Here is a 57,671-nt window from a genome sequence, read left to right as displayed (position 1 = left end):
ATATTGATCGTCTGAGCCGTAAAGTCCCCAATTTAAGTAAAGTAGCCCCTTCCACTCAGCTCTATCATATGGAAGACGTACACCGTGCCGGTGGGGTAATGGGCTTATTAGGTGAGCTAGATCGCGCTGGATTGATTCATCGGGAGTGTAAAACGGTACATAGTCCTACTATGGGCGATGCCTTAGATCAATGGGATATTATGCGTAACCCCTCTGAGGCTGTGACGACATTTTATAAAGCAGCGCCCGGCAATGTACCAACTCAAGTAGCGTTCTCCCAAAATAAGCGTTGGGATAGTTTAGATAATGATCGGGCTAAGGGCTGTATTCGTAGCAAAGAGCATGCTTACTCCCAAGATGGTGGTTTAGCGGTGTTATTTGGCAATATTGCTGAAGAAGGTTGTGTGGTTAAAACCGCCGGTGTCGATGCTAGTATTTTAAAATTTTCAGGCCCCGCGCGGATTTTTGAATCCCAAGATGACGCGGTCGAGGCGATTTTGGGGGATAAAATTAAAGCCGGTGATGTGGTATTGATTCGCTATGAAGGGCCACGCGGTGGGCCGGGTATGCAAGAGATGCTATATCCGACTTCTTATTTAAAATCCAAAGGTCTAGGTAAGGCTTGCGCCTTGATTACCGATGGACGCTTTTCGGGGGGGACATCGGGGCTATCGATTGGTCACGTTTCGCCAGAAGCTGCAGAGGGTGGTGCCATTGGATTGGTACGAGAAGGGGATATGATTGATATTGATATCCCTAATCGTAAGATTGAATTGCGCGTTAGTTTTGCTGAATTAGCGGCTCGCCGTGATGAGATGGACTCATTAGGAGCCAAAGCGTGGAAGCCTGTTAATCGTGAGCGTTATGTGAGTGCCGCTTTAAAAGCGTATGCCGCAATGACAACCTCAGCCTCTCACGGTGCAGTACGGGATGTCACCCAATTGGAGCGTAAAGCGTGAATGAAATAGATGAAGCCCCCGATGAGTTTAGCCGTCAAAAGCGTAAAAACGAGGTCGAGGCTTGGCAGCACGCAGGTGAACGCTTAATCAAATTAAGCGAGGCTCAGCTCAAGCAATTGGAGCTACCCGAAGAGATTTATGATGCCGTGATTGAGGCTAAGCGTCTGACTAGTAATGGTGCTATTCGGCGGCAGCGGCAATATATCGGGCGTTTAATGCGCGAGGATGAAGATCCTGATGGGATTGTGGCACGTCTACAAGCCCTAGAGGGTAGTGCGCGTAATCAAGTGGCTAAGCTACATATGATTGAGCGTTGGCGTGATCGCCTGCTAGCCGATGAGGAAGTGTTAGGCGAGTTGATTGATGCCTATCCAGAGGTGGATACGCAACGTGTCCGCACACTCATTCGTAATGCCCAAAAAGAATTAGCCCAAGCTAAACCCCCCAAAAGTAGTCGAGAGTTATTTGCCCTATTACGGGAATTAATGCTCTAAATCTATTCATCTCATCCGCTCCCCTTTTTTCACACGAATAAAAGGGGAGTACTTATGACCGTCTGACAAATTATTCCGTTTATCCTAATGAATGCTGGGTTCGTCATCTCGTACCTCGTGTTAGGCATTTTATCTGCCTAGTATATCCATTGATCCAATTAATACATTCGTAACTACAAACAAACGTAGGGCTTGGAGTGATTTGGAGTAATCACTTGTTAATGCCGATAAATAAGAATAGGGCAATACACAAGGATTGGTGAGAATACACACAATGTCATCAGGAGTATGATATGACTTTTAGTTTAATAAACAGTCTGGCAGGCAAGGGTAATACATCAGGTACTAGTTTTTTAAATAGTGCAGACTATTTACCTACCGTTGCTTATAGCGGGACAAACAGTCCTTTTTCAAGTGGTATGAGTCATCTAGGTACTTTAAGCTCTCCTGTGGGCAATATTGCTACGGGCTTATTAAATAGCATTGGTCTAGGTTCATCTGTGGCTTATCCTGTGATGACTGGGGGTGAGTATTATACCACTGAACCAGCAATAGCTTATGAGGTGAGTGCCGAGGATAGTCCACTTTATTATGTTGCTGATGAGAGTTATGAGGTGGTAGACGACCATAATGATGATTCAGAATCTGATTCAATATTCGATTCTATAGTCGATGGCGTAGTACAAGGTGGCTTACAGAGTCTTGCAGGATCGTTGCTTGATAAAGTCGGTTTGGACTTACTATTTAGCGATGAGGATGGGGTTTACTCGGATGGCATAGATGGTGTCTATGTGGAAGAAGATGACGGCCTTTCAGGGTTATTCGGTGGTATTCTAGGTAGTTTCTTAAACAAAATTTAAACCATAATGGGCTAAATTTTATTATTTTTTCTCTAAGGGGTTTAGTATTACTAAACCCCTTTTTTCTTTGTGAGTCGCTGGGGATCTTAATTGTGACTGTCCGGAGGGTTACTCCGTTTATCCTAATAAATATAGGGTTTTATCAGCTATAACCTCGTGTTTATCCTTTTATCTACCTAGTATCTATCTATCCAGTTAATATATTTGTAACCAAGGTATTAATTGGATTAATAACCTGTTAGTGCTTAAACACTTGATAACTAAATAATCAACTAAAAATGCGAGAGCATATAGGGAGTAGTAAGGATATAACATCATCAGGAGTATGATATGACTTTTAATTTAATGAATAATCTAATCGGTAGTGGTAGTACATTAGGTACTGGTTTTTTTAATGGTTTAGACTGTTTACCTACAGGGTCTTATAGTTCTTATAGTGGGTATAGCCCTTTTTCAGGTGGTATGAGCGGTCTAGGCTCTTTAGGCTTTTCTATAGGCAATATTGCTTCGGGCTTATTAGGTAATATTGGTTCTACCCTGTCTTATCCCATGACAAGTAATAGTAACTATTATTATACGGCTCAACCTGCCGGTTATGAGGTTAGCTATCAGCCTAACACTTACGAGGTTAGTTATCAGCCAACCGCTTATGAAGCTAGTTATCCCACGATGAGTGCTAGTGACTATTATACAGCTCAACCTGCCGGTTATGAGGTTAGCTATCAGCCGACTACTTACGAAATTAGCTATCAGCCTGCCACTTACGAGCTTAGCTATCAGCCTACCGCTTATGAAGCTAGCTATCCTGTGATGAGTGCTAGTGATAATTATACCGCTCAACCTACCACTTATGAGGTTAGCTATCAGCCTACCACTTACGAGCTTAGCTATCAGCCGACCGCTTATGAAGCTAGTGAAGCTGGCTATCCTGTGATGAGTGCTAGTGATAATTATACCGCTCAACCTAGCACTTATGAGGTTAGCTATCAGCCTGCCACTTACGAGCTTAGCTATCAGCCTACCGCTTATGAAGCTAGTTATCCCGCGATGAGTGGTAGTAATTATTATTATATGGCTAATGATAGCGTGAGTTATTCTTGAACACACTTTAGTGAATAATGATTCTCTGCAAGTGACAGTGAACTTTCTTTTAGCCACCGAAGAGAACCCACTCTATTTATGACGAAGGTATAGGGTCTGACTGACTCATTAGAGATTTATGATGATGATGGCAGTTTCGATATCTCGAATAGGATTAGGTGGTATCTTAGGTAGTTTCATAAATATTATTTAATCTATAAGTAGATTGAGTATCATATAATATGTTTTTTTAAGGGATTTATAAAATACTTTAAATCCCTTAATCCTTCTTTTTTATTCCTCACTTTATCATTCTTATTTTTACTAAAATTTCAAGGCATTTGGATATTTAAATTACCCCTTAGTGCACTAGCGAGTGAGGCATTGCTGAGATTCTCGATGGAATGGGTGTGTGTTTGCAAATTAATGTTAGAGAGTAATCCTAGTGGCCTTATTTTGCCTCCTTTTTTCATTATAAGTTGTAGGGGATCTTAATTGTGACCATCCGAAAGATTATTCCGTTTATCCTAATGACTGTTAGGTTCGTCGGCTAATGCCTCGTATCTTGCATTTTATCTAACTAGTATATCTATCTATCTAGTTAATATATTTTTAATTATATGGGTATTAATTGGATCAATTACCCGTTAGTGCTTAAACACTCCATAACTAAAAAATGTGAGCGCACATAGGGAATAGTAAGGATAACCATAACATCATCAGGAGTATGATATGACTTTTAATTTAATGAGTGGTATAGGCGGTAGCGGTAGTACATTCGGTACTGGTTTCTTTAATGGTTTAGACTGTTTACCTACAGGGTCTTATAGTTCTTATAGTGGGTATAGCCCCTTTTCAGGTGGTATGAGCGGTCTAGGTTCTTTAGGCTCTTCTATCAGCAATATTGCTTCAGGTTTATTAGGTAGCATTGGTTCTTCCGCGTCTTATCCTGGGATGAGTGGTGGTAGCTATTATACTACTCAACCTGCCAGTTATCAGGTTAGCTATCCTGCGATGAGTGGTGGTGGCTATTATTATACAGCCCAACCTGCCAATTATGGGATTAGCTATCCTATGATGGGTGGTTACTCTAGCTCTTCAGGTCTGGGGGGATGGGGATCATTAATAGGTGGGATAGGCTCACTAATAGGCGGGATAGGCTCACTGTTTGCACCTATTGGTGGAGGTAGTTCTCATTCTTTCGGTCGACAAAGCAATGGCAATATTTCTGGTAACTTACCCAATATTAATCCCAACGTAGGTGTTAATCCTAATGTGGGCGCTAATGCCAACATAGGTTAAATAGCATAGTATTCCTGAGGGGTTTAAATAATACCTTAAATCCCTTAGCTTTTCCCCTCATTCATTCCTCGCATTACACCCCCGATTCTTGCTAAAATTTCAAGGCGATTGTGACTTGGACAGCGACTTCGTATGTTCTAGAAGAGGTGATGAGTGTGAAGCGTAAAAAATTCTGGTGGGTGTTGCTATGGGTATTGCTATTACCCCTTAATGCGCTAGCGGGTGAGCGCATCGCTTTAGTGATAGGGAATCAAAGCTATCAATTCCATACTGTCTTACCAGAGGCAGCTAAAGATATGAAGTTAATGTTCGATACCTTGACGTCTAATGGTGTTGATGTAATTAATAGCGGACATTTACTTGATCTTGATATTAACTATCTTAATCAGTGGTTTGACGAGTTAGAGCGGCGAGCTAAAACAGCTACAGAAATTTATATTTATTATGCTGGACATGCATTACAGCATAATAATGCTGCCTATTTACTAGCGACTGATAGTCCACAGTATGATGGAAGTACTCCGACTAGTAGCTTATTAATCAATACTCGATTAGAAAAAATAGCTGAAGCTAATCCAACAGCAAAAATAATTGTGTGGCTAGATGCTTGTAGAGATAACCCGCTTAATTATTATAACTATGTTTCACCGTCTTATTTTGGAATTAACTTAAAAAGTAGAAAAGGGTTGTTTATTTATTCTGCTGCCAAAGGCAGTAAAGTAAGTGATAACAACCCGTTTACTGAAAAAATGACGCAATTGCTAAAAGAGTTTCCTCATGAAAATATTGCAACTTTAGCCAGTGAAGCCGCTACACTCACAGAGTTAAAAACAAAGGGCAAACAAATACCTGAGGTAGATAACTCATTAGGTCGTGCGGTGTGTTTGGCAGGATGTAAAACTATTGCCGCTAAAGAGTTTATGGTTTTACCTACTGGATGTATTAAAGATAATATATGTATTAGCACACCATTGATTTTAAGCAGTACGGCTATTAATCAAGCTGATATTAGAGAGATGCTAATGAGCAAACCACGCACGATGGACTCAGACAAACATGGAGGGTGTTGGGTGTATCAAGATAAGCAATTTATGCTTAATGCGACATTGCGTTGGAATTTATCAGATAATTATATGGCATCCTGTTTAAGTAAAAATGATAGTGAGGCTTATGCTAATTGGTATACCCTAATGCAAGCCGATCATTCTTATGAATTACCAACCCCGGAAGAATTTGCCTATATTGCGGCTTTTTATCGGCAAGAAGAAGAGAAAGAACGTTTGCAGCAGTGTAGTAAACTAGGCGATGATATTCCCTGTTATAGTCATCCACAATTAGGGGTTCATTTAGTCCGCAGAAATTACAGTCGCTAGCATTTGTTTTTGGGAGTGTCCGTTATGATTAAGCCGTCCAATGCGGACTGCCGTGCTTTGTTACAGGGGTTTTTAGCTCGCGATCATTACAGTGCGGTACAAATAGCCAAACTGGTCAAAACCCTTGTTAAACAGTTTCATTATGACAGTGTACGGCTTACTGATTCCGAGGTTGAGGATGTCAGCCAAGAGGTGCTGATTAAGCTTTATCAGGCAGGCCATACCCAGCACGGTCATTGCCCCGCATGGATACGGACTATTGTCTATAACGCCAGTATTGATTGCCTGCGCCAACGCAAAAAAAAGGGTGTTGAGCCTTATAAAGCTACTACTCCATCCGTCGAAACAGGTAATGAGGATGCAGTGGCAGAGCTAAGCGATGAAGAGGCATTAAGCCCCGAAATCTTGCTGAGTATTGAGCATTGTTTAGAAGTGGTATTTGAGCACATTCGGCGCGGTAAGGCAGGTGAGAGCGATATGCGTTTATTACAAGGGGTAGCCCAAGAATTGGATTATGCAGAATTAGCCGCACAGGTAGGGCGTACTAAGGCTGCTGTTACCAATCGGTTGTCTGAGTTGCGTAAATTGATGCAGCAATTGCGGGAGGAATTATGTTAGAACCTCAACCTGCCGCTAGTGAGCGTTTATCCTTTCAAGCATGGTTACAAGCTGAGGGGGGTGAGCCAAAACTCTCTCAGGATGAGCAAACCGCCTTACAACAGTATTTATTATGGCAAGCGGCTTGTGAGGAGGCGAATACCCTAACCGATCAGGCTGTTGAGCCTATACTAGAGCAATTTTATCAACGCTTAGCGATTACCCCGCCAGAGCAAACTACTACAGTACCCGTCACGCAAGCACCTAAGCCTACTTGGTGGGAGCGTTTTGGCTTTTCGGGTTCGGTGCTGCAACCCATGTGGTTAGCCAGTGCAGCTATGCTACTGATAGCGGTATTAGGAGCGCGTTTACTGTGGCAGCATCAGCCCCTGTCAACAGAGCCAGTAACGATAGAAGTCACCCGTGATGCTAGTGTTGGTTTACCTAATCCTAAACCCATTAATGATAAGAATAATGATCAGATTCCGCTCAAAACACTATTAGTGGAGGATATAAAAACAACAAAGGTAGGGCTAATACGTGATTTGAGGGCGGTTCATTTTACTGTTACGGAGGTTTCAGATTTAGATAAGCAAGGCACTATACTAATAATACATACACCAGATGCGCCTTTAACCCAGAGTACCCGCCAAATTCTACAGCATTATCAAGTGACTGAGAAATTGAGTACCCCTAATACCACAATTCGATTGTATCTTAAGCCCGCAACCCCCTAAACTCTAATTTTGTACTAGGCGGCGTAAATGATGAGCGAGTTCACTTCTCTACCACCTAATGAATCCTTACTACTTCGTACTGTTGCGATGCCTGCCGATACCAATCCTAATGGGGATATTTTTGGCGGCTGGATTTTATCGCAAATGGATTTAGCTGGTGGCATTCTAGCAAAAGATATTTCTCAGGGACGGGTAGCCACCATTGCAGTCGATGCAATGAAGTTTATTAAACCAGTTAAAGTTGGCGATGTGGTGTGCTGTTATGGTGAGATTAAACGTATTGGCACCACCTCCATCACTCTACATGTAGAAACGTGGGTGATTCCCATTTGGCGCTCGCCGGAATCACGACAGCCCTTTAAAGTGACTGAGGCCGATTTTACTTATGTAGCAATTGATTTAGCCGGTAACAAGCGTCCGCTCGGTCATTTGTAGCCGTTCTTATAATGGTGCTTGAAGTTGGTGGGTAGGCCAGCTAAATTAAATTTTTTTGCTACAAAGGTCGTTCAAAGTGAATAGTCCGCTCACCTTCTCCTCGCTAAAGTACGTTGGCATATTAAATCTAGCCGCGTTCTATTTGGTAGCTTGCGGCTCTGTCTCTAGTACCCCCACCTCCACCACTTTGCCGAGCCTAGCCGGTGAGACAGCCTTACTGACTTTAACGAAAGCCCCTTGGAAGCTGGTGACAATACAAGAGGGCAGTGCGCTCCCCTCCGCCCGTCTTAAAGCAGGTATTCCGGCTAATCATATTCGCCTCATGTTGGGTAAAAATCAGCTAGCTTTAACAGGTGGTTGTAATCGTTTAGGGGGTGAAGTGTTACTAGGGACGGATGGTAGCTTTAAAGTGCCGGATTTAAGTACTAGTACGGAAATGGCCTGTGAAGCTGAACGTATGCAAGCGGATATGGAAATGTCGCAATACCTCACTAAGATGGCTTTTTATGAGGTAACGCAAAAGCGCCTCAAGCTTCAAGGCGATAATAAAACCCTATCCTTTGTCACCGCTAGTTTAAGCAAATAAGCAATACTTGGATTTAAGGTCAGATCGTGCTTACAATCTTGCCTTTTAGTTGGCAAGACTCCTCCTATTATGAATATCCGTCAGTTACTGGATGAAAAACTTACTCAAGGTCTACACCAATTAGGTGTACCCGCTACCATTAGCGCCTTAGTTAAACCCTCTACACGCGTGGAGTTTGGCGACTTTCAAGCCAATGGGGTCATGGCCGCCGCAAAACAATTAAAAACCAATCCGCGCGAGCTAGCCAGCCGCTTGCTAGAGGCCGTCGATTTAAGCCCCTATGCCGATAAAGTAGAGGTAGCAGGCCCTGGTTTTATTAATATTCATCTTAAAGATGATTACTTAGTGAGCCAAGCGCAGACGCTATTAACTAATACAGTGCCTAGCACGACTGTAGCTAAGCAAAAAATTGTTATTGATTACTCTAGTCCTAATCTAGCCAAAGAAATGCATGTGGGGCATTTGCGCTCCACGATTATTGGCGATGCGATTGCGCGTGTTTTAGAGTACTTAGGGCATGAGGTCATCCGCCAAAACCATGTGGGGGATTGGGGTACGCAATTCGGTATGCTGATCGCGCATATGAAGGAGTTGCAAAGCTCTGGTGCCGAGTTATCGATGGAGCTGGCAGATTTAGAGAACTTCTATCGTGCCGCTAAAGTACGTTTTGATAGCGAACCGGCATTTAATGAGCTAGCGCGTAATTATGTAGTCCGTCTGCAATCGGGCGATGCGGAATGTTTGGCTCTATGGCAGCAATTTATCGAGATTTCGTTGAGTCATAGTGAGGAGTTGTATGAGCGCCTAGGGGTAGGGTTAAAGCGTGAGCATGTCATGGCGGAGAGTGCTTATAATCCCCAATTGCCGAAAGTGGTGGAGTATTTAACAGAGCGGGGTTTATTAGGTGAGAGCGATGGAGCGAAAACGGTATTTTTAGAAGGCTTTAAAAATAAAGAAGGCGAACCATTGCCGATTATTGTGCAAAAGGCGGATGGTGGGTATTTATATGCTACGACGGATCTAGCCTCCATTTGGTATCGCTCAGAGGTCTTACATGCTGATCGGGTGTTATATTTAGTCGATGCGCGTCAATCGCTGCATTTCCAACAGATGTTTGCTTTAGCGCGGCAAGCAGGCTTTGCTCGCCCTGAGATGTCATTGGAGCATATGCCGTTTGGAACGATGTTAGGAAGTGATGGTAAGCCGTTTAAAACCCGCTCTGGTGATACGATTAAATTAGCGGATCTACTGGATGAAGCCGAAGAACGTGCTTTGGTGATCGTAAAAGAAAAAAGCATGGATTTAAGTGCTGAGGAGCAGCAACAAGTCGCTAAAACGGTGGGAATCGGTGCGGTAAAATACTCCGATTTAGCCAAGAATCGTCTCTCTGATTATGTATTTGATTGGGATACTATGCTGAGTCTGCAGGGGAATACCGCCCCCTATTTGCAGTATTCCTATGCCCGCAGTCGCAGTATTTTGCGTAAGGCGGATCATATTGATGCAAATGCTACTTTACTCATTACCGAACCCGCTGAGCGTGCCTTAGCGGTGCGGATTTTGCAGTTTAATGATGTATTAGAAAATGTCGGACGCGAAGGTTTACCCAATTATTTATGCCAATATTTATATGAATTGGCGGGTAATATTATGAGTTTTTATGAAGCTTGCCCGATTTTAAAAGAAGGGGTAAACCCCGCTGTGCGCCAAAGCCGTTTACTTTGGGCGCAATTGGGGTCGGATACCATCCGTACTGGGCTGAGCCTACTAGGTATTCAAGTCTTAGAGCGGATGTAGCTCTAGGGCTGTTTCGGTTTGGTGAGGGCGAGTATTTCTAGTTCGTCCTCATCATCATCCATCGGCTCTAAGGTAATATTTTCAAAGAGCGGATGGTTGAGCGGATTCAGTATGCCATTTTCAATCATGGGCTTATGCTTTTTCGCTTCGGGTTCGGCGGCGGGTTCTACTACCTCAGGGATAATGGTTTCTTGTTTAGCATTGGTACCACTATTAGCAAGATTGATTTTAACTTTTAAGTTATTAGGTGAGTCCGCATTACGAATCGCTTCTTCGAGTGAAATAGTGCCCGCGCTATATAGTTTAAATAAGTGCGAGTCAAAGGTTTGCATGCCTAACTCTTCGGATTTTTCCATTTGCTCTTTGATCGAGTGAATATCACCTTTGAGAATTAGGTCTTTCACAATAGGGGTGCCTAATAAAATTTCTACCGCAGCGACCCGTTTACCATTCGCTGAGGGCACTAAGCGCTGTGAAACAAAGGCTTTAATATTCAGTGATAAATCCATCAAAAGCTGCTGACGGCGCTCTTCAGGGAAAAAGTTAATAATACGATCAAGTGCTTGGTTGGAGTTATTAGCATGTAGTGTGGAGACACATAGATGTCCAGTCTCAGCAAAAGCCAAGGCATGTTCCATAGTTTCTCGACTTCGGATCTCGCCAATGAGAATCACATCCGGCGCTTGGCGGAGGGTATTTTTCAGAGCATCTTCATAACTATCCGTATCGACCCCCACTTCGCGCTGATTAACGATGCAGCGCTTATGGCTATGCACAAACTCAATCGGATCTTCAATAGTAATAATATGCCCACTAGTCGTTTGATTACGATGGTCGATCAGTGCTGCAAGTGAGGTGGATTTACCGGAGCCTGTACCCCCGACAAATAAGATTAAGCCGCGTTTGTCGCAAATAATATCTTTTAAAATCGGGGGCAGCCCCAAGGTGGCTATAGAGGGAATGTCGGTGCGAATATAACGAATCACCATGGCAATATGGTGGCGTTGCTTAAAAATATTAACCCGAAAGCGCCCTATGCCTTCCTCATGCAAGGCTAGATTCATCTCAGGTTTGTGCTCAAATTGACTACGTTGCTCTTCATTCATAACCTCATAGGCAATATTTTTGAGATCCTCAGGAGTCAGCGTGTTTTTAGCAATAAGTTTTAAGGCACCTTGGAATTTAGCAGCCGGAGGCGCACCTACCGTTAGATATAAATCTGAACCATCATGAGTCGCTAAAATACGGAGATAGTCTGAAATGAGCATTGTTCTAGTCCTAACTTTTTATTATGGTGGTGCATTCTATTTAGGTTGAGGTGGCTATGCGTTTGGATCAATTTGTCAGTCAGGCTATGGGGATATCACGCTCACACGCTCAAAGTCTGATTCGACAAGGTGCTTTGACCTTACATGAGCAGCTATTGAAAAATCCCAGCCAACATATTAAACCGCATGATCCAATTAAATTAGAGCAAACTCTGCTTACTTTACCGCAACCACTTTATTTAATGCTGAACAAACCTGCGGGGGTAGTGAGTGCAACTACCGATCCCCATCAGCGGACTGTATTGGATTTAATTCAACATCCGCATAAACATACCTTGCATGTCGTGGGGCGTTTGGATAAAGACACCACAGGCTTATTGCTGTTGAGCAGTGATGGGGATTGGTCACATCGTATTGCCTCACCTCGTAAACAGATTGGTAAAACTTATTTAGTTACCCTAGCAGCGGCCTGTAATGATGAGGCGCTTGAACAATTAAGGCAGGGCATTCAATTACACGGTGAAAAACATCCTACTAGTCCTGCACAGGTGATTTTAGTATCTGAGCAGCAGCTACGTTTGACGATTTATGAGGGGATGTATCATCAGGTGAAACGTATGCTTGCAGCGGTGGGTAATCAAGTGATTACTTTGCATCGTGAGCAGATAGGGGGGCTAGGCTTAGATAATGAATTAGCAGTGGGAGAGTGGCGAGTATTGAGCGATGAGGAGCGTGACGAATTTTAGACACGCCCCTATAGGGAAAGCCCTTAGGCTTAATCGGCTCTAGCTACTAAAGTTTCGAGTGGGTTAGCGGTGTTTTGTGCAATAGCCGCTTCAGTTTCTGCTGTAGTGTTTTGCTGTACGATAGTTGGATTAACGAGGTTAGTGGTTGCAGCAGTACTGGCTTCCGCTTCACCATCAACAAGCGGTGCATCCGCATCGGCAACTGGACGAGCTGCTGCAACACGAGGTGCAGTCACTTCATTAGCATCAGCTAATAATGCAACAGGCGTAGGCAGCGCAGCATCTGTTGTATTACTAGGGGTTGCTGAAGCGGTAGACACGGGTAACGCTTCTGACGGGGTATTAGAAGCAGACATGCTTCTTAGTGGTGCTGTAGGTGTTGCGATAGTCGCAGTAGTACCTGCTTGAGTATCGTTACCAATTTGGCTTACTTGATCACGGGCTACATTAGCTTGTACTTGAGGCATGAGTTGTAATAACAAATTAGCCAGTTGTTGAATAAATTCACTCGATACGGGAGCAGAGCGAGTGGTATCGGTAGTGGCCGTAGTGACTGGGGTGACTACACTGGTCGTTGAAGCAATTTGAGACATAAGGTTACTCCTTAGTTTTACTGAGTAAAGGATTGATTAGATTGCAGCTAGAAACGCTAGATAAGTAGGCTACCGGCTCATGATGTTGTAAGTAGTACTGTATTAGATTAGTAGTCGGGTACTCTGACGTTAACAACAAGCTATTCAATCTAAGTGTGCCTAGTAGACTAAACTAGTTGGAGACAATATGTAGGGGGGGAAAGGACAGACGCTCTAAACAGTCGATAATTGGTAGGCTCTCGACACATGATACAAGCTCATGTGCCAAGGCTTTTAGTTCAGAATGATATTAGCTTAAAAAAGCATGATAGGCGGGATTGTTGGTTTCATCCCAATAGTCATAGCCTAAATTAGCTAAAAAGGCTTGAAACTCCACTTGATCTTGTTTAGGCACCTGAATCCCTACTAAGACGCGCCCAAAATCAGAGCCATGATTGCGATAATGAAATAGGCTAATATTCCAACCCGCACTCATACTCGTCAGAAAATGCAGTAAAGCCCCCGGACGTTCTGGAAACATAAAGCGATATAAATGTTCGTCTGCTAGGCCTTGAGCATGTCCCCCGACCATGTAGCGTAAATGAACTTTGGCCACTTCATTGTCGGTGAGGTCAATCACTTGACCAAATTGATCCTGTAGCTTAGTGATGAGTTCTTGGCGCTCCGTTTTACCACCAGAAATCTTAATACCGGCAAAGACTTGAGCCTGACGTGCATCGGCATAACGGTAGTTAAACTCAGTCACCGCGCGATTAGCAATCGCCTCGCAAAATTGCCTAAAACTCCCCGGACGCTCTGGAATCGTGACAGCTAGAAGTATTTCTCGTCCTTCACCCAGCTCGGCACGTTCGGCAACATGGCGCAAACGATCAAAGCTAATATTGGCACCACTACAGATAGCGATTAACTGCTGATCTTTACAGTGATGAGTGGCAACATATTTTTTGAGTCCCGCCACTCCTAAAGCCCCCGCAGGCTCTAACACAGCACGTGTAGCTTCAAAGATATCTTTAATCGCCGCACAGGTTTCGTCCGTGTTGACCAATATGACCTCATCAACCACATCACGGGCGAGTTCAAAGGTTTGTTCCCCAATTAACTTAACTGCAGCGCCATCTGCAAAGGTGCCTACTTGATCGAGTTGAGTACGTTGACCGGCTTGGAGTGAAGTATATAAGGTAGGAGCTTCTTCATGTTCTACCGCGATAATCTTAGTGTTAGGGTAGAGGTATTTAATATAATTGCCCACACCCGCCACTAATCCCCCTCCGCCTACTGCCATGAATACGGCATCGATGGGTTCAGGATGCTGATGGAGGATTTCTATAGCCACCGTGCCTTGCCCAGCAATCACATCTAAGTCATCAAAAGGATGAACAAAGGTCATACCTTCAGAGCGCTCTAGTTCACGCGCATATGCATAGGCTTCATCAAAATTATTACCATGTAAAATAGCATGTCCGCCTAAGGCTTTCACATTATTGACCTTAATATCAGGCGTAATTTTAGGCATAACAATCGTGGTTTTAATGCCTAGTTTGTTTCCTGAGAACGCCACACCCTGAGCGTGATTACCCGCCGAGGCAGTTACCACCCCGCGTGCGCGTTCTTCGGGAGTGAGTTGGTGAATTTTGTTAAATGCACCGCGTAATTTAAAGGAAAACACCGGCTGCTTATCTTCACGTTTGAGATAGACCTGATTATTTAAGCGTTGGCTTAGATTAGGGGCATAATCTAGCGAGGTTTTTTTGGCGACATCATAGACACGTGCTTTTAGGATGCGCTCTAACAGTGATTTATTCATGGCACAAATAGCTAATTTATAGTAGCCCGGTAGTATAGGGCAAACTAGGTCGAACTGATATGATCGTGAGCTTTGTTTACTGTAGCGAGATGACGGAGGATAGGATGACTCAAGACGACATGAAAAAAGCAGCGGCGGAGGCAGCGCTAGATTATATTGATTTTGAAATGATTGTGGGCGTGGGCACTGGATCGACTGCGAATCATTTTATTGATGCTTTGGCGCGGGTAAAGGGCAAAATTGATGGAGCAGTGGCGAGTTCTGTAGCAACAGCCGAACGCTTGAAAAAGCATAATATCCCGGTATTAGATTTAAACGATGTAGGGCAGTTGGCTATTTATGTCGATGGAGCGGATGAGGCGACTAAGCACCTGCATTTAATCAAAGGCGGCGGTGGGGCTTTAACCCGCGAAAAGATCGTGGTGGGGGCGAGTGAGAAGTTTATTTGTATTGCCGATTACACTAAATTAGTTCCAGTGTTAGGTAAATTTCCGCTCCCTGTCGAAGTGATACCGATGGCACGTTCTTTTGTCGGGCGGCAGCTAGTTAAGTTGGGTGGGCAACCCGCATTACGTACAGGCTTTACGACTGATAATGGTAATCTGATTCTGGATGTCAGTGGCTTAGAGATTTTGAATCCGCTTGAGCTAGAAACCTTAATTAATCAAATCCCCGGTGTAGTCACAGTGGGGCTGTTTGCTCATCGTCCTGCGGATGTATTGATTTTAGGGAGTGAGACGGGTACACAGGTTTATACTGCTTAAGCGAATAGGGTTGATTAGATACAAAAAGTATCTAGTCACCTTTTGGGCTTATGAAAAGTGAGGTTAATACCTTAACTTTTTCGCAAAGCAATTAACACCGCTAGGGGATTTTACGCCGTCCAAGCTAGTCTCATAGCGCTTGTAATTATGAGTCAATACCGATGATAGAGGCTAGTAATTAATCACCTTGTGATCAATTAAACTAATAGCTATAATAGAAAAATCGTCTAAAGCCTAGATTAATAACAAAATTATAAGAGTAGGGCTGCTTATGCTGTGTGTGTTGCGTTGCGGTTTAGGGTATTGCGTCTTTATTATTTTTTTCATCATGGGATATGCCCCATTAGCGCTGGCTAATTCAGATGTACTGATCAAACAAGGTCAGCTTATCTCGGTGAATAGTTCAACTTCTGATATGCAGTGGATTATAAATTACCAAAATCAATCAACACAAATCCTTAGCAATGTTGTGTTGATTGATAGTATGGAGGGCGGGCATACCTTAGTTCCCAATAGTTTAAAGATTCCTGCTGAATGGTCTATTGCCTATTCCACGGATAAAGGGCAAAGCTATGGTTATGATGGCTCTATTGCAGGCATTAATACCATTAAGTTAACTAATCCCTATGTATTACCCAATGGTGAGGGTGAGGCGCGTCTGTTGTCTTTGCCCTTAGTGGGTGGTGTCAAAATGGATGGCGGTGGGGATGGTTTTGCGCCGGTATTAATGCCAAATGGCAAGATTATGGGGGTTCATCATCATTTGGCGAATGCTGTTTTATGGTGTTATGACCTCAATACTCGTGCCGCTTGCCCTAGCTATCCGAGAAACTTAGGGGCGGCTAATGGTATCTCTCCTATGATAGTGCGTAAGGGCTTACGGCTATATATTGGTGATGATTCCGGGGGAAGCTCTTATGGACAGGTGGGAAAGATCTATTGCTGGGATACTGAAACCAATAATAATTGTGGTAACAGCCCTGTAGTCGAAGGTGGGGGCTATGTAGGGCCGGTTGAGGTAAATAATAAGCTCTATGTCTGGACTCGTAATGGTATGATGGATTGCTATGATCCACAGCTAGGTTTAAAACGTTGTGCAGGTTTTAATCCGGTCGTTATGGGTATGAATGCCCTCGACTCTAAGACCTGGTGGGAATTCGGTAATGATTTATTAGTAATTAACTCACGTATCTATGCCGCTAATACCGAGGGAAAGCTAGCCTGTTTTGACGCGGATACAGCTAGTAAATGCTCCGATTGGGTACAAAACCCGCTCAATACCACCGCCAGCTATACCAGTATTTTTAAACGTTTAAATGCTAGTGGACAGATAACAGGGGTGTGTGCCGCAGGCTATAAGCAAAATGCACTTTGTTATAATCTCAATGGTAGTCAGCCAACCACTGTTCCAGTCGCGGCGGTGCATGCTGTGCAGGCAGGGGTTAATGCCCAAAATGAGGTTTACTACGGTTCGCGCGTGCTCTTTCCGCAAATGTATCCTGAAAACAGTCTGGGTTGTTGGGATTGGGCAACGTCTGCACCTTGTACCGGGGCCGCTTTTAGTAATGGAGTTATCGGACAAGGGGTGTCAGGTTTGCCCTATGGTTTAGCGGCTGAGGGTAGTTGCGCGTATTCCTTTGGGGATGAGGGCACTTTATTGTCTTGGGATATCGAAACCGGCGTTAGTCCTTGTAGACGGATATCGGGCGTTATGCAGGTTAGTCTCAGTCCCGCTAGTTGTGCAGACACAGGCTCTGCGGCACGTTGGGATAAAATTAAAATCTTAGATGCTAATCTAGCCGCTGGTGCGGAGTTTAATTCCTTAAAAATCAAAGTACTCAATGCCAGAACAGGCGCTGTATTGATTGGGGATACGGAAGCCGTCAATACTAGTGGTGAAATGGATATTTCATTTATTTCCGCCGCGATTGATCGTCTGGAGTTAGTGACTCAAGGAGAGGCGGTTGATACTGTTCCTTGGCGTGATGGGGTGCCGCCTAAAATTGCCTTATTGTATACCAGTGATCAAAAGCCACAGTTTTGCTATCACAGCACCTTAACCTGTCAGACTAGTTCAAAGATGGTGACGAATCAGCTTGTCTCTAATTACGGAGCGAGTGTGAGCACGCAACTTGATGCCTGCAATCGTGCTCCAGTTATGAATGCTGTCCCAGATCTGGAATTTATGTCGGGTTATAAGGGTGTTCTGACGGACTTATATGCGAGCGATGATCGGGATGCTGAGAATAATGGTTTGACCTATACCTTAACGGGTGCGGATGCAGCCCTTTTTACGGTTGATGCGAATGGGGTTATTACCTTTAAATCCGCCCCTGATTATTATCAGCCTTTAGATGCGGATAAGAATAATCTGTATCAAATGACCGCCGTAGTAACCGACCGTCAGGGCGCTACCGCGACACAACCCGTCAGTATTCGCGTGAATATTCCCACTGCTACCATGCAGATTAGAGTACTGCTGCAAGGGGCTTATGATGCAAATACTAATTTGATGCGTGATGATTTACGGCGCTTAGGCTTAATACCACTTAAGCAACCCTATGGTTCGATTCTCAATAGTATGTATGAAGGGACAGAAGCCCTAGACCCTAGTTTATTACAACGTACTGATGCGAGTGCGCCAGTTGACTGGGTATTATTAGAGTTTAGAAAAGCTGATGAGCAAGCAACGTTAGTCTCGCATCGTGCGGCTTTAGTATTACGTAATGGAGATGTGATTGATCCTATCACCGCGAGCACGACCTTAAGAATCGCGCCACTGCCAGAGGGGTATTACTATGTGGTGGTACGGCATCGTAATCATGCTGCGATTGTGACCAAACCAGCGGTATGGTTATCTGGCACGGTCAGCTCTTTAGACTTCACCGACACGGCATTGAATCTGAGTGGAGAGGCGCATACACAGATTATTCAAAATAATCGCAGTATGTTGTCCGCTGGTGATGGTAATCAAGATGGTCGTATTATTGTCAGTGGGCCGGGTAATGATATGAATACTATTCTAGAGCAAGTGCTACGGATGGGGGAGAATAAGACGTCTAGCCTGAATTATAAAATCTCGCAGTATAATATTGCCGATTATGATATGAATGGTATTACCTTATTCTCTGGGCCCGATAATGACACCAATACCCTCATGAGTGCGATTGTGACGCATCAGAATAATCCCGGTAAGAATATGAATTATATCATTACATCGGGATTACGGATGTTATTAGATCAGCGTCCTTTATCACCTTACCCGACGCAAAAGCAATAAGCCTAGGAGTAAAAATGCCAATAAAGGGGCTACCGCTGCAAAGAGGGGAGGTAGCCCATAGACTAAGCTACTATTCCCCGCAATACGATTGAGTAGGTAAAAACCCAGTCCCATTAAAATGCCGATAAATACTCGCTGTCCGGTACCAGCGCTACGTTGCGAGCCAAAGACTAAAGGGGCAGCGAGTAAGATCATGACTAAAGTGGCAAAGGGATTGGTGAAATGAGTCCAGTACGCTAGCTCATAAGGCGCACTATTAAGATCATTCGCTTGTTGATGGGCAATGAAGTCAGCTAACTCGGTGGCAGCTAATTGTTGGGGGCGTAGGGTAGCAATGGTGAGGGTATCGGGGCTAATAAAATTACTAACTTGACGCTCAGGCGTTTGGCTATATTCCACTGCATCGGTTTTAAACAGTTGGGTATGAATGTCCTGAAATTGCCAGACACCTTGTTGGTAACTGGCTTTGGCAATAGTTTCAATTTGGCTGAGTTGCCCTTTGGCTAAATCAATAGAGTAGATGGTGACACCTTCTAATAAGTCTGTTGACCACACTTGTTGAATTCTCACCATCTGTGCGCCTTGTTTAACCCAAATACCTTTGGCATTCACCGCGACTTTTTGTTGTAACTGCTCGGATTTAAAAGTTTGAGCGGCGATATTGGCTTTAGGGGTAATCCACTCGCCTAAAATAATAGTAATCACCACCAGCACTAAACCAAGGCGCAATGTAATACCCACTATTTGCCCAATGGATAAACCCGCCGCTCGCATTGCGGTGAGTTCATGAGTGGTACTGAGGCTACCTAGCCCTAATAACGTACCAATTAAAGTGGCGGTAGGGAAAAATTCGTATAAGGTTTTAGGGATACCATAGGCAATATAAATGAGTGCCTGTATCGTGCCATAGTTGGTATTCGGATCGATATCGCCTAGTTCGCCTAGGAAGGCAAAAAATGCGACTAATAAGGTTAATAAAAACCACGTTCCAACAATACTGAGGGCAACGCTCTTCCAAATATAACGCTCTAAGAGATTCATTAGCGCGGACTCCCATAAAAGCGTTTCAGGAGCCAGAAGCCTAAAATCAGGATTAGGCCATGAACCCACCACATCCCTATAGCAGCTGGAATAGCCTCACGCTCTAATAATCCGCGAATGGTAACCAATACATTGGCATACACCAGATAAATTAAAATCATCCATACTACCTTGCCATAGCGCCCTTGCCGGGGGCGGGTATAGCTCATGGGAAAGGCTAAAAAAGCCATCAGGGGGGCGGATAAGATAATGGAAATACGCCATTGTATTTCAGCCTGAGCCGCAGGCCCTCCAATGGCGAGTAGTTCCAGTGTCGGGGTCGCCTGAATGCTGCTACTAGAGGCAAAACTGCGTAGGGGAATACGAATGCCATGTTCGCTAAAATGGATGACCGATGAGCCTTTATTAGGATCATTTTCATAACGATAACCATCGCGGATTTCTAAAAAGCGCTCTTTATTAATGGTATCGACAAATAGAATGGCAGAGCGTGCCCAGATAATCGTTTCGGTATCCCGATCTTGTAGGCGCACAAAAAAGCGTTCCATTACGGTATTATCTTGGGTTAGGGATTCCGCCAGAATGGTGTAATTGCGTTCACTGCTGCCAGAGGTGACAAACTCACCGGCTGGAATGCCCGCAGCTTCAGGGCGCTGTTGGATTTCACGGCGCAATTCTTCATTTTGGCTTTCAATCAGCGGTGAGGCGATTAATACTAAAACGGCTAATACTAAGGTAAGCGGTAACACTAGGCCGTAAATAGCCTTATAGAAATGACGCGGAGCCATGCCCGCTGCCCGTAACGCCATTAGCTCTGAGTCACCCGTCAAACGTCCAAACGCTAGCATCATGCCAATAATAAGTGCCACTGGCATGAGACGAATCACATTTTTTAGCGACCCATACCATAATAAGCCACTGAGTAAATCCAGCGGTAACTCGCCTGCGGTTGCAGCAGAGAGTAGCTGCACAAAGGTATTGCCCACAATAATTAAAGTAAGAATCAGGAGTGTGGCGGCAAAGTTTTGCGCGACTTCTTGGATAAGGTAGCGATTAATAATCATATCAAGCGTAATGGTAATAATTGTAGCTGATTGTAGCAGGTGTTACGAAATGAAGTCTTGTCACCGCAATGGCTAAAAATAGTCATTTATCGAGAGGATTTGTATTTGTAGATATAGCTAATTTATAGTCAAAGCTTAGCTTGGGTATACCTTAGGACGAACCCTCTGAAAAACTGATGCGTAATACAGCTCTAGGATGATGTTTGTATTATTAGGTATAACACTCATGAACTCACCAATTTTGAAGTTTTCACCCTTTAAACAGCTTAAACAGCGCTCGTTGGCTTATTTAGTTTTATCGGCGAGTGCCTTTTTTGCCACCACCACCCATGCCGCTAATACGGATTATGACTATGCTGTACAGGCAAATAGCGAGCCTGCTGCTTGGGATATACCTGCTGAAGCAGTGACTAGCGAGGCTAGTGCCGGCTATGCGAGTGAGGGGTATGCTAATGAGGGCTATAGCAATGTCGCCTATACGAGCGGGAGCTATGCCGATGAGGGCTATGCGAATGCCGGGTATAGCAGCGATGGTTATGCCGATGGCGGCTATGCGAATGAGGGGTATATAGATAATAGTAATGCTGGAGCCACTAAAGCCACTGCTACGACTAAAAGTAAAAAAACTAAAGCTATTGCCTCTACTACGACGGCTCAAGAGCCAGATACTTATACTGAGAAAGAGGACAGCGTAGCCCCAGAAGCAGCCCCTGCGGCTAAGCGTGTGAATCCCGTTTACAGTGCTCGCTTAATGGAAACCATTCGTAAGGGCGATCTAGCGCAGGTGAAATGGCTATTGAGTAATGGGGCAGATCCTGAATACCGTGATGACCCTTCTGGTATGACCCCGATGCATTTAGCGGTGAAATCGGGCTGGGTAGAATTGGCACAATTATTAAGCGATATGGGCGGGGATTTTAAGCAAACCAATGCTTCCGGCGCGACCTATTTACATATTGCGGCGGCTGCAGATCGCTTACCAATGACTAAGTATCTGCTGGGGCTTGGTTTAGATATTAATACAAGTACTAGTAAAGGGTGGACACCTTTACACCATGCAGCACGTTTTGGCAGTAGCAATGTAATAGACTATCTATTGAGTGTCGGGGCTAATCCTAATACCTATAATTCAGATGGTTTTACGGCATTAGGACTGGCTAAAAATTTAAGACATCGTGATGCGGTTAATCTCTTACAAGGTGTAACACAGGTCGCTGCACGCGCACTACCAGAGACACCCAAGATAGAGGTGGCTTCTGCAGAACCTACTAAAACTAAAGCCAAGTCCACTAAGAGTAAGAGTAAGAAAAAATCAAAAAGTCGCTCTACTCTATTAGGTCGCTTAGGTTTTTAGTCATTAATAGGCAGGAATAGCTCCATGGCGTTATTTAAAAAATGCCAACCGAGTTCGGTGGGTTTAATCCAGTCAGTCGTTGATTGGATCAAACCCTGTTCTGCTGCTTGCGCCAATGGGGGCTGAATGAGTGCATCGCTCACGCCAGTACGCTCCTCCCATAGACTGCGCCGAAATCCTTGTTTCAAGCGTAAGGTATTTAGCATAAACTCAAAGCCTAAGTGTTCCTGCGCTAAAATACTCACTTGAGTACGGGCGGAGGCTGTTTGGGTGCTTTGCATATAAAGGTCAGGCTGCCGCGCTTTTTGATAACGGGTAATGGTTAGTTGTCCGTCGGTCTCATAGTGCGAAATCTTGCCATGTGCGCCGGCTCCAATGCCAATATAGTCACCAAATTCCCAATAATTACGATTATGGCGGCACTCCCTGCCAGTTTGAGCATAGGCAGATACCTCATATTGATTAAACCCCGCAGAGGCGAGTAAGGCTTGTCCCGCTTGTTGTATATCGGCACTCAAATCCTCATCGGGTAGATGTGGCGGATATTTAGCAAATAAGGTATTAGGCTCCAGTGTTAATTGATACCAAGATAGATGAGTGGGTTGTAAATCAATGGCTTGATTCAAATCAGCCAGTGCTTGCTCCAGCGTTTGCTCTGGGAGGGCAAACATGAGGTCTAAGTTAAAATTATCAAAGCCTGCAATCCGAGCAATCTCCGCAGCACGGAGGGCTTCATTACGATTATGAATCCGACCTAGTACTTGTAAGTGTTCGGGGTGAAAGCTTTGAATCCCGATAGATAGGCGATTGATACCTAGCTCCCGGTAAGCTTTAAATTTATCCTGCTCAAAAGTCCCCGGATTAGCTTCTAAGGTAATTTCTAATGAGGGGCGCAGAGGTAGTAAGGCTCGAATACCTGAGAGGAGTCTGTCTAGTGCTTCGGGAGAAAATAAACTAGGTGTACCGCCGCCAATAAAAACACTCTCTAAACGTCGCCCCCAGATAGTAGGGAGTTCTTGGGCTAAATCGGCTAATAGGGCATCAATATATAAGGATTCGGGGAGGGATTGCGGGGCTGCATGGGAGTTAAAGTCACAATAAGGACATTTACGCACACACCAAGGGATATGAATATAAAGGGCTAAGGGAATCGCTTGCATCATGTACGAATGTTCTATATCTCGTGAAACGGTGCAGGCTAGCATGCAGGAGTAAAGAATGAAAATAAAACCCCACTAAGCTTACACTTAGTGGGGTTCGCTGCATCAGTTTTTGATAAAGCTGGCTAGCTCATGAGTTACATCATAGCAGTTAAGCTATCGATCAGCCCAGGATTGCTGGTTCTTAGCTCACCTAATAGGCTTTGTGCTTCAGTTTCACTCACGCTCATCATTTGAGCGATAGTTTTCACTAATTGTGCATCAGTACCACCTGCTGTTGTAGTAGCTGTGGCAGTCGTATCAGTCGCTGTATTATCAGTAGTTGTGGTTACTGGTACTGGGTCTGTAGTAACGCCTGTTGCAATGTCTGTAGTTGTTACAGTGGTAGTAGGTGCTACTACTGACATTGTATCTGTAGAAGGTGTAGCAGCAGTGGTGTTACCCCCTACAGCAGCAAGGACAGCATCCACATCAGCGGCACTTAAACCACCATTGATCAGGGTAGTGCGGATATCAGAGGCACTCATGCCCATGCCGATTAAGCTCTTAATCATATTAGTAACTTCGGCAGGGATAGCGGTAGCAGCAGTTGTTGTACTAGTGCCGGCAGCAGTAGCATTACCTGTAGCACTAACTGTGTTACCCCCTACAGCAGCAAGAACTGCATCCACATCAGCAGCACTTAAACCACCATTGATCAGGGTAGTGCGGATATCAGAGGCACTCATACCCATACCAATTAAGCTATTGAGCATATTGGTAACTTCGGCAGGAATAGCGGTAGTAGTGCCGGCAGCCGTAGCATTACCAGTTGCAGAGACCGTGCCGCCGCCTACAGCAGCAAGGACAGCGTCCACATCAGCAGCACTTAAACCACCATTGATCAAGGTGTTGCGAATATCAGTAGTGCTCATGCCCATACCGATTAAGCTATTGATCATATTAGTAACTTCAGCAGGAATAGCGGTAGCAGTAGCATTACCTGTAGCACTAACCGTGTTGCCGCCTACAGCAGCAAGGACAGCATCGACATCAGCCGCACTTAAACCACCATTGATCAAGGTGTTACGAATATCCGTAGTGCTCATGCCCATACCGATTAGGCTATTGATCATATTGGTAACTTCGGCAGGAATAGCCGTTGTAGAGCCTGTTGTCGTTGTGTTTGTACCACCTACTGTAGCAAGCACTGCATCGACATCAGCAGCACTTAAACCACCATTGATTAGGGTGTTACGAATATCAGTAGTGCTCATGCCCATACCGATGAGGCTATTAATCATGCCAGTGATTTCGGCAGGGATAGTAGCTGGAGCTGGAACTGGTGCTGGTGTAGGAGCAGGAGTGGGTGCTGGTCTAGGCGCTTGAATATTAGCATTTGCGCCTGTTCCTACTTGTGTAGCTGATTTAGGAGGATTCCAGCCTTGAATAGATACTACATTGTTAGAATGAAAGTCAGTGTGACCATCAGTGCGACCACCGCCGCCGCCACCATGACCACCAATACTAATGTTTCCAACTAACCCAGACGCCAAAGAGGACAATGGCTGGGCTAAACCTTGAAACATAGAAGTTAGAAAGTTACCTTTTTTCTGGAAAATAGTATTCAAACCACCAGATAGGTCAGCAGATCCTTTGCCACCGATAGAGATATTTTTAGATCCGAATAATCCAGATAAGAGTCCAAAAGTCATAGCAATCACCTTATATTTTAAACTAAGTTTTTCTATGGCAATACTAGGTGGGTATTAGAGCAACAAGGGGGTTGACATTGAGCGGATTTTTGTTAAGTGAGTCGTGCTCGTTAATGATACTTGCCTATCCTTGCCAGGTATTCCATGGATTCGAGTATGGGCATGAGGACGGTTAGCTACAATCAAGCTAGAGATAACCTAGTTTAGATTACCGATGAAGTGCTGCATGTACTAAAAATGGAGAATAAAGTAGGTGAGTAGCGCAGTATGTTATTTGTAAGCTTAAAAGACAGCATAAAGATAAATAAGGTAGGGCTAGTTTTCATTTATAAGTTAATAGTCTATGAGGCAGGAGTGTCAGTAATTGTTGCTAGGGGAGTGTGAGCTATCATCTATTTGATAGATCGTTTTGATTCAGACATTCTGTTTTTATTTAAAAGCTGCTTGTTTTATAGTTAGCTCAGTCAAGGGTTAGCAGTGTCCAACAATGCAGCCCTTCATTAGTAAAATTAAGTTTTTTGTTCATTTCATAAAGGATCTATAGTCATGTTTCCTAATAAAGAAGGTCAACGTGTTCCCAATGTTACATTCCATACTCGCAAGGACTCACAATGGGTGGATGTAACCACAGATGAATTATTCAAAGGTAAAACCGTTGTAGTCTTCTCCTTACCAGGGGCTTTTACCCCCACCTGTTCTTCTACGCATGTGCCACGCTATAACCAATTAGCTGATGCTCTGAAAGCCAATGGTGTCGATGACATTATCTGTATGTCTGTGAATGACACCTTCGTGATGAATGAGTGGAAAGACGCCCAAGAGGCCGACAAAATTACCTTCATTCCAGACGGTAATGGTGATTTCACTGCAGGCATGGGCTTATTGGTAGATAAAGATAACCTTGGTTTTGGTAAACGCTCATGGCGTTATTCTATGCTGGTGAAAGATGGTGTAGTCGCCAAAATGTTCATCGAGCCAGAAAAAGACGGTGATCCGTTTGAAGTGTCTGATGCAGATACTATGCTGAACTACATTGCACCTAATGCGAAAAAACCATTGGATGTCACTGTATTCACCCGTCCGGGCTGCCCATTCTGTGCGAAAGCGAAAAGTATGCTGAAAGAAAAAGGCATTGCGTTTGATGAGTTAGTGTTAAATCGTGATTACCGCAATGTGACTTTACGTGCTGTCGCTGGTGCGGATGCGGTGCCACAAGTATTTGTTAATGGAAAATTGATTGGTGGATCTGATAAGTTAGAAGCTTGGTTAGCCACTAACGCTTAAGCATCAGCATAAAAAAGTACTCATCATTGTGATGGGTACTTTTAATAAGAATTTAGGAGTAAGGCATGAGTAAGCATTTCGATTTAATCGCGATGGGTGCAGGTAGTGGTGGCTTATCGGTCGTAGAAAAAGCAGCATTATATGGTGCTAAATGTGCAGTCATCGAATCCGGTGATGTCGGTGGCACTTGCGTAAATCGTGGCTGTGTACCGAAAAAAGTCATGTGGTTTGGAGCGAGCCTCGCTCATGCTTTGCACCATGCTAAAGATTATGGTTTTGATGTGAAAACCGAGGGCTTTAATTGGACTAAGCTGGTGATGAAGCGTGAAAATCTGATTGGTGGTATTACTGATTGGTATGAAAATAGTTTTCTAGCTGAAAATAATATTGAAATGATTGTGGGGGCGGCAAAATTTGTCGATGCTCATACATTAGATGTGAATGGCGAAATCTATACGGCTGACCATATTGTTATTGCTACGGGTAGCCGTCCGATTTTCCCCAACGATATTCCGGGGGCTGAACTAGGTATTACCTCCGATGGCTTTTTTGCATTAGAAGAACAACCTAAAAGGGTCGCAGTAGTAGGGGGCGGCTATATTGCACTAGAGCTAGCCGGTGTATTAAATGCGCTTGGCTCAGAAACCCATATGCTGCATCAGGGCTTTCCGGTATTAATTGGCTTTGATAGCCTCATGCAAACCACTTTACGCAAGCAAATGGAGTCCGATGGCATTATCTTTAATGATAATGGCAAAATTGCTAGCCTTGAAAAAGTAGGTGCTACCATTACGATTCATTATCAAGATGGCTCTAAACTTGAAGGCTTAGATCAAGTCGTATGGGCAATTGGACGAGTACCCAATACAGACACGCTAGCTTTAGATAAAGTAGGCGTGAAAACCGCAGCGAATGGTTTAATAGATGTTACTGAATACCAAGAAACTAATGTCAAAGGTATTTATGCCATCGGTGATATTATCAATATGCGCGGCGTACAATTAACGCCAGTGGCTATTGCTGCCGGGCGGCGTTTAGGTGAGCGTTTATTTGGTGGGATGAAAGATCGTAAGGTCGATTATAGTTTAATTCCAACCGTGATGTTTACCCATCCACCTATTGGCACGATTGGTTTATCTGAAGCAGCGGCACGGGAAAAGTATGGTGATGCAGTAAAGGTTTATAGCACTGAGTTTACACCGATGTATTATGCTTTCACCACGCAAAAAGTTAAAACTGCGATGAAGTTAGTCGTGGTCGGTGAAGATGAAAAAATCGTAGGCTGTCATGCTATTGGTTTAGGTGTGGATGAAATGATGCAAGGTTTTGCCGTAGCGATTAGAATGGGCGCTACGAAGAAAGACTTTGATGATACGATTGCGATTCATCCTGTGAGTGCCGAAGAGCTTGTGACAATGAAGTAATGTTGTCGCACTGAAAATAAAAAGCCCCATATCGGGGCTTTTTATTGTGTGAGTAGAGTAAGATTTTAATCTTTAAAATATAATTATTAAGCTCTTCTTATGTATTGAATGATATATCCTGATAAATCTCTTGTAAGCTTAAATGACTAATGGGACAAGGTAATTCAATGCTTTGCTCTAACCCTGTCATTTGGCTTAAATCCCAATACCCCTTAGCATTGCGCCTTAAAATATCGACTTGATATTTATCTTGCGCCACGATGATATAGGTTTGTAGCGAACTAATACTTTGATAGGCTAAGGACTTTTCTAAGTAGTCTTTGCGTAGAGTCGAGTCCGAAGTTACTTCTATGATTAAGCACGGATAATCTAAAAAGTAGTCGTTATTGTCATTATTATCACAACTCACGACTACATCAGGATAGTAATAGCTATTACGCTCTTTAATCCTTACTTTCATATCAGAGGCATAAACTTGGCAACTAGAGCCACGCGTAAGCTGATTAAAATAGCTAGCGATATTTAATGCAATACGATTATGATTTTTACTAGAGCCTGCCATTAAATAGACTTGCCCAGCCACATACTCATGACGCTCATTAGCACCTAACTCACGCGCTAAATAGTCATCCTCTGATATAGGGGGCAAATCATAGGCAAGTGGCATAATAGCATCCTTTAGCTGCTAGCATTCAGAATTAATCATACTCAGTATCTTTCCAAATTCGTAAGGTGGCAAATACCTCTTCGGGGGTTTTTAATTCACGCCCGGCTACCGATTCGGCTTTTTTAATGACCTCTGGAATATGAGTGCGTAAAAAGGGATTAGTATTAAATTCATAGCCTAAAATAAAGGGCACTGTACCCTTGCCATTATCAATTAAATCCCAACAGGCTTCTAAACGCGCATCAATAGCCTCATTATCCGGCTCTACCCATTTCGCAAAACCTAAATTGTCCACAGTATATTCATGCGCACAATACACGAGTGTTTCAGAGGGTAGGTGAGCGATTTTTTGTAGAGAGTGGTATAACTCTTCTAAGGTACTATCGAATACCCGCCCGCAGCCATTGGCAAAAATGGTATCCCCACAAAACAAACGATTAGCCCCATAATAGGCAATATGTCCCGCCGTATGCCCACGCACATCTAAGACTTTAAGCTCTAAATGCAATGGAGCTAGCGATATCATATCCCTCTCATTTAAGGCATGGGTGCGGTGTGGAATTTCTTCCGTTTCGGGGCCATAGACAGGAATATGTGGATAGCGTTGTAAAATTTCCTCAATCCCCCCCACATGGTCACGATGTCTATGGGTGATTAAGATAGCAATAGGCTCTAATTGATGCTCCTCTAAGGCCGCGAATACCACTGCAGCATCCCCCGGATCAACAATCGCTACTGGGCGGCGGGTATGGGAAATAGAGACCATTGCTTGCTCAGAATTGCCTTCTTTTTCAGTCGATTGTTGAATAATGGTCAATGCAGTGATAGCGGAGAGGGTATTGCTAGACTCATCTTTATCCGTGATAAACCAAATATAATTATCAGTAAAAGCTGGAACTGGTATCACTTCGATCATGGTATCTCTGCTCCTATTGCTTCTTGAGATTTTAACTATTGCGCCTTAGCCGTATAATCGCATATTTATTTAATAGACCCCAGTTTTTCGATCAGTATTGGGTAGTTATCTTAGGAGTATAGCGTGAAGACCGGACAACTTTATATTGTTTCAGCACCATCAGGTGGGGGTAAAACCAGCCTACTCAATGCCTTACGACTCGAATTACCTCAGGCAGTCGTCTCCGTTTCGCTCACCACCCGCCAACCCCGTCCGGGCGAGGAGCAGGGTAAGCATTATCATTTTGTGTCTATGGGCGAGTTTCAACGTCAAATTGAGGAGGATAATTTCCTCGAATATGCTCAGGTATTTGATAACTATTATGGCACTTCGCGTCAAACCGTAGACGAGCAATTAAAATCTGGCTTCGATGTGATTTTAGAAATTGATTGGCAAGGGGCGCAGCAGGTCAGACAACGCACTAATGATGTGATTAGTGTTTTTATTTTGCCGCCGAGTCAACGGGCATTAGAGGAGCGTTTACGCAATCGCCGCCAAGATAGTGATGAAATCATTGCACGCCGCATGCGCGATGCTCAACGCGAGTTATCTCATTATAATGAATATGATTATTTGGTAATCAATGATGATTTTGATGAGGCACTGCAAGATTTAATGAGTATTTTCCGCTGCCAGCGCTTAAGAATGAAATTACAACAACAAAATAAAGCCTCTTTACTATCTCAATTAATTAGCGAGTAGCCCGTTTTGAATATTGCTCAGTTTATCCAAAAAAGTTTTAGTTTCTTGTCCGATTCCAAATTATTGGAATGGTATCCCGCTTGGTGGATGATGCGTATTAAAGTGGTTGCTATGGAAAATGAGTGGCGACATATTCGTATTAAACTCCCCCTCACAGCGATTTCAAAAAACATGGGAGGCGGTATGTTTGGTGGTTTTCAAGCTTCTCTCGTTGATCCTATTGCGCCACTGGCTTGTGCTAAAGTATTTAAGAACTATGATGTATGGACGCGTAAATTAGAAATTGATTTTCGCCGTGCTGGGCTAACGGATTTAGAGTTGCGTTTTGATTTTCCTCCCGAATTAGAACGCAAAATTCGGGATGAGTTATTAGAGCATAAACGTAGTACTCCAACCTTTGAATATGGCTTATATGATGCACATGATCGCTTATGTACGGTAGTTTTTTGTACCGTAGCGATTCGACCTAAGGGGTATTTGAAAGATCATAAACCGCTGGCGATTGGGTAGTGTCATTGATTTTATATTTTTTGCTAAATTATGTTAACATCTAGTTTATATCAAAATAAACTAGATGTTAATTTGAAATCTATGATAATGTTATTATGGATTTTATTAGTAGAATATCTTTAAAGTCCTTTGGGTTGGTCAATATTTATTTGCCATCATCCCAGGCATTTAAGAAGTCTGCCAAAATATCACCATGACAGGTTTGTGGTTTGCAAAAACACCCCAGTTGCTTACCTGCAAGTTTATAAACTTCCGATTTCTTCTTATTTGGAAATTTATCAAAGTCAAAGTCATATTTATATTTTCGTATAACTTCATCTCGCTCATCACCTTTCTCGTACATAGAATGAGGGTTACCCCAATATGAACCCCTTCCTATATACTCGTAATTTAGAGAATTTTTTATTGAGTTCTTAGTCTTAATATTTATTACTCTAGTTATAGCAATTTTAATAACCCTCACTGGTTTGCCGCTAGATTGTAATAGAGCAGTCTCTTTTGGAAACTCTTTACCATCATCAAAAACGATTGCATGAGTTAAATCATCAATCGTCCAATTAACTAAGTTTTCGCATGATGTAATATGTGAGTTGTTATCACAAATTTTTTTAATAAATTCATTTGGATCAGATGGATATATCAAAGTAACGTTATCTAATCCAGAGGTTATCTTTTCTATTTTCCTTGAGAATTTTGAATAGCAATTAAAAAGATTTGGATATAGAATCAATAGCTTAATCATTAATATAGATGCTTTACTTCAAGGTTAAAATCAGAGTGTTTATTTAGATATTCGACAATAAGCCTCCTGTGGCAAAAATGAGGCTCGTGTTCACTACATAATAAGCAGCTGTGATTCAATAAGCTTGATTTTATTGATTTCTCTATATTTCTTTGAGCCATAATATTTAAAAATTTATCTTCGTAAGCTTCCCATGATATATCTCCATTTTTATAAGCATCTAAAATATTTTTGGTTGGTGTTAATTCTGGAATATGAATATAGTCTGTTTTGCAAATTTCTTTTAAAAAAAATTTTAAATCATCTTTTTTAGCAAAGCCTGCTAATTGAGATACATTATTCAGACGAACATCAATAAGTGTTTTGACTTCTGATTTTTTTAGAAAACCAAAAAATGTTTCTGCATTTTTTTTGGTAAATCCTATAGTATAAATTTTCATAATAAACCTCAAAAAATTGTAGCTACAAGCTTGTAACAATATTCTTTATACTCTCCTCCAAGACTTATACAAAGAATATTTTTAAGTTTTTGATCATTTGAGTATAGTTCATCAAACTTAGGGTCAGTGACAGCAAAGTCATAGCTAATATTATTATAAGAAAAGCTTGCCCTTCTTCTATTATTGTTATAATAGAGCATTATATTTTCTACTTGTACAAGGTAAAGTGACTGCTTAATATTGTAAAGCCCTAAGAAAATTTTTTCATACTGTACTCTATTATCAGTTCCCCATAAGTCAATAGGTGTATCTAGATAGTTTTTAATTTCTGCTGCTTCAATAGAGTAATTTTGCTGCCATAATTTACCATCAATTAAGAAATTTTCAGGTTGATGAGATAGTGGAACATGTCGAGAAAACCCCATACGGATTCTTTGAAGTGGTTTTACCGTATATATGCCATGAATATTTTTATATTTGACTTGATTATCACTTAGCTCAGCTCCCTGTTCATTAGAAACAGGTCGAATCCAGCTTTTTGTACCGAAGCACTTACCAGCAACACAGTGCTGCCCATTTTTAATTGAGTTTGCCAGTATAACAATTTCCGATTGATTCATTTGCTATCTTTACCATATTAATTTTAATATTTATCATTAGTTAGATGCGAACTATCCCTAGAGTATAGGAGAAGACCAATCCCAGTAAAATTGAAGTGATATTTGGTGATTTTGCCAAATATATCAATATCAATGGTTCTACTTGATGCTCAAAAGAAAGGTGGTATTACACAAAGTCAAATTGTTCAATAGGTAGATATACAGTCAACTAGTGTTGGGGCTTAATATTTAGGTTTCTAAGGCTGGTTACAAAAGCCAGCCTTTTGGGGGATTACCGATGCCGTCCTGTCGGTCTAGGTGCTGAAGTGCGTGATGTGGGCGCATTCGCACTAGGGCGTCTAGAAGAGCGTCGGCCTTCTGTATCGCGGACAGACTCGCGTTCAAAACGTTTTGGTGCCGCAGAACCGCGCTCTGGGCTAGTACGACGCACGGGTTTATGTGCATCTAAGGTGCCGTCTTCAAATTTTAAACCCACAGACTCATACAATTTACGCAAAGCTTTAACATCCAACTCCTCAGCATGACCTTGGCGTAAATAACGCGGCAAACTAATCACCCCATAACGCACCCGAATTAAACGGCTTACCGTTACGTCTATCGCCTCCCACAGGCGACGCACTTCACGGTTACGTCCTTCACGCAAAATCACATGATACCAATGATTAGCCCCTTCGCCGCCCGCCTCTTTCACCGAGTCAAATTTGGCTTGACCATCTTCTAATTCAACCCCAGTTTCGAGCTGTTGAATCATCTCAGGAGTGACTTCACCTAATACACGCACGGCATATTCACGCTCTACCTCAGAGGAGGGGTGCATTAGGCGATTAGCCAGCTCGCCATCGGTGGTAAAGAGTAGCAATCCATCGGTATTCACATCTAGACGCCCCACCATCACCCAGCGCCCTTGTTGTAGGCGGGGCAGGCTTTGAAACACAGTAGGGCGACCTTCGGGGTCGGAGCGGGTACACATCTCCCCCGCTTTTTTGTGATACATAATCACTTTTGGCGTGGCTGCAAGACGTGTTTCTAAACGAATACGCTGCCCCCTCAGACTAATCTGTTCGGTAGCGTCGATGAGTTGTCCTAACGTCGCGGGTTTACCATTAATCATCACCTCGCCCGCTTCAATCCAGCGTTCAATTTCACGGCGTGAACCATAGCCTGCATGGGCTAGTAATTTTTGAATACGTTCTTTCATCAGGGCAAGGTCTGGAAAATAAAAGTAGTATTATGCCATTGTCTATTAGGATTTTCATAAATGATTGGTATGGGTTCATCACGTACACAACGCCCCCACACGGATCGACGTGATTGGGATAATTTAAAATCAGTCCTACCGTTTTTACTCGATTTTCGTAGTCGCGCGATTTTTGCCTTAAGTTGCCTAGTATTGTCGAAAGTGGCAACCGTAGGGGTTCCGGTCATGCTCAAGGGTATTGTAGATGCTTTAGAGCATAAGCCAGAGCAGGTGGTGGTATTACCCATCGCTTTATTATTAGGCTATGGCTTATTACGTTTATTAAGTGCCGCCTTTAATGAGCTGCGCGATGTGGTGTTTGCGCGGGTGCGTTATCGGGCGATGCGGCGCTTATCATTACGGGTATTAGAGCATTTACATACACAATCCCTACGTTTTCACTTAGAGCGTAAAATCGGTGCGATTAGTCGCGATTTAGAGCGGGGCACGCGCTCGGTTAGCTCGCTCATGAATTTTATGACCTTTAGCATTATCCCGATCATGGTCGAGTTTTTGTTAGTCGGGATTATCTTACTCAAAGAGTATCCCCCCATCTTTGCCCTGATTACCTTTGGCACCATAGCGGTGTATGTGTGGTTTACCCTACGCATGGCCGATTGGCGCATGGATGATCGCCACACTATGAATACCCTCGATTCCCAAGCCAATAATCAAGCTATCGATAGCCTCGTCAATTACGAAACGGTGAAGTATTTTAATAATGAGCATCTAGAGCTAGCCCGCTACGATAAAACCTTAAACGAATGGGAGGGCTATGCAGTTAAAAGCCAGACTAGTATGTCACTGCTGAACTTTGGGCAATCCGCGATTATAGCTGTTGGGGTGACGATTATTATGTGGGTGGCGGCTAATGATGTATTACAGGGGCAAATGAGTCTGGGTAGCCTAGTCATGGTCAATGCCTTTATGTTGCAGCTTTTTATCCCCTTAAACTCCTTAGGGATGATTTATCGCTCATTGAAATACACCTTGGCAGATATGGATACCGTCTTTCGCCTCCTCGATCAACAGCCGGAGATTCAAGATTTACCCCATGCCCCAGCTTTAAAAGTGGCAAAAGGCGAGATACGTTTTGAGCAGGTGGAGTTTGGCTATCAGGCGGATAGACAAATTTTGCATGGTCTAACTCTCACTATTCCCGCCGGAAAAACTGTGGCAGTGGTGGGGCAGAGTGGCGCGGGTAAGTCGACTTTGGCACGGCTCCTCTATCGTTTTTATGATGTGACAGGGGGCGCTATTTTCATTGATGGACAAGATATTCGCGCAGTCACACAGGAAAGTTTGCGCCGTGCTATTGGGATTGTGCCACAGGATACGGTGCTCTTTAATGAAACCCTGCGGTTTAATTTGCAATACGGCAAACCCGATGCGACACAGGCCGATCTAGAGCAAGCGGCACGGATGGCACATATAGCCGAATTTATTGCCAAGCTACCGGACGGTTGGGATACGGTGGTGGGTGAGCGCGGTTTGAAACTATCGGGGGGCGAGAAGCAGCGAGTCGCTATTGCGCGGGCGATTTTAAAACAGCCACCGATTTTAATTTTTGATGAAGCCACTTCTTCGCTTGATAGCACAACGGAACGGGCGATTCAGCGTACCTTAGAGGAGGTCGCGGGGGATCATACCACGCTGATTATTGCGCATCGTCTATCCACTATTGTGAATGCCGATCAGATTGTGGTGCTGGATGCGGGGCGTGTGGTGGAACAGGGGACACATCCAGCACTGCTAGCACTCAAAGGGCATTACGCAGCCCTTTGGGAATTACAACAACGCGAGGAACAGCATTAAAAAGGTGAGAAACTGAGTTGTTAATTTTTAATGCTATGGATGACCTCATCTTTCACGCCATAAATGATTTCATCGGCTACATCTTGCACACTTTGATTCGCAGGTGCTTGATCTAGGTGTGGGTTCGACATAGAGGATGAGTGTAGGGGATCTATAGTGCTGACTTGAGTTCGTAATTGCTCTAGTAGCTCTTTAGATTCCTCACAATGCGCTTGGCATTTAGCTTCATATAATTCGATATTTTGGGTATGGCGTTTAGCTTGTTCGCTCCAAGTATCCGCTTGTTCAGCGGCTTGTTTTAGAGTGCTGATCCACTCGGCACTTTGGCGTTGTTCTTGTTCGGCTTGGAGGCGTAAATCCCGCAAACGACTTAGATCACGGCTATTAGTTTGGGGACGTAAAAATAGTAGGGCAATGGTCGCAGCCGCTAAGGCGATGCCGATGATAGTCCAGTCAGTGATATTAAGCATAATGGATGACCTATTTTTTTGGGGTTTTTATTATTTTAATGTATCAAACCAGTCATTAATCTGAACTGGATTAGGTTTTAACTATGTTTTGGGGCGTAATAAAAAGGTGCGACGATAACCGGTAATGCCTTGTGCAATGATGTCACCGTTATGACCGGCACCTAGGTATAGATCAATACGGGCATGGCCTTGAATATTACTGCCACGATCTTGCGCGAATAATAGATGCCATTGTCTACCACGCTCCCGCCCTAAGTGGTCAAGAATGGGTAGTTCCGCCAGTAATACCGAACCGAGTGGAATGTGCTTATCATCTACCGCGACGGTATGCCAGGGGATTACTGATGCACCAATAGAGGTTTTAGGGCGACCTTGCTTTAGGTTAAAAAAGACAAAGCGTGGATTAGAGAGTAATACTTCAGCGATTCTATGGGGGTTAGCCCTTAGCCATTCTTTGATGGAGTTGTTGCCTAAGCCAGAGGTTTTATAGCCCTTAGCCTTAAGATAAGCCGCTACTTGTCGATAGGGATGCCCATTATTACCCGCATAGCTTAAGGTCGCAAAACTACCATCAGGGAAAACGGCATTGGCAGCCCCTTGTATTTGGGCAAAATAGAGTTCAATCGGATCATCCGTCCACGCAATTTCGAGACCCTTACCAGCTAAAGCACCTCGGCTAATATCGGCATGAGTGGGTAATTTACCATTTTTAGGCTTGGTATAAATCGGAAACCTAAAGCGTCGGTCTGGGGTACGTTTAACATTTAACGCAGGGGTAATATAGCCTGTGTATTTGGCTCCACGCCCTTGAGGGTCGAAGTTAAGCTCTTGGAGAAAAAACATATCCGCTAGACTTTGTGGATTACCTCGACTCCACGATTGTAACCGTTTAATCGTTTGGTCTAATTCCCCCATACTTAATTGCAAAGAAGAGTTAGGGAATTTATGGCGTGGCAAACGATTTAAATATTTAGCCTGTTCGTGTAGCGCCTCTTGAATAGCCGCCGAGCGTGCTAAGCACTGTTGAGTTTCGCGCATAGTATCGGCTAAAGAACAAGTAGAAGCACGTGGCGCAGGAGGGATGGGATCGGTTAATAGCGAACCACGTGATTCATTATAACCCCGCATTTGCTCTTGATAAGCACTGGTTTTTTCAATGCCTAGCTGAGCAAAATCCTGTTTAAGAGCGCTATGAGCACTGAAGCTTATGAAGTAAGTGCAAAGTAATAAACTGTAAATGGGCTGGCGCTTCATGGGTTTAAGGGTCGGCTTATTATTGTTATTAATGCCCTCAGTGTAGTTTTTAGTTCTGAATCTCCTCTTACTGTACGGACAAGTGGCCTAATTACCGATGAGATGACTAGGAAAACGATAAACGGTAAGCGTCAATACAGGCCAATGCATTGGCGGCTGGCTAACCGCCAAGATAGTTTTAATTAGAAATGCCGATGTAGCTGGCTCAGGTCACTATTTCATGGTTTTAAATTGCGCCAAGAGTTGCTGAATTAATTGAGTCAGTAACTGTATCAATTGTGCATTGGAAGGAGCTTTGGAGGTAGGGGGTGTTTTGGTCTGTCCAGTGTCCTCCTTACCTATTTCCACCATATTGCTATAAATTTAGCTAGTTGAATCAAGTTATATCTAAAATACTGATAATGAAACCTATTTTAATCGTTTTCATTTGCTATCCTAAATTTTGATAATGACGCCGCAAGCGTTTTAGTGCATAAATCATATAGGGTGGCTATCCCACCGCTAATAAAACCAAAGGACATCACATGAATTACTTGGCTCGCTATTTACTTTTACCTTTATTCCTCGCAGGTAGTATTGCCACTGCTCAAGCGGCTGAGGCTCCTGCTAGTGATTTATACGATCAACTGAAAACGAATAAGGTAGTGCGTGTGGGTACGGAGGGCACCTATGCGCCTTTTAGTTTCCATGATACTAAAAAAGATAATCTATTAACGGGGTTTGATGTTGAATTAGCCCGTGAGGTATTTAAGCGCTTAGGCATTGAAACGGTTGAGTTTGTTGAAGCACCTTGGGATGGTCTGATCGCAGGTGTCGATGCGGGTCGTTATGATGTGGTGGTCAATCAAGTAGGTATCACGCCAGAGCGCCAAGAAAAATATGACTTCTCCCAACCTTATATTTCAGCACCGATGGTATTAATTACCCATGCTGATAATGATAGCATTAAACAACTCTCCGATATTAAAGATAAAAAAGCAGCCCAAACGTTAACCAGTAATTTTGGTAAAAAAGCCGTAGCCTTAGGTGCTGAATTGGTATCTGTAGATGGTTTTGCTCAAGCCATTGACTTGTTAATCTCCAAACGTGCCGATGTGACTTTAAATGATCGCTTATCCTTCTTCGATTTTAAAAAGCAAAAACCTGATGCTCCGGTTAAAATCGTAGCGAGTGATACTGAGGCTGCGGACTCTGGCATTTTAGTGAAAAAGGGTAATCCAGCATTACTGGCTGCCATTAATAAAGCGTTAGATGAGATAAAAGCCGATGGTACTTATGCCAAAATCTCGGAGCAGTTTTTTGGTGTAGATGTGTCTAAACCTTAAGTTAATCAATATACTTTGAGAGCCTCTATAAGCTTAGAGGCTTTTTTATTTTACTAAGGATTTTACATGGATGACCGTCTTGTTGATATTCTTACTAATGCTTTAATTCCCTTTGCACTAGCCGCCATTGAAGTAACGATTCCTCTGGCGATTATCTCTTTTATTTTAGGGTTATTATTAGCTTTTTTTACCGCATTAGCTCGTCTTTCTGCGAATCCTTTTGCTAAGCGCGGGGCGCAGTTTTATGTCTGGATTATTCGCGGCACCCCTTTATTAGTACAGTTATTTATTATTTTCTATGGTTTACCTTCGCTAGGGATCACGCTCAATGCCTATGTGGCAGCTATTATCGCCTTTTCTTTAAGCGTGGGCGCTTATGGTTCAGAGATTATTCGCTCGGCCATAGAGTCTATTCCTAAAGAGCAATGGGAAGCGGGGGAAACCATTGGGATGACCTATGCACAAATCATGCGGCGGATTATTTTACCTCAAGCCGCTCGTGTCTCAACCCCTCCTTTGTTTAGTACTTTTATTAGCTTGGTAAAAGACACCTCTCTCGCAGCGACTGTAACGGTAGTTGAACTATTTCGGCGTGCTCAGCAAGAGGCTGCTACGACCTATGAGCCATTATGGTTATATATAGAAGCGGCGCTGATTTATTTATTGATTTGTACGGTATTATCCTATTATCAGCGTAAAACAGAAAACTATTTTAATCGCTTCCATGCTTAAGGATAAACAATGATTGATGTTAAACAGCTTGTTAAAAGTTTTAATGATAAAGTTATTTTAGATAATATTTCGGTACAGTTTCCGACAGGAAAAACTACCGCTATTTTAGGGCCTTCAGGATCAGGGAAAACGACACTGTTACGTTGTTTAAATGTATTAGAAATGCCTACCTCAGGGCAGATTAGTTTTGATGATACGGTTTATCATTTTGACCCCAAGCAACCCTTATCAAAACAAACCATATTAAATCTACGCCGTAAATCGGGTATGGTATTTCAGAGTTTTAATCTATTTCCCCATATGACTGTGGAGCAAAATATTACCGAAGGCCCTATTATTGTTAAAAAGATGGATAAACAGTTAGCGCTTCAGCAAGCACATAGTTTATTAGCAAAAGTAGGTTTACTAGAGCATGCCCCTAAATACCCCCATCAATTATCGGGAGGACAAAAACAGCGTGTCGCTATTGCGCGTGCCTTAGCCATGGAGCCTAGCGTATTATTGTTTGATGAACCGACCTCGGCCTTAGATCCAGAGCTGGAGTTGGAGGTATTGAAAGTTATTCAATCCCTATCGCACGAACATAACACCATGATTATTGTGACCCATAATTTAGAGTTCGCACGCCAAGTGGCTGATCAAGTGGTGTTTATCGATGCAGGAAAGATCATCGAGACTAATACTACGCAACAGTTTTTTTCGGCACCCAAAGAAGAGCGCACCCGCGAGTTTTTAGGTCGATTTGGTCAGTTAGGTGTGTCTATGGTTTCTGTTATTGAGTAAAAGTAATCCAGTATTTCTTTTGCTATCAGGTAGCATCCCTGCTACCGAGGCTGCTTCAGAAATACTCAATTACTTTTGTTAGGTGAGGTGTGTTAGCGTTTAGGTCTAAGAGACTGCTTCCACATTAAAAAATGTCCCATCCAAACTCACGACCTTAACACGAGTGCCAGCGGGCAAATCGGCTCCTTGTGCCTGCCAAATAGTACCATCGACCTCTATCGTACCCTGTCCATTAATAATGGCAGTGTTTAAAGGATAAATCTTACCCACATGCATATTCAAACGATTGTTAAGGCCAGGAGTATCAGAGGGGGTTGTTTCAACTTTATACCAGGGAGTTTTTCGCCATACTAATAAGCTAATAATAGATAATAGCGAAAATAAAATTAATTGGGCGGCGAGAGAAAAAGAGGGGATCAATAATAATACTAATCCGGTCACAATTGCCCCAAAACCAAACCACATAATAATAGCACCCGGAATAACGATCTCTAAGGCGATTAAAATCGCACCTAAAGTCAGCCAGTACCAATAAACAATTTCCATTTAATGTCCCCTTGGCACCTTAAAGTTATCTTGCGCTGCTTTCCAGAGTTCATTAATGCTGCCAATCGAGCCTAATAAACCGGAGGTTTCTAGGGGCATAAAGACGGTTTTTTGATTAGGAGATTCAGCAAATTTACTTAAGGCGGCCACATATTTCTGGGCAATAAAATAATTTAGGGCTTGTGGATCACCTTGAGCGACCGCTTCCGACACCATTTGCGTGGCTTTAGCTTCGGCTTGGGCTTCACGTTCACGGGCTTCGGCGAGTAAGACAGCGGCGGTTTTAGCACCTTCTGCTTCTAGGATTTGGGCTTCTTTTTTGCCTTGTGCCTCGGTGATTTGGGCACGTTTTTGGCGTTCAGCCGTCATTTGCAGATTCATAGCACGCACGAGTTCTTCGGGGGGCTGAATATCTTTAATCTCAACCCGCAGCACCTTCACCCCCCACGCATTGGTGGCTTGGTCAATAATAGCGAGCAGGCGTGAGCCGATTTCATCTCGCTTACTCAACAGGGAATCTAATTCAAAGGCACCACACACCGAGCGCAAATTAGTCATGCTTAAATTCATAATCGCGGTGGGTAGGTGAGTGACTTCATAGGAGGCTTTGGCGGCGTCAAAAATTTGATAAAAGATCACGCCATCCACAGTGACATTGGCATTGTCGGCGGTAATAATTTGTTGTGGTTCGATATCAAGCACTTGTTCCATCATATTCACTTTATGCCCAACTCGATTCACTATAGGAAGAATTATCCCTAACCCCGGTTGTAAAGTACGTACATAACGTCCAAAGCGTTCAATAGTATAACTATAACCTTGCGGAACGGTCTTGACGGACATAAATAACAACACAATACCAAAAAATAACACACCTAAAGCAAATTCTAACATCATGAGCTCCTTATCGTTTGTTATTGATTAATCTCTAGCTTATCGTATTTAAAGCTAATTTGCTGGAATCCACTGTAATTTAGATAAATAGCAAGGCTTTAAATTTTCTGGCATAACCTTGATACTATTATTGAAGCACAGCATCAGGATTTTTGATATGCATTTATATGGTTGTCCGATGACACGTTCGACGCGAGCGGTATGGGTATTAGAAGAGGCGGGTTTGGCTTATGACTATACTGCTATTGATATGAGGGCAGGTGAGAGTTTTAAACCACCACTGATTACACTTAATCCGGCAGGAAAAGTCCCTGTATTGGTTGATGGTGATCTAGTTTTAACCGAATCAGCAGCTATTTGTATTTATATTGGGGATAAAGTGCCTCATTCTGGCCTAGTGCCTGCCTATGGTACTAGAGAGCGAGCGGTGCATGAGCAATGGTGCTTTTTTGCTGTGAGCGAGCTAGAGCAGCCATTATGGCTAATCGCTAAGCATAGTTTCGCTTTTCCCGCAGAGCAGCGTCACCCGGAGGTGATTCCTAGTGCAGAATGGGAGTTCAAGCGTCAGCTTAAAATACTCGCGCAGGGGTTGGGGGATAAAACCTTTATTTTAGGTGAGTCTTTTACCGTAGCAGATATTTTACTCAGCCATGTACTGACTTGGGCTACACGCGGCCTAAAAATGGATTTAGAGCACGATAATCTCAAAGCCTATCAACAGCGTACACAAGCACGTCCCGCACTGGCTAAAGCGCGTGAACGCGAAGCTCAAGCCGCTACCGTAAAAACCTCTGGTTAAACTATTATTTAATTATGTTGCTCATAAAAGATAAAACCTTTCTAAGTATTTATATACCTAATTATTTAGAGTTTTCAGTCTTATTTATTCTAGCGATTTTAGATACTGTTTTTATTGCTTTGGTTGAGCCTAGGTTTGTGACTGTATTAGGTATCACCCATAGTTTATTAATTATAGTTTTTGTCACTAGCCAAACTATTGCGAATATTACAGCAGCCCATTTGACGAATATAGATTTAAGTGAAGAGCAGAAGCATTATTGGGTTAATAAGACTTTGCTTTTAACCTTTCTGACAGGTATAGCTTATGTAAGTTTTATATTGCTGTTAGTCCCTTATTTATTAACGGTGGTAAATCTAGAAAATAACTATCAACATTTAAACTATGTTTTCATCGTCATTATTTTATTAGGTGCTATTTTTGTTGCCTTGCGTCGAGGGATTAATGCGATTTTTAATATTTATCGTATGGCTAGTATCAATCTTTATAGTAGCCTAATCATTGTAGTATTTAATGTGATATTTAATGTGGCATGCTACTTATTGTTTTTTAACAAGAACAATGAATGGTATTTATTAGGTATTGGTTTATCTACCTTTATTAGTCAAGTCATTGTTCCTATTGGCTTGATTGCTATTATGGTTAATAATAAAACCACCAGTTTTAAACAGTGGCGTGATTTATTAAAAGATAAGAAAAACGATTGGATTATTATTAAGACGGGATTTATCTCTTCATTAGAGGCAGGTTCTTATACTGTAATGACCTATGTGTTTATCGCCGTGCTTTCTCATATTAGTCAAGCTGCCTTTGTAACACGTACTATGCTGATTCCTTGGTTTCAAATGGTCGGTGCATTAAGTGCTGCATGGGTGGGCTATGCTAATCGAGAATTAGCCTTTTGCTGGAATGCAAAGCAGTTGGATAAATTTGAATTAACCGTCGCTAGTTTGATTAATTGGGGCAAAGTTTTCTCTAGTATAGGTCTGTTGATCATGCTAGCCATATTCACACTGATACAAAGTATAGCGTTTAAGGAGTTATATAGTGATGCTCAGGCACTGCATATCTTAATAATAGTATTTCTTTGCTTGGCTTTGATAGAGTTCTTTAGAGTCAGAAATGTAATTGCTCTTACAGCTTTAAGATTATTAAAATATGTTGGGAGATCTACTATGGTTTCTATTATGTGCCATATCGTCTGGCTAATGAGCTTTTTTATCATTTATCAGACTCAAAACTCTCTTAATACTTTGCTAGCGGTAGGACTCATGTTTGGTCTAATGGTAGTTGATGAGTATTTTAGAGGTGTTTATAACTATTCATTGCTTAGGAAGTTTATTAATAATAATGACATTGTATAGAGTAATGAAATTTAATAGTTATATTGTTTTAATTGTGAAAAAATCCCTCTAATTATTTTGAGGGATTAATTTTGATTATCATGCTAAATTTAGTGAGGCCAAGTTGGTTGTAAATAAAATAAAAATTAACTATCTATTTGGCCAGGCTAATATATTAGCTTCTGTATTTTCTGATATCTCTTGTTTGATTTTATTCTTTAGTATAGGTAGCTGTATAATCTCACCATATTCAGTATCAAAAAATCCATCTGGTAGATTACACAAAGATTCGACATCAGTAGCATTTAGAGTTAATGTTTTTAATATTTGTTTTTTATTAAATCCCCCATCTTCTAATAGTAGTTTGATGGCACGATTTAAAAGTAGTGGTTGTTCTGGTGTTAAGTCATCATCAAGTGGTTCCTTAGTTTTCCAGCCTCTAGCGCTGTAGTTTTTCCATAGTCGGCTTAAATATTCTTCACTCAAAAGATTGAGACTTTTTGCTCGCATAATTAAAGAGGCAACAGATGTTTTCCAACGACGCTTGAGAATGATCAATGTATCTAAAGTTGGATGAGAGAGTTCTAATGAAATATTTTCTGCAGGCATCAAAAATGCGCTAGCAAATAAATGAGCTTGTCGTTCAAGTTCATTATATAGTTTTGTAGTATCTGAGGATTTTAGATTCCTATGCATAATAATGTGAGCTAACTCATGAGCAATATCAAATCTACTACGTACTGCATTTGCTTTATCTGCCGCAATAAAAATATAGGGTCTATTTTCAAGATCAAACCATCTTGAAACGCCATCCATCTTGCTATGACCTATGCACTCTCTTACTACCAATATACCAGCACTTTCAACTACTTTGATAATATTTTCAATGGGATTTAATCCTAGACCCCAATATTTTCTAGTGTCTTGTGCGAGCTGCTCTATCTCGCTATCTACAATAGTAAGAGCTTGATCTCTGGTTAAACAAGTAGGTATGTTGACTGCTGGCCAGTCCACCCATTCTTGTAATATAGTTGATAACTCATAAGCCCACTCTAGACGTACCTTTGCTATATTACGAGCATCTTTAGTTAATGCTGTACTTGACCTAAAGAAATAAGAGCTTTCACCATAATTCGGAAAAGAGCTTAAAAACCACTCCGGTGGTAAACCTAAAGAGGATGCAATTTTCTCTAAAGCAGGAGCTTCAGGTAATTGCTCATTTCTTTCCCATTTGGATATAGACGCTTTAGAACATCCACTAATAGCACTTAGAGCTGTTTGGGTTAACCCACGTGCAGTACGTGCTTGTACTAAGCGTTGACCTTTGAAGCCTGTTACACCAGTACGCATAATATCACCTTCATTTTTGAGAGTTTTTAGCCTCGATATCCCCAAGACGCTTCTTTAAGGAAGGTAGTGGGTCTAATATAGGCTGGGTGGTAGAGTTTTCAATACATGCAAGTTGTAATTCCTTAAGGCTTGCTTTCATATGAAAATTACTTAAATCAGTGTAGGGAATTGCAAAGTAAATATCAGGTAGACTTTGATCTAAAGGGTTTGCTGTTACTAAAATAACAGTAAATATTTTGGTTACACCATTGCTTCTTGTCGATGGTTCAAACAAATCTTCTATGACTGGTTCTAATACAGTATTAAGTTTTGATAGCTCTTGCTTATGTTTTGCACGTGTCCAGTTGGTTGATTTATCTCTAATGCAGCTTATGACAAATCTATCTGAGATAATTCTAGCATAATAAAACCCCTTGGGGTCGGTAGGAGTTCGTGAACCATTAAGACCGGTATTGTTGGCACAGCTTACTACTACATCTACTAAGTGTGCATGCTGCATATTTCCCTCAAGATATGGGCGCATTTCTTTAGATACATGAGCATTATTGTAATCTGAAGCAGCTTTGTATTTTGCTGTGATATCTTGCTCTAAATTGAGCAAAAAGTTAGAGCCTAGTTCTACTGCTAGATGGGTGATCAAGGATTTTCTTAAATTTTCCATATCATATCTCTTTCTATGTAACTCTATTGGAAAATGATAGCAAAATTTTTCGTTATTAGTAGTTATTTATGAAAAAAATTATTTAATCATGAGTTCCTGTATATTTTATATGAGGGTGTTATATCTTACTGGATATGATTGGTCATATTATGGGGATATAAAATCTATAGTCTGTTATTTGTAAAATAACAATAAACTTGAAGGAAATATCATGTTTGTGGAAAGACACGGGTAAAATTAAAATACCCGTATCTTGTGAGAGCTGAAAAACTTAAGCGGAAAGGCCTAAATTATTCCAGATAGTGACCGTTGGTTCAGCACGATTCATAGTGTAAAAGTGCAAACCAGGTGCGCCGGTATCGAGTAAGTTTTCACACAGGAGTGTTATAAACTCTTCACCAAATGCCGTAATCGATGCCGTATCATCCCCATAGGCTTCTAATTGTTTTCGTACCCAGCGTGGAATTTCTGCTCCACACATATCCGAAAAACGAGCCAGTTGGGTGTAATTCGTAATCGGCATAATACCGGGTACGATGGGGACGGTAACACCTGCTTTTAAGCAAGTATCGACAAAATGCCAATACGCATCAGCATTAAAGAAATACTGCGTAATCGCACTATCGGCTCCTGCTTGCACTTTACGCACAAAGTTAGCCACATCGCGCTCAAAGTTCTGAGCTTGTGGGTGCATCTCAGGATAGGCTGCCACTTCAATATGGAAGTGATCGCCGGTTTCCTTACGAATGAACTCCACTAATTCATTGGCATAACGAAATTCGCCGCTATCCATCGTACCGGAAGGCAAATCACCGCGCAGGGCGACAATGTGCTTAATACCACTCTCACGGTACAGATTTAAAATCTGGCGAACTTGGTCGGCTGACGAACCAATACAGGATAAATGCGGTGCTGCTTCAATCCCAGAGGAGCGCTGAATATCCAGCACTGTCTCTAGGGTGCGCTCTTGTGTTGAACCACCCGCTCCATAAGTCACCGAGAAAAATCGCGGTTTTAACGGAGCTAAGGCGGCACGCACTTCACGCAGTTTTTCCACACCCTGTTCGGTTTTGGGTGGGAAAAACTCAAAGCTAAACGCTAATTCATCACGCTGGCCAGGGTCGTCATGTTCATGGTCGTGGGTATGATCATGAGTACTCATAGCAACTCCTGATTAGTAGCGATAATGATCCGCTTTATAAGGGCCATTAACTGGCACATCAATATAGGCCGCTTGTTGTTCGGTAAGTTCGGTCAATTGAGCGTTTAATTTCTTCAATTGTAAGCGAGCTACTTTCTCATCTAAGTGTTTAGGTAAGGTATACACACCAACAGGATATTTACCCGAATCACGTTCAGTCCAGAGTTCAATTTGTGCAATCGTTTGATTGGCAAAAGAGGAGGACATTACATAAGAAGGATGACCTGTCGCACAACCTAGATTTACTAAGCGGCCTTGCGCTAATAAGGTAATGCGTTTACCGTCTGGGAAAATAATGTGATCAACTTGTGGTTTGATCTCTTCCCATTGATATTTTTCGAGGCTAGCAACATCAATTTCATTATCAAAGTGACCGATATTGCACACGATCGCTTCGTTTTTCATCTTAGCCATGTGATCGTGAGTGATAACATGGTAATTACCTGTTGCCGTTACGAAAATATCTGCTTTATCAGCAGCATAGTCCATAGTGACAACGCGGTAGCCTTCCATTGCGGCTTGTAGCGCACAAATCGGGTCAATTTCAGTCACCCATACTTGAGCAGACAGTGCACGTAGGGCTTGAGCAGAACCTTTACCCACATCACCATAGCCTGCAACCACAGCCACTTTACCCGCGATCATGACGTCAGTCGCACGTTTAATCCCATCAACTAAAGACTCACGGCAACCATATAGATTGTCGAATTTAGACTTAGTGACCGAGTCATTCACATTGATTGCTGGGAAGCGTAAGTCACCGCGTGCATGCATTTGGTATAAACGATGTACACCTGTGGTGGTTTCTTCGGTAACACCACGGATTTGAGCTAAACGTGTGCTATACCAAGAAGGATCAGTCGCTAAACGTTTACGAATCGCAGCGTATAAAAAGGTTTCTTCTTCTGAGGTCGGTTTAGCAACGACACTGATATCTTTCTCAGCACGTGCACCTAAATGTAGGAGTAGGGTAGCATCACCACCATCGTCCAAAATCATATTGGCTTGTTCACCTGACCAGTCAAAGATTTTGTGGGTGTAATCCCAATACTCTTCGAGTGATTCGCCTTTATAAGCAAAGACTGGAATCCCGGCAGCAGCAATCGCAGCAGCAGCATGATCTTGAGTAGAGAAAATATTACAAGAAGCCCAACGAACGTCAGCGCCTAATGCTTTTAAGGTCTCAATTAACACGGCTGTTTGAATGGTCATGTGTAAGGAGCCGGTAATACGAGCACCTTTGAGCGGTTGAGTTTTAGCAAACTCTTCACGAATCGCCATTAAACCGGGCATTTCAGTTTCGGCAATTTTAATTTCTTTACGACCCCAATCAGCAAGGCCTATGTCAGCAACAATATAATCATTGAATTGACTCGAACTCATCATTCAATCTCCGTTTAGTTGATAATTGAATGAGCGCCGTTAGTCATTACGGTTGCCTAAGCCTGGCGGATCTACCCCTTATTAAAATTAGGATGAGGTAGCCGTTGCAGCGCTCCTTAGACGGAAATTTCACCTAGCCTATAATAGACTAGGTGAATAAAAGGGAATTATAAACCGGCGGCTGCGCGTAAGGCGTCAGCTTTATCGGTTTTTTCCCAAGGTAAATCTAAATCTTCACGACCAAAGTGACCGTAACTGGCGGTATTACGATAGATCGGACGTAATAGATCTAACATTTTGGTAATACCATAAGGACGTAGGTCAAAATGCTCACGCACTAATTTTTCAATTAAAGACTCGGCGACTTTATTAGTACCAAAGGTCTCAACAGAAATAGAGGTCGGTTGAGCCACACCAATCGCGTAAGATACTTGAATCTCGCAACGGTCTGCTAAGCCTGCCGCTACAATGTTTTTCGCTACATAACGACCCGCATAAGCGGCTGAGCGATCCACTTTAGAGGGATCTTTACCAGAGAATGCGCCACCACCATGACGTGCCATACCACCGTAGCTATCGACGATGATTTTACGTCCGGTCAGACCGCAGTCACCTACTGGGCCACCGATTACAAAGTTGCCGGTAGGATTAATGTGTAGCTGAGTACCTTTATGTAACCATTCTGCCGGTAACACTGGCTCAATAATCTGCTCACGTACGGCATCACGTAAATTGCTGAGGTTAATTTCAGGGTCGTGTTGAGTAGAAAGCACAACAGCATCAATGGCAACGATTTTGCCGTCTTCATAGCGTACGGTGACTTGTGATTTAGCATCAGGACGTAACCATGGCAGAATGCCATTTTTACGTAATTCAGCTTGTTTTTTCACTAAGCGATGCGCAAAGGTTAATGCAGCAGGCATTAATACATCGGTTTCATTACTAGCATAACCAAACATCAGGCCTTGATCGCCTGCACCTTGGTCTTCACTACGAGCGCGGTCTACACCCATCGCAATATCAGGAGATTGCTTACCAATGGCATTAATAACCGCACAAGTATTGCCGTCAAAACCAATACGTGAATTGTTATAGCCAATATCATTTACCACACCACGCACAATACCTTCGTAGTCAATATCAGCGGTCGTGGTAATTTCGCCCGCTAAGACGATCATGCCAGTTTTAGCGAGGGTTTCGCAGGCTACACGAGCATAAGGGTCTTTAGTGATAATAGCGTCTAAAATGGCGTCAGAAATTTGATCGCACATTTTGTCAGGATGGCCTTCAGATACGGATTCAGACGTAAACAGGTGAGTCTCAGCCATTACGTTCTCCTTTATGATAATTGATTACTAATGACTGAGCGCCGTTTTGTTATGTTGACAGTCTGTTGAGCCTGGCAGAAAAGTTCTGTTGCAACGCTCCTCAACATCTGTGCTCTCAGCCTAATGGCTTTATGGGGTAGCAATGATACTAAAAAATTTAGGTTTGTACAGAGGTTATCGATATGGAGGAATGGGATCTTAAACAGGCAAGGTAGGTAAATACCCTATAAGTTGTATTTTAAATACAATATTTATATGATGCCGATCTCTCTTGATCAGTTAGCGAGTAAGGCTAGTGCAATTAACACAGTTTACCGATATTGGGTTACGGGTTTTGATGTATCTAACCCAGCATCAACGTGAGTCATTAGTCACGATAGCCGAACTCGCTGAGCAGTTTCAGCTCTCACATAATCACTTAATTAAAGTGGTAAATCAGTTAGTGAAGCTGAATTGGGTTGAGAGTACACGGGGGCGTAATGGTGGGTTACGGTTAGGCATACCTGCTCATCAATTACACTTAGGCAGGCTGATTCGAGCGTTGGAGGGGCATACGCCCTTAATTGAGTGCGATAAAGCCGCCTGTGTTTTAACAGGAAGCTGTCATTTACAACGGATTCTTGCTGAGAGCCTTAATCAATTTTATCAATACTTAGACCAGTACACCTTAGCGGATATCGTGCGTGACCCAACACAATCCATCCTGCAGCAATTACATCAGCAATGGGCTACTCACTAAAAAGGCTTATCTAAACCGTCAGTTAGCCAATATCACCTAAAAAGGATTTATTTTATGATCACAGCAGAATCTCTAGCGATTGTGCAAGCGACCGTGGGCGTCGTCAGAGAATATGGTGCGGATATTACCCGTAAATTTTATAGCACTTTATTTGCCGCTCATCCGGAATTAACCAATCTATTTAATATGAGCAATCAGGCTAGCGGAGAGCAACAACAGGCACTCGCTAGTGCGGTCTATGCTTATGCAGCTAATATACAAAACCCCACAGCGCTTGAGCCAATTCTCTCGCGCATTGCCCATAAACACGCAAGCCTAGGGATTAAACCAGCCCAATATACTCTCGTAGGTAAGCATTTATTAGCTGCGATTAAGTCGGTATTAGGTGAGGCGGCGACCCCTGAAATCTTAGCGGCATGGGATGAAGCTTACTGGCTATTAGCCTGTGAATTAGTGGCGCGTGAAGCCAGTTTATATACCCAACAACAAGTCCGCCTAGATGAGTCATTTTGGCAAAATCTACAAATTGAGCACATTATACAAGAAACACCGGATATTAAATCCTTGTATCTTATTCCAGCCTCTGGAGAGAGTTTGCCGAGCTTTGTAGCGGGGCAATATGTCAGTGTTGCACTAGAAACGGATACTTATCGCCAAATTCGCCAGTATAGTTTGTCCGATACCAGTGCTAAACCTTATTGGCGCATTACGGTAAAACGTGAAACATCTGCCCCCGCACATCCTGCAGGATTAGTGTCTAATTGGCTCCATACACTAGCGGTGGGGGACAAGGTTAAAGTAGGTAAACCCTATGGTGATTTTGTTCTATCCCCACAAGCGGAGGGTGTGGTGCTGATGAGTGCTGGTGTGGGTATTACCCCTATGGTGAGTATCTTAAATAGCCTAGTCGAGCAAGGCTCTCGTTTACCGATACGCTTCATTCACGCCGCCCGTGAGCCTTCACATATAGCATTATATGATGAAGTACAGCGAGCCTATGAGTACCTGACAGATTATAAAACTGTATTTTTCTATGAAAATGCGAAAGGGACTTTAGCCAATAATGAATTCATAGGTTTCATGGATTTGCAAAAAGCAGGGCTTGATTTATCACGTCAAAATACTTACTACCTATGCGGACCATTAGCCTTCATTAGAGCACAACGCCAATGGTTACAAGCACATGGCATACCGACTGAACGTATTCAGTATGAAGTGTTTGGCCCGGATATGTTTGCTGGTTTGCAGTAGTAGCTAACCTACGTAAAGCAGGATGTTCTGTAAAAACCTTACAGAGCACCCATACGTTGAAATATAGATGTTCGACACTTGAACACTGCTGCTCAAGATGAAAAATGCGTGATGTTGTTTCGTATGCGCGATGTACCTAAGATGCCATTGTTGCCGTGGTAGAGGTTCATCGCAGTACACTATGAATCACAGATTGAGTCGTTTTTCCAGCCCTCATTATTTACCCAATTTAAATTCTGGTAGTAATAGTTACCTATTTGTTTAGGGGGTAATAAGCTCATACTTAACCGGTTGTGGAAATAGTAGTGCTAAATGTTCTGGGTTTATCTTAAATAAAGGGCCTTTTTCACTTACTTGTCCATTTGAGCCTTTACGTTTTATAAGATGATCAACAGTTATAATACCCTCAGCCAACAATGGCATTAATTGACTTTGCAAAGGAGCTTTAGTATGAGTGATGGACTTTAAGTAAAACAGCTCTTGGCCTTGTTTATCAAAGGATGAATCTGCCTCAATCCAAAAAGTTTCAGTATGCTTTTCAACTAATCGTTGTCGTAAAGTTTCAGCCTCCCAAAGTACTACATCACCATCGTCTATATGCTTTTCAAAAAGAATTTCCTGATTTTCTGCTAGGGTTAAGTATAATCCTTGGCTATTAGGTTTTAGTGCCTGTATGGTGCAATAAAGCTTGTGATCATTGTTACGCTGATAGCCATATTTCTCTAAGATCTCTCGACTTGATTTTAAAATGCTCTTTTGCCAGTTTGGTACTTGAGCAAAAAGGTTTGATCGATTACTACTTTTAGAGCTACGTGCGGATTTTATTTCAATGCCAAAATAATCAGGTTTTTTACTACTATTGGTAGGTATACCTAATGCTAGCTCAATAGCAATTCCGATAGCCGTATCTCCAGAAGTAGGCGATGTGATTGCTCCTCTTCTAGCGATAGTACGTAATTTATTTAATAGATCTTGAGCAATATTATTAGTAATAGCAAGACGTTTTAATATTTGACCAATATGATCATTAGTATTTTGATGTATACTTAAAGTTATCTGACTTAAATTAAATAGATATGGAGTTTTATCATAAATAGTAATAGCAATAGCATCACCTGCATTAGCAAAGTCCTTTAAGTACTTGAACCACATGCGTGGATCACCTTTTTTAGTTTGTGGGCGATATGCTGTCATTTCTGTAATAATTAATTCAGGGCTAGCTACAAAAATGGCTGTATATTTACACTTTGCTTCTGGTCCTTGAGCTTGATTAGAGTAATCATGCAATTTCATGGCTGTGAAAAGTGCTCTTACCGGATTGGTTGCATCTAAAATACTTTTATCTAAACCTGTTTTAGTAGGCCAAAAAATAGCAAAATCAATGCCCAACTCTACTAGAGTAGCGCGGTTGTTAAGAACATTACTAGAATTGTCTAAGATTACTTTGCTTATCATAGTGAAGAGGGGCTTGAGATGTTTTTAAGAGTAGTAAGACTACAGCGAGTAGAATGGGTTTATCAAGTAAATTAAGAAAAGCCCTGGACTTTAGTATAAGTTTATTCTAAAATAGAGTTTTGCTTCACTTGAGATAGGATGGCTATGAATCATATTGAATTATTTGCTGGCTGTGGTGGTCTAACTTTAGGCTTGGAGTCTGTAGGTTTTCAATTGGTTTTTGCTAATGAGCTATCAGCAATGGCAGGTGAAACATTTGCGTATAATTTTTTTCAAGAGAATTTAGCAGATACTTTATCTGGAAAAATACCCTTAAAAACTAAATGGTTGAGTAGCAATTACCCTCTTGCTGATTTAAATAAACGCCTACGCGAGAATCCCCGTACTTATCCATCTTTAAACAAAGGCTTTAGTGAAGTTTATAGTGTTGAGGATTTTAAGGGTGGATTAATTATTGGTAGTATTGTACAGCTCAATGAGTGGCTAGAGCAACATCAAGAGCAATTAGAAATACTTAAAAAAAGTTTTGGGCAGGGAGAGTTAGATCTAGTATCTGGCGGGCCACCATGCCAAAGTTTTAGTATGGCAGGTATGAGACAATTAACGAATGAGCGTAATACCTTACCGTGGGAGTTTGTTAAGTTTGTTAAGTATTTACAGCCCAAAGCTGTTTTGTTAGAAAATGTATCAGGTATATTAAAGCCTTTTAAAACAGATGGTCGATCCTATTATGCATGGTTTGAAGTTGCTAAGGCTTTTATGAGTATTGACTATATACCACTATGTTTACATATTAATGCTAAATATGTCGGAGTTGCCCAAAACCGACCACGTTTTATTATGTTAGCACTACGTCAGGATGTTTATTTTAATCTAAAACCCCATTTTAATACTTTAGAGCAAGCATTGTTTGCACAATCAGAATCTTGTCATGAAAAGTTAAAAAATAAGCAAATGTTTAATTATAGTGAATTGAAGTATTTTGATATTGAAAAATCAGAGCAGCAAATTTATTTTAATCATACCTTTTTAAAAGAATTAGTATGCTGTAAAAATAATTTACATACGGTATCAGATGCTATTGATGACCTAAGAGTTAATGCGGAAATTACTATCGTAAAATCTAGCTATGTTAAAAAAATAAATAAGCTACTGCTTAATGATAATAATAATATCTTAAAAAATCATGAATTACGTAGTAATGGTTTATTAGTAAAAAGCCGGTTTAGACTTTATCAAATACTAAATCAAGTTGATAGGAGGCTTTTAAATGAGGTAAAGCAAGTGCTAAAAGGTGAGCTTAACCAATTGTCCAATCAGGTAGCTCTAGAGTTATTAAATTTTGAGTATCTAGCTGAAAATGGTAGTGGTTTAATAAAGTTTAAAAGTAAGAATGAATTAGAGAGTTATTTAACTAAGCATCAAACTAAAAAACAAACTCAAAAAGCGTTGATTGCTGATAAGCCTGCACCTGCAGCTATGTCTATTGCGGATGACATTTGTCATTATCATCCTGAGGAGTTACGTACTTTAACAGTACGTGAAATGGCACGAATTCAATCATTCCCTGATAATTTCGTATTTCGCTCTAAAATTACTACAGGTGGTAAGATGCGCCAATTTGAAGTACCACAATATACTCAAGTAGGTAATGCAGTTCCACCCTTATTAGGGGCTGCTTTAGGTAAGGTGATTACAGAGTTACTAAATAAAAATAACACTAATAAAATAGAATTACCAAATGATGTGGAAACTAGAGTAACGAATGAGGTATGTACTAATCATCAACAGCTCGATATTTTCAAACAAAAATATCGAGCTTAGTTTGATATAAACTATTAGTTATTGGGAAATACCTAATGACTCCTCTAACCCCAGCATAATATTCATATTTTGAATAGCAGCGCTACTCGCACCTTTGCCGAGATTATCTAAGCGGGCAACTGCTAATACTTGAGATTGATCAGCAGATTCAAACACATAAATCTCACAGTTATTAGAGCCACCTAAATTCGAGATATTGAGAAATTTATCTTGTTCAAGATCATGCTCTCTCACTTGTACAAACTGTTCGCCCTGATATTTAGCTTGATACAGCTGTTTAATGTCTTTAGTCGTGCTATTTAATTCAGTTTTATCAAAGGCGACTAATACAATCATGCCTTGACGAATCGGCACTACACTAGGAATAAAGCTTGGGCGGCGTTTAAGACCGCTATGTTTAATAATCTCAGCAATATGCTTATGTTGGAAATCTAAACCATATAAAGCTAAGGCAGGCGGTGTATCACCCGATTCATAGGTATTAATCATGGCAGTACCGCCACCGGAATAGCCAGAATAACCATTAATATGAATCGCGGTATTATCGCCCAATAAACCCTGCTCACTTAAAGGGTTTAGTAGCAACGTGGCTCCTGTGGCATAGCAGCCCGGATTCGAGACATATTTAGCATTTTTAATTCGAGCACGTTGTTCTTTACGCAGTTCAGGCAGACCATAGACCCATTTTTCATCCACCCGATGCGCCGAACTCGCATCAATCACGCGGGTATCCATGTGATACAGATCCGCCGCAATTTCCTTAGAGGCTGCATCCGGTAAGCATAAAAAGACAATGTCAGCCTCATTCATCAAGGCTTTACGCGCATTGATATCTTTACGTGCTTCGGTTGCAATTTCAATCACTTGCACATGATTGTGGTGCTCTAATTTATCTCTGATTTGTAACCCAGTGGTGCCGTGTTGTCCGTCAATAAATACTTTTAGTTTGTTGCTCATTGTATATCTCTGAGAGGGATGAATAGCGCTATTATGAGACAAACTTACCCAGTTCAGCTACGCCAAAAGTACAAAAATTTTGGCGTATGTTATCTAGCCTTAAAAGTAAATAAGGCTATAAAGCTAAGGAAAGCTGATCAGAAATCAAGTCATCATTTGCACTTTTTACAGGTATAGCTAAAGGCTGATTTAGCTCAATGATATTAAATAATCTAACTAAGCTACGAGCCATGGCATAAGCTAAATTTACCGGAACGGCATTACCAATTTGTTTATAAATATTCGTGGGTGTACCGGCAAACTCCCAAGTATCAGGAAATGTTTGAATCCGTGCATATTCACGAGTGGTCAGTGGTCGGGTAAATTCAGGGTGACAGCGCTCAGTTTGTTTTTGGGCAGGCGCACAGGTGAGTGTTAAACTCGGTTCATCCCATGATAAGCGTCTTGCCATTCCTGTTTTACCCCCACCTAAATAAAAGCTTTTTAGCATATACTCTTTTTGAATCTCTAGAGGTAAATCACGCCAATAGCCGCCGGGTGGGACTAAATCCATAATTTCTTTTTTGCGCTTAGGATAGGATTGGCCTTTAGACTCTGGAGCATCAGTATCATAAAGCATTCCTGTTTTTAGAGCATCGCGTAAGGTAAGTATGCGTTTATAAGGGGCAGGCCATTGATAAGAGTCAATAAAATGCTTTAAGTCTTTTCTAATGCCAATTAGAAATAGGCGTTCACGTTTTTGTGGTACTTGATAAAAAATAGCCTTTAGTACTTTAGGCTCAATAAGCTCATAGCCTAGTTCATCAATAATACTTTTAATAGCCTCTAGCGTTTTACCATTATCATGCTTTAATAACCCTCTAACATTTTCAGCTAGAAATACAGGTGGATTAACTTCCTTAACACACCTAGCAAACTCATAAAATAATGTACCCCTGACATCTTCAAAGCCTAGTTTTTTACCTGCATAGGAGAAGGCCTGACAGGGAAAACCACCAGAAACTAAATCTACTTTATTATGGTACTCAGTAAAATCTAGCTCAGTAATACTGCTATTTTTCACATTCCAATGTGGGCGATTTTTAGTAAGTGTTGCACAAGCTGTTTTATCAATTTCATTTAATAAAACAGACTCAAAGCCCGCTTTTTCTAAGCCTAGACCTAGGCCCCCTGCACCTGCAAATAACTCTATAGAGGTGTAAGAACGTAAAGGTTGGGTAATATATTCCGCTTCCCAAGCAGAGTTCTTCATGAGTTGAGCTTGCTCAAAAACCTCTAACTGACTGCGATGGTAGACCCGATAGTTGTTCATAGGATGACGTAGAGGGGTAAGTTTGCCACTTTTATCCCAGCGCCTTAGGGTTTCTTTGGAGACTGAAAGCATATCAGCAACCTCAGCGACTGAAAGATATTCTTTTTCCATGGTAGGTGCATTAGTTTAGTAAAATAGCTAAATGATAGTAACATAGTGACTATGGTTAAGGTTGTTACTCGTAGTGGTATTCTATACAACTCTGATCTTATTACCCTGAGCCATTATGGGCTGCTTTTGCAGGTTATGAGGTATTTGATGAAATCCTTGAGGCTTTTAATCGAGTGGGGGATAGGTTAAAAGCTGCTGTTAGGCAAAGTACTAAGTTTTAAGTTCACCCCTGCCTGGTTTTTCGGTATAAAGTAAGGTCTCTATCCCAGATCAGACCTTACTTTGCTATGCTGCACCTAGCCCACTGTGAACCCTCCAAACGGGTAAGTGTTTCTCACTCTTTCTATGCAATACACAATCAGAGGTTAGTACACCGATGATCCTTAGGTATAATAGGCACCCTTAGCGCCACGGTACACCATTCAACACAAGGCTAAGTCTGATGATGCATCCTCATAACCCCTGCTATAGGTGTTATCAGCATGTTTCATTGAGTTGCGATTATTTGTATTTTAAGGAGTTCTGTTATGACCACCCGCCAACAGTTGGCTAATGCTATTCGTGTATTA

The 57,671-nt window shown here is 42.2% G+C and carries 54 protein-coding genes and 2 riboswitches (2 of these 56 cut by a window edge); of the genes, 29 read left to right on the top strand and 25 right to left on the bottom strand.

Features of this window, described 5'->3' with window-relative positions; genetic code table 11:
* The 11 genes from ilvD to argS all read left to right on the top strand — a co-directional run.
* On the top strand, positions 1–959 hold the 3' portion of the coding sequence (gene ilvD, locus A3IK_RS0100510) for a dihydroxy-acid dehydratase (RefSeq protein WP_020557995.1). The gene continues 898 nt to the left of window position 1, outside the view; 959 of the gene's 1,857 nt are visible here — the last part of the coding sequence; its start codon lies beyond the left edge, outside the window; it ends in the stop codon at positions 957–959.
* Entirely contained in the window at positions 956–1,453 is a 498-nt protein-coding gene (yjgA, locus tag A3IK_RS0100505) for a ribosome biogenesis factor YjgA (RefSeq protein WP_020557994.1), read from the top strand. Before ilvD ends, yjgA begins: the two co-directional genes overlap by 4 nt.
* Before the next feature lie 293 nt (positions 1,454–1,746).
* Entirely contained in the window at positions 1,747–2,313 is a 567-nt protein-coding gene (locus tag A3IK_RS0100500) for a hypothetical protein (protein ID WP_020557993.1), read from the top strand.
* A 330-nt stretch (positions 2,314–2,643) separates the two neighbouring features.
* The gene (locus A3IK_RS0100495) at positions 2,644–3,414 is read left to right on the top strand and encodes a hypothetical protein (RefSeq protein ID WP_020557992.1); all 771 of its coding nucleotides are present in this window, start codon (positions 2,644–2,646) and stop codon (positions 3,412–3,414) included.
* A gap of 711 nt (positions 3,415–4,125) precedes the next feature.
* Entirely contained in the window at positions 4,126–4,695 is a 570-nt protein-coding gene (locus A3IK_RS0100490; RefSeq protein ID WP_020557991.1) for a hypothetical protein, read from the top strand.
* Between the two features lie 110 nt (positions 4,696–4,805).
* The gene (locus tag A3IK_RS0100485) at positions 4,806–6,068 is read left to right on the top strand and encodes a caspase family protein (RefSeq protein ID WP_162596597.1); all 1,263 of its coding nucleotides are present in this window, start codon (positions 4,806–4,808) and stop codon (positions 6,066–6,068) included.
* 24 nt (positions 6,069–6,092) lie between these two features.
* Positions 6,093–6,686, top strand: coding sequence for an RNA polymerase sigma factor (locus A3IK_RS0100480; protein ID WP_020557989.1), 594 nt, complete (start codon positions 6,093–6,095; stop codon positions 6,684–6,686).
* Complete coding sequence (locus A3IK_RS0100475) at positions 6,680–7,402, top strand: hypothetical protein (protein WP_020557988.1); 723 nt, start codon at positions 6,680–6,682, stop codon at positions 7,400–7,402. The genes A3IK_RS0100480 and A3IK_RS0100475 overlap by 7 nt, the downstream gene beginning before the upstream one ends.
* 27 nt (positions 7,403–7,429) lie before the next feature.
* Positions 7,430–7,837 (top strand): acyl-CoA thioesterase, encoded by a 408-nt coding sequence (locus A3IK_RS0100470; RefSeq protein WP_020557987.1) that lies wholly within the window; start codon positions 7,430–7,432, stop codon positions 7,835–7,837.
* Between the two features lie 76 nt (positions 7,838–7,913).
* Positions 7,914–8,423, top strand: coding sequence for an META domain-containing protein (locus tag A3IK_RS0100465; protein ID WP_026220753.1), 510 nt, complete (start codon positions 7,914–7,916; stop codon positions 8,421–8,423).
* Positions 8,424–8,492: 69 nt separating this feature from the next.
* Positions 8,493–10,220, top strand: a complete 1,728-nt coding sequence (gene argS, locus A3IK_RS0100460; RefSeq protein WP_020557985.1) for an arginine--tRNA ligase — start codon at positions 8,493–8,495, stop codon at positions 10,218–10,220.
* A 2-nt stretch (positions 10,221–10,222) separates the two neighbouring features.
* Here the strand turns inward: argS and A3IK_RS0100455 are convergent, their stop codons facing one another.
* The gene (locus tag A3IK_RS0100455; protein WP_020557984.1) at positions 10,223–11,488 is read right to left on the bottom strand and encodes a PilT/PilU family type 4a pilus ATPase; all 1,266 of its coding nucleotides are present in this window, start codon (positions 11,486–11,488) and stop codon (positions 10,223–10,225) included.
* A gap of 56 nt (positions 11,489–11,544) precedes the next feature.
* Here A3IK_RS0100455 and A3IK_RS0100450 point away from each other — a divergent pair, with 56 nt between their 5' ends.
* Positions 11,545–12,234 (top strand): pseudouridine synthase, encoded by a 690-nt coding sequence (locus A3IK_RS0100450; protein ID WP_020557983.1) that lies wholly within the window; start codon positions 11,545–11,547, stop codon positions 12,232–12,234.
* 29 nt (positions 12,235–12,263) lie between these two features.
* Here the strand turns inward: A3IK_RS0100450 and A3IK_RS0100445 are convergent, their stop codons facing one another.
* Both A3IK_RS0100445 and ilvA read right to left on the bottom strand, forming a co-directional pair.
* Entirely contained in the window at positions 12,264–12,827 is a 564-nt protein-coding gene (locus A3IK_RS0100445) for a hypothetical protein (RefSeq protein WP_020557982.1), read from the bottom strand.
* 289 nt (positions 12,828–13,116) lie between these two features.
* On the bottom strand, positions 13,117–14,631 hold the full coding sequence (ilvA, locus tag A3IK_RS0100440; RefSeq protein WP_020557981.1) for a threonine ammonia-lyase, biosynthetic: 1,515 nt from the start codon (positions 14,629–14,631) through the stop codon (positions 13,117–13,119).
* A gap of 104 nt (positions 14,632–14,735) precedes the next feature.
* On the opposite strand from ilvA, the gene rpiA reads away from it, so the two are divergent.
* Positions 14,736–15,395: a ribose-5-phosphate isomerase RpiA gene (gene rpiA, locus A3IK_RS0100435; protein WP_020557980.1), complete on the top strand. Its 660-nt coding sequence runs from the start codon at positions 14,736–14,738 to the stop codon at positions 15,393–15,395.
* Between the two features lie 328 nt (positions 15,396–15,723).
* Positions 15,724–18,675, top strand: a complete 2,952-nt coding sequence (locus A3IK_RS0100430) for a cadherin repeat domain-containing protein (RefSeq protein ID WP_162596596.1) — start codon at positions 15,724–15,726, stop codon at positions 18,673–18,675.
* On the opposite strand, the gene lptG is transcribed toward A3IK_RS0100430, so the two are convergent.
* Together lptG and lptF are read right to left on the bottom strand one after the other, a co-directional pair.
* Positions 18,649–19,716, bottom strand: coding sequence for an LPS export ABC transporter permease LptG (gene lptG, locus A3IK_RS0100425; protein WP_020557978.1), 1,068 nt, complete (start codon positions 19,714–19,716; stop codon positions 18,649–18,651). The genes A3IK_RS0100430 and lptG overlap by 27 nt on opposite strands.
* Positions 19,716–20,780, bottom strand: a complete 1,065-nt coding sequence (gene lptF, locus A3IK_RS0100420; RefSeq protein ID WP_020557977.1) for an LPS export ABC transporter permease LptF — start codon at positions 20,778–20,780, stop codon at positions 19,716–19,718. Before lptF ends, lptG begins: the two co-directional genes overlap by 1 nt.
* Positions 20,781–21,006: 226 nt before the next feature.
* On the opposite strand from lptF, the gene A3IK_RS0100415 reads away from it, so the two are divergent.
* Positions 21,007–22,134: an ankyrin repeat domain-containing protein gene (locus A3IK_RS0100415; RefSeq protein WP_162596595.1), complete on the top strand. Its 1,128-nt coding sequence runs from the start codon at positions 21,007–21,009 to the stop codon at positions 22,132–22,134.
* Here A3IK_RS0100415 and hemW read toward each other — a convergent pair.
* Positions 22,131–23,297 carry a radical SAM family heme chaperone HemW gene (gene hemW, locus A3IK_RS0100410; protein WP_020557975.1) on the bottom strand — a complete coding sequence of 389 codons (1,167 nt, stop codon included), beginning with the start codon at positions 23,295–23,297 and terminating at the stop codon, positions 22,131–22,133. The two genes, A3IK_RS0100415 and hemW, sit on opposite strands and share 4 nt — an antisense overlap.
* A 134-nt stretch (positions 23,298–23,431) precedes the next feature.
* On the bottom strand, positions 23,432–24,988 hold the full coding sequence (locus A3IK_RS0100405; RefSeq protein WP_020557974.1) for a hypothetical protein: 1,557 nt from the start codon (positions 24,986–24,988) through the stop codon (positions 23,432–23,434).
* A 546-nt stretch (positions 24,989–25,534) separates the two neighbouring features.
* On the opposite strand from A3IK_RS0100405, the gene A3IK_RS0100395 reads away from it, so the two are divergent.
* Entirely contained in the window at positions 25,535–26,272 is a 738-nt protein-coding gene (locus A3IK_RS0100395; RefSeq protein WP_020557973.1) for a glutathione peroxidase, read from the top strand.
* 65 nt (positions 26,273–26,337) lie between these two features.
* Positions 26,338–27,696 (top strand): glutathione-disulfide reductase, encoded by a 1,359-nt coding sequence (gene gorA, locus A3IK_RS0100390; protein WP_020557972.1) that lies wholly within the window; start codon positions 26,338–26,340, stop codon positions 27,694–27,696.
* Positions 27,697–27,793: 97 nt separating this feature from the next.
* Here gorA and A3IK_RS0100385 read toward each other — a convergent pair whose 3' ends face one another.
* Entirely contained in the window at positions 27,794–28,363 is a 570-nt protein-coding gene (locus A3IK_RS0100385; protein ID WP_020557971.1) for a Uma2 family endonuclease, read from the bottom strand.
* A gap of 31 nt (positions 28,364–28,394) precedes the next feature.
* Positions 28,395–29,279, bottom strand: a complete 885-nt coding sequence (gene gloB / locus A3IK_RS0100380; RefSeq protein ID WP_020557970.1) for a hydroxyacylglutathione hydrolase — start codon at positions 29,277–29,279, stop codon at positions 28,395–28,397.
* Between the two features lie 123 nt (positions 29,280–29,402).
* On the opposite strand from gloB, the gene gmk reads away from it, so the two are divergent.
* Positions 29,403–30,020 carry a guanylate kinase gene (gene gmk / locus A3IK_RS0100375; protein ID WP_020557969.1) on the top strand — a complete coding sequence of 206 codons (618 nt, stop codon included), beginning with the start codon at positions 29,403–29,405 and terminating at the stop codon, positions 30,018–30,020.
* Positions 30,021–30,065: 45 nt separating this feature from the next.
* Positions 30,066–30,530, top strand: a complete 465-nt coding sequence (locus A3IK_RS0100370) for a PaaI family thioesterase (protein ID WP_245539436.1) — start codon at positions 30,066–30,068, stop codon at positions 30,528–30,530.
* 145 nt (positions 30,531–30,675) lie between these two features.
* Here A3IK_RS0100370 and A3IK_RS0100365 read toward each other — a convergent pair whose 3' ends face one another.
* The 4 genes from A3IK_RS0100365 to rluB all read right to left on the bottom strand — a co-directional run bounded on the left by A3IK_RS0100365 (position 30,676) and on the right by rluB (position 33,530).
* Positions 30,676–31,272 (bottom strand): DUF4326 domain-containing protein, encoded by a 597-nt coding sequence (locus A3IK_RS0100365; RefSeq protein WP_020557967.1) that lies wholly within the window; start codon positions 31,270–31,272, stop codon positions 30,676–30,678.
* A complete protein-coding gene (locus A3IK_RS0100360; RefSeq protein ID WP_020557966.1) occupies positions 31,272–31,712 on the bottom strand; it encodes a DUF488 domain-containing protein in 441 nt (146 codons plus the stop codon). Before A3IK_RS0100360 ends, A3IK_RS0100365 begins: the two co-directional genes overlap by 1 nt.
* Before the next feature lie 8 nt (positions 31,713–31,720).
* Positions 31,721–32,332: a dual OB domain-containing protein gene (locus A3IK_RS0100355; protein ID WP_020557965.1), complete on the bottom strand. Its 612-nt coding sequence runs from the start codon at positions 32,330–32,332 to the stop codon at positions 31,721–31,723.
* 271 nt (positions 32,333–32,603) lie between these two features.
* A complete protein-coding gene (gene rluB, locus A3IK_RS0100350; RefSeq protein WP_020557964.1) occupies positions 32,604–33,530 on the bottom strand; it encodes a 23S rRNA pseudouridine(2605) synthase RluB in 927 nt (308 codons plus the stop codon).
* Between the two features lie 60 nt (positions 33,531–33,590).
* Here rluB and A3IK_RS0100345 point away from each other — a divergent pair, with 60 nt between their 5' ends.
* Positions 33,591–35,384 carry an ABCB family ABC transporter ATP-binding protein/permease gene (locus tag A3IK_RS0100345; protein WP_020557963.1) on the top strand — a complete coding sequence of 598 codons (1,794 nt, stop codon included), beginning with the start codon at positions 33,591–33,593 and terminating at the stop codon, positions 35,382–35,384.
* A 20-nt stretch (positions 35,385–35,404) separates the two neighbouring features.
* Here A3IK_RS0100345 and A3IK_RS0100340 read toward each other — a convergent pair whose 3' ends face one another.
* Both A3IK_RS0100340 and A3IK_RS18070 read right to left on the bottom strand, forming a co-directional pair.
* Complete coding sequence (locus A3IK_RS0100340) at positions 35,405–35,854, bottom strand: hypothetical protein (protein ID WP_020557962.1); 450 nt, start codon at positions 35,852–35,854, stop codon at positions 35,405–35,407.
* Positions 35,855–35,935: 81 nt separating this feature from the next.
* A complete protein-coding gene (locus tag A3IK_RS18070) occupies positions 35,936–37,108 on the bottom strand; it encodes an MltA domain-containing protein (protein WP_020557961.1) in 1,173 nt (390 codons plus the stop codon).
* A 524-nt stretch (positions 37,109–37,632) separates the two neighbouring features.
* Between A3IK_RS18070 and A3IK_RS0100325 the strand changes: the two genes are divergently transcribed.
* From A3IK_RS0100325 to A3IK_RS0100315, 3 genes are all read left to right on the top strand, one after another.
* Complete coding sequence (locus A3IK_RS0100325; protein ID WP_020557959.1) at positions 37,633–38,433, top strand: amino acid ABC transporter substrate-binding protein; 801 nt, start codon at positions 37,633–37,635, stop codon at positions 38,431–38,433.
* A gap of 66 nt (positions 38,434–38,499) precedes the next feature.
* Positions 38,500–39,165, top strand: coding sequence for an amino acid ABC transporter permease (locus A3IK_RS0100320; protein WP_020557958.1), 666 nt, complete (start codon positions 38,500–38,502; stop codon positions 39,163–39,165).
* Between the two features lie 9 nt (positions 39,166–39,174).
* The gene (locus tag A3IK_RS0100315; RefSeq protein WP_020557957.1) at positions 39,175–39,948 is read left to right on the top strand and encodes an amino acid ABC transporter ATP-binding protein; all 774 of its coding nucleotides are present in this window, start codon (positions 39,175–39,177) and stop codon (positions 39,946–39,948) included.
* A 105-nt stretch (positions 39,949–40,053) separates the two neighbouring features.
* Here the strand turns inward: A3IK_RS0100315 and A3IK_RS0100310 are convergent, their stop codons facing one another.
* Positions 40,054–40,494 (bottom strand): NfeD family protein, encoded by a 441-nt coding sequence (locus tag A3IK_RS0100310; RefSeq protein ID WP_020557956.1) that lies wholly within the window; start codon positions 40,492–40,494, stop codon positions 40,054–40,056.
* On the bottom strand, positions 40,495–41,388 hold the full coding sequence (locus tag A3IK_RS0100305; RefSeq protein ID WP_020557955.1) for an SPFH domain-containing protein: 894 nt from the start codon (positions 41,386–41,388) through the stop codon (positions 40,495–40,497). It abuts the gene before it with no gap.
* Positions 41,389–41,545: 157 nt separating this feature from the next.
* Here A3IK_RS0100305 and A3IK_RS0100300 point away from each other — a divergent pair, with 157 nt between their 5' ends.
* Both A3IK_RS0100300 and A3IK_RS0100295 read left to right on the top strand, forming a co-directional pair.
* Positions 41,546–42,187 (top strand): glutathione S-transferase family protein, encoded by a 642-nt coding sequence (locus A3IK_RS0100300; protein ID WP_020557954.1) that lies wholly within the window; start codon positions 41,546–41,548, stop codon positions 42,185–42,187.
* 14 nt (positions 42,188–42,201) lie between these two features.
* Positions 42,202–43,551, top strand: coding sequence for an MATE family efflux transporter (locus A3IK_RS0100295; protein WP_020557953.1), 1,350 nt, complete (start codon positions 42,202–42,204; stop codon positions 43,549–43,551).
* Positions 43,552–43,680: 129 nt separating this feature from the next.
* Here A3IK_RS0100295 and A3IK_RS18065 read toward each other — a convergent pair whose 3' ends face one another.
* The 5 genes from A3IK_RS18065 to metK all read right to left on the bottom strand — a co-directional run bounded on the left by A3IK_RS18065 (position 43,681) and on the right by metK (position 49,453).
* The gene (locus tag A3IK_RS18065; RefSeq protein ID WP_020557952.1) at positions 43,681–44,880 is read right to left on the bottom strand and encodes a helix-turn-helix domain-containing protein; all 1,200 of its coding nucleotides are present in this window, start codon (positions 44,878–44,880) and stop codon (positions 43,681–43,683) included.
* 10 nt (positions 44,881–44,890) lie between these two features.
* Entirely contained in the window at positions 44,891–45,541 is a 651-nt protein-coding gene (locus tag A3IK_RS0100285) for a hypothetical protein (RefSeq protein ID WP_020557951.1), read from the bottom strand.
* 271 nt (positions 45,542–45,812) lie between these two features.
* A complete protein-coding gene (metF, locus tag A3IK_RS0100280) occupies positions 45,813–46,703 on the bottom strand; it encodes a methylenetetrahydrofolate reductase [NAD(P)H] (protein WP_020557950.1) in 891 nt (296 codons plus the stop codon).
* A 12-nt stretch (positions 46,704–46,715) separates the two neighbouring features.
* On the bottom strand, positions 46,716–48,128 hold the full coding sequence (gene ahcY / locus A3IK_RS0100275; RefSeq protein WP_020557949.1) for an adenosylhomocysteinase: 1,413 nt from the start codon (positions 48,126–48,128) through the stop codon (positions 46,716–46,718).
* A gap of 21 nt (positions 48,129–48,149) precedes the next feature.
* Positions 48,150–48,249: riboswitch (S-adenosyl-L-homocysteine riboswitch) on the bottom strand.
* Between the two features lie 43 nt (positions 48,250–48,292).
* The gene (metK, locus tag A3IK_RS0100270) at positions 48,293–49,453 is read right to left on the bottom strand and encodes a methionine adenosyltransferase (protein ID WP_020557948.1); all 1,161 of its coding nucleotides are present in this window, start codon (positions 49,451–49,453) and stop codon (positions 48,293–48,295) included.
* 29 nt (positions 49,454–49,482) lie between these two features.
* Positions 49,483–49,561, bottom strand: a riboswitch (S-adenosyl-L-homocysteine riboswitch).
* A 187-nt stretch (positions 49,562–49,748) separates the two neighbouring features.
* Here metK and A3IK_RS0100265 point away from each other — a divergent pair.
* Together A3IK_RS0100265 and A3IK_RS0100260 are read left to right on the top strand one after the other, a co-directional pair.
* Positions 49,749–50,192: an RrF2 family transcriptional regulator gene (locus A3IK_RS0100265; RefSeq protein WP_020557947.1), complete on the top strand. Its 444-nt coding sequence runs from the start codon at positions 49,749–49,751 to the stop codon at positions 50,190–50,192.
* A 54-nt stretch (positions 50,193–50,246) separates the two neighbouring features.
* The gene (locus A3IK_RS0100260; RefSeq protein WP_020557946.1) at positions 50,247–51,443 is read left to right on the top strand and encodes a globin domain-containing protein; all 1,197 of its coding nucleotides are present in this window, start codon (positions 50,247–50,249) and stop codon (positions 51,441–51,443) included.
* Between the two features lie 261 nt (positions 51,444–51,704).
* On the opposite strand, the gene A3IK_RS18060 is transcribed toward A3IK_RS0100260, so the two are convergent.
* Positions 51,705–52,898: an MvaI/BcnI family restriction endonuclease gene (locus A3IK_RS18060; RefSeq protein ID WP_020557945.1), complete on the bottom strand. Its 1,194-nt coding sequence runs from the start codon at positions 52,896–52,898 to the stop codon at positions 51,705–51,707.
* A 144-nt stretch (positions 52,899–53,042) separates the two neighbouring features.
* Here A3IK_RS18060 and A3IK_RS0100250 point away from each other — a divergent pair, with 144 nt between their 5' ends.
* The gene (locus A3IK_RS0100250; protein ID WP_020557944.1) at positions 53,043–54,722 is read left to right on the top strand and encodes a DNA cytosine methyltransferase; all 1,680 of its coding nucleotides are present in this window, start codon (positions 53,043–53,045) and stop codon (positions 54,720–54,722) included.
* Between the two features lie 18 nt (positions 54,723–54,740).
* On the opposite strand, the gene argC is transcribed toward A3IK_RS0100250, so the two are convergent.
* Both argC and A3IK_RS18055 read right to left on the bottom strand, forming a co-directional pair.
* On the bottom strand, positions 54,741–55,679 hold the full coding sequence (gene argC / locus A3IK_RS0100245; protein WP_020557943.1) for an N-acetyl-gamma-glutamyl-phosphate reductase: 939 nt from the start codon (positions 55,677–55,679) through the stop codon (positions 54,741–54,743).
* 115 nt (positions 55,680–55,794) lie between these two features.
* Positions 55,795–57,102 (bottom strand): DNA cytosine methyltransferase, encoded by a 1,308-nt coding sequence (locus A3IK_RS18055; protein ID WP_020557942.1) that lies wholly within the window; start codon positions 57,100–57,102, stop codon positions 55,795–55,797.
* Between the two features lie 527 nt (positions 57,103–57,629).
* Between A3IK_RS18055 and tkt the strand changes: the two genes are divergently transcribed.
* Positions 57,630–57,671: the beginning of a transketolase gene (tkt, locus tag A3IK_RS0100230; RefSeq protein WP_020557941.1), read on the top strand. 1,965 nt of this gene lie beyond the right edge of the window; the window shows 42 of its 2,007 coding nt (coding positions 1–42); its start codon is at positions 57,630–57,632; its stop codon lies beyond the right edge, outside the window.

The sequence above is a fragment of the Thiofilum flexile DSM 14609 genome (assembly GCF_000380185.1).
In the GTDB taxonomy this organism is placed as follows: domain Bacteria; phylum Pseudomonadota; class Gammaproteobacteria; order Thiotrichales; family Thiotrichaceae; genus Thiofilum; species Thiofilum flexile.
The sequence above is the reverse complement of the archived record's forward strand: the minus strand, read 5'-3'. Positions and strand labels throughout refer to the sequence as shown.

Bases quoted from the DNA above. Each gene is read 5' to 3' on its own strand.
- A3IK_RS0100450 (WP_020557983.1), top strand. From the start codon at position 11,545: ATGCGTTTGGATCAATTTGTCAGTCAGGCTATGGGGATATCACGCTCA.
- A3IK_RS0100365 (WP_020557967.1), bottom strand. From the start codon at position 31,272: ATGATTAAGCTATTGATTCTATATCCAAATCTTTTTAATTGCTATTCA.
- A3IK_RS0100320 (WP_020557958.1), top strand. From the start codon at position 38,500: ATGGATGACCGTCTTGTTGATATTCTTACTAATGCTTTAATTCCCTTT.
- A3IK_RS0100325 (WP_020557959.1), top strand. From the start codon at position 37,633: ATGAATTACTTGGCTCGCTATTTACTTTTACCTTTATTCCTCGCAGGT.
- A3IK_RS0100315 (WP_020557957.1), top strand. From the start codon at position 39,175: ATGATTGATGTTAAACAGCTTGTTAAAAGTTTTAATGATAAAGTTATT.
- A3IK_RS0100260 (WP_020557946.1), top strand. From the start codon at position 50,247: ATGATCACAGCAGAATCTCTAGCGATTGTGCAAGCGACCGTGGGCGTC.
- A3IK_RS0100295 (WP_020557953.1), top strand. From the start codon at position 42,202: ATGTTGCTCATAAAAGATAAAACCTTTCTAAGTATTTATATACCTAAT.
- A3IK_RS0100470 (WP_020557987.1), top strand. From the start codon at position 7,430: ATGATGAGCGAGTTCACTTCTCTACCACCTAATGAATCCTTACTACTT.
- gorA (WP_020557972.1), top strand. From the start codon at position 26,338: ATGAGTAAGCATTTCGATTTAATCGCGATGGGTGCAGGTAGTGGTGGC.
- ahcY (WP_020557949.1), bottom strand. From the start codon at position 48,128: ATGATGAGTTCGAGTCAATTCAATGATTATATTGTTGCTGACATAGGC.
- A3IK_RS0100300 (WP_020557954.1), top strand. From the start codon at position 41,546: ATGCATTTATATGGTTGTCCGATGACACGTTCGACGCGAGCGGTATGG.
- A3IK_RS0100310 (WP_020557956.1), bottom strand. From the start codon at position 40,494: ATGGAAATTGTTTATTGGTACTGGCTGACTTTAGGTGCGATTTTAATC.
- A3IK_RS0100445 (WP_020557982.1), bottom strand. From the start codon at position 12,827: ATGTCTCAAATTGCTTCAACGACCAGTGTAGTCACCCCAGTCACTACG.
- A3IK_RS0100385 (WP_020557971.1), bottom strand. From the start codon at position 28,363: ATGCCACTTGCCTATGATTTGCCCCCTATATCAGAGGATGACTATTTA.
- A3IK_RS0100285 (WP_020557951.1), bottom strand. From the start codon at position 45,541: ATGGAAAATTTAAGAAAATCCTTGATCACCCATCTAGCAGTAGAACTA.
- A3IK_RS0100500 (WP_020557993.1), top strand. From the start codon at position 1,747: ATGACTTTTAGTTTAATAAACAGTCTGGCAGGCAAGGGTAATACATCA.
- A3IK_RS0100340 (WP_020557962.1), bottom strand. From the start codon at position 35,854: ATGCTTAATATCACTGACTGGACTATCATCGGCATCGCCTTAGCGGCT.
- A3IK_RS0100490 (WP_020557991.1), top strand. From the start codon at position 4,126: ATGACTTTTAATTTAATGAGTGGTATAGGCGGTAGCGGTAGTACATTC.
- lptF (WP_020557977.1), bottom strand. From the start codon at position 20,780: ATGATTATTAATCGCTACCTTATCCAAGAAGTCGCGCAAAACTTTGCC.
- A3IK_RS0100475 (WP_020557988.1), top strand. From the start codon at position 6,680: ATGTTAGAACCTCAACCTGCCGCTAGTGAGCGTTTATCCTTTCAAGCA.
- argC (WP_020557943.1), bottom strand. From the start codon at position 55,679: ATGAGCAACAAACTAAAAGTATTTATTGACGGACAACACGGCACCACT.
- A3IK_RS0100355 (WP_020557965.1), bottom strand. From the start codon at position 32,332: ATGAATCAATCGGAAATTGTTATACTGGCAAACTCAATTAAAAATGGG.
- A3IK_RS18065 (WP_020557952.1), bottom strand. From the start codon at position 44,880: ATGCGTACTGGTGTAACAGGCTTCAAAGGTCAACGCTTAGTACAAGCA.
- ilvA (WP_020557981.1), bottom strand. From the start codon at position 14,631: ATGAATAAATCACTGTTAGAGCGCATCCTAAAAGCACGTGTCTATGAT.
- metK (WP_020557948.1), bottom strand. From the start codon at position 49,453: ATGGCTGAGACTCACCTGTTTACGTCTGAATCCGTATCTGAAGGCCAT.
- rpiA (WP_020557980.1), top strand. From the start codon at position 14,736: ATGACTCAAGACGACATGAAAAAAGCAGCGGCGGAGGCAGCGCTAGAT.
- A3IK_RS0100415 (WP_162596595.1), top strand. From the start codon at position 21,007: ATGAACTCACCAATTTTGAAGTTTTCACCCTTTAAACAGCTTAAACAG.
- A3IK_RS0100250 (WP_020557944.1), top strand. From the start codon at position 53,043: ATGAATCATATTGAATTATTTGCTGGCTGTGGTGGTCTAACTTTAGGC.
- A3IK_RS0100455 (WP_020557984.1), bottom strand. From the start codon at position 11,488: ATGCTCATTTCAGACTATCTCCGTATTTTAGCGACTCATGATGGTTCA.
- A3IK_RS18060 (WP_020557945.1), bottom strand. From the start codon at position 52,898: ATGATAAGCAAAGTAATCTTAGACAATTCTAGTAATGTTCTTAACAAC.
- A3IK_RS0100345 (WP_020557963.1), top strand. From the start codon at position 33,591: ATGATTGGTATGGGTTCATCACGTACACAACGCCCCCACACGGATCGA.
- hemW (WP_020557975.1), bottom strand. From the start codon at position 23,297: ATGATGCAAGCGATTCCCTTAGCCCTTTATATTCATATCCCTTGGTGT.
- gloB (WP_020557970.1), bottom strand. From the start codon at position 29,279: ATGATCGAAGTGATACCAGTTCCAGCTTTTACTGATAATTATATTTGG.
- rluB (WP_020557964.1), bottom strand. From the start codon at position 33,530: ATGAAAGAACGTATTCAAAAATTACTAGCCCATGCAGGCTATGGTTCA.
- A3IK_RS0100305 (WP_020557955.1), bottom strand. From the start codon at position 41,388: ATGTTAGAATTTGCTTTAGGTGTGTTATTTTTTGGTATTGTGTTGTTA.
- A3IK_RS18070 (WP_020557961.1), bottom strand. From the start codon at position 37,108: ATGAAGCGCCAGCCCATTTACAGTTTATTACTTTGCACTTACTTCATA.
- A3IK_RS0100480 (WP_020557989.1), top strand. From the start codon at position 6,093: ATGATTAAGCCGTCCAATGCGGACTGCCGTGCTTTGTTACAGGGGTTT.
- A3IK_RS0100430 (WP_162596596.1), top strand. From the start codon at position 15,724: ATGGGATATGCCCCATTAGCGCTGGCTAATTCAGATGTACTGATCAAA.
- A3IK_RS0100405 (WP_020557974.1), bottom strand. From the start codon at position 24,988: ATGACTTTTGGACTCTTATCTGGATTATTCGGATCTAAAAATATCTCT.
- A3IK_RS0100495 (WP_020557992.1), top strand. From the start codon at position 2,644: ATGACTTTTAATTTAATGAATAATCTAATCGGTAGTGGTAGTACATTA.
- metF (WP_020557950.1), bottom strand. From the start codon at position 46,703: ATGAGTACTCATGATCATACCCACGACCATGAACATGACGACCCTGGC.
- argS (WP_020557985.1), top strand. From the start codon at position 8,493: ATGAATATCCGTCAGTTACTGGATGAAAAACTTACTCAAGGTCTACAC.
- A3IK_RS0100395 (WP_020557973.1), top strand. From the start codon at position 25,535: ATGTTTCCTAATAAAGAAGGTCAACGTGTTCCCAATGTTACATTCCAT.
- A3IK_RS18055 (WP_020557942.1), bottom strand. From the start codon at position 57,102: ATGGAAAAAGAATATCTTTCAGTCGCTGAGGTTGCTGATATGCTTTCA.
- lptG (WP_020557978.1), bottom strand. From the start codon at position 19,716: ATGAATCTCTTAGAGCGTTATATTTGGAAGAGCGTTGCCCTCAGTATT.
- A3IK_RS0100360 (WP_020557966.1), bottom strand. From the start codon at position 31,712: ATGAAAATTTATACTATAGGATTTACCAAAAAAAATGCAGAAACATTT.